Source organism: Sphingobium sp. LSP13-1-1.1, assembly GCF_040676415.1.
Classification (GTDB): Bacteria; Pseudomonadota; Alphaproteobacteria; order Sphingomonadales; family Sphingomonadaceae; genus Sphingobium.
In genome coordinates this window covers 630,661-674,912 of record NZ_JBEGHU010000001.1, presented here as the reverse complement: position 1 = coordinate 674,912, position 44,252 = coordinate 630,661, and the positions used below count along the sequence as shown (strand labels likewise).

Sequence of the window (44,252 nt, the reverse complement as noted above, 5' to 3'; positions counted from 1 at the left end):
TGACCCCGCTGTCGCGGATCGCGTCGATCAGCCGTTCCGGTATCCCGCACAGCCCAAATCCGCCCGCGCACAAATGCATCCCGTCAAAGAGAAGCCCCTCCAACGCGCGCGCAGCATCGGGGTAAAGTTTCTTGACCATGAGCAAGCCTCTCCTTCGTGGCCTGTTCTGGCGCAGGTAAATTATCATTTCTAATGATTTGTTTTTTGGAATAATAATAAGTGATGGCTATCAATCGCATCGGTCTATTTCATCTGGAAACCCTGTTGTGGATCGACCGGCTCGGCACCTTTGCGGCGACGGCGGAGCGGCTCAACACCACGCAGCCGGCCATTTCCGCGCGGGTGCGGGAATTGGAAGCGCATCTGGGCGCGCGCCTCTTTCGCCGGGAGGGCCGGACCATGTCCTTCACCCCGGCCGGGCGCCAGTTGGTGCGCGATTGCGCGCCGCTCTGGAGCGATCTGCAGAGCGTGCTGCTGCGTTGCGGCGGATTGGCCGAGGCGAGCGGCGTGGTCCGCATCGGTACGGGCGAGATTGCGGCGGCAAGCTGCCTTCCGGACTTTGTGGCGCGACTGAAGGCGCAGATGCCGCATGTCAGCCTGGAGCTGGACATCGACCTGACCGCCAATCTGATCCAGCAATTGCTGTTCGGGCGCGCCGACATCGCCTTCGCGGCCGGGCCGGTGGCGCATCCTGCGCTGCAGTCGAGTCCCATTGGCGGCGTACGGCTCGTCTGGCTTGCCAGTCCGGCGATCGCCGCGTCATTTCGCAACGGCGGAGGGGACCGCACCATTCCGATCTGGTCGCTGGCCAGCCATTCCCCGATCTATGGGCGGATGCGGGACGCGATCGCCGCCTCCCGAATCGCCCACAAATCGCTCAACCTGTGCAACAATGCCCGGATGATGATCGACATCGCCAAGGCGGGCGGCGGCATCGGCATCTTTCCAGAACCCATGGCGCGCGCCGACATGATGAACGGGGCTCTGGTGGAACTGGGCGACATGCCGGACCTGGCGCCGATCGAATTCCATGTCGCCAGACGGGTGTCCGACAATGATCCGGTGGTCGCCGCGATTTTCGAGCAGGCCAGCGCCCTGAGACTGGGGCAGGGTGGGGCAGAGGCGGGCGTGCCGCCGCCCTGGAGCGGGTTTCGATCTGATTGAATCAGATCGCCGCTCTGGATTCCTTGTTTTCCCCGATTTCTTGACCAGCGATCGGCTCCGATCGCTTGGAAATCGCTCTAGGAACCGAGTGCCTGATTGGGATCGACGGTTCTGATGGCCCCGGACGTCGCCCCGGTTTCGGGCGGGACGGCGATCGCGGGTTGGGCCGGCGCCGTGCCAGTACCCAGAGACAGCTCCTTGTCCACATAGACCTCGAACTTCGTGCCGGCCGGTAGCTTGACATCCTTGCCGTGCACGAGGACCGCGAGCGGGAGGAAGACGATGCCCGCGCCGACGGCGCCCAGGGTGCCGGACTTGCCCTGCGCATTGCGCTGGCCACGCACGGGCACATCCGTTCCGCCCGCCTTGACGGTGCTGACCTTGATGTCGAGCTTGCCGGAGCGGCCGAGCAGGCCATTGTCCCTGACCCGGCTGACTTCCCCGACTGCCGGGCTGCCCGCAGGGATGAGCGTGACGCCGCCGATGGTCACGGGCCTGGCCACCGCCAGTTCGACCCGGTCCCCGACGCGGGCGGATTTGGAGGATATTTCCTGACGCGTCTCCAGTTGGATCGCCATGCCTTCGGGAAGGATCATCGACTGGGCCAGGGCTGGGCCGGGGGCGGCAGCCAGCAACAGGGCGGCGGCGCTCCATGAGCCGCTCCAGCGCGTCGGCGACAGGCCAGTCATCGGGTCATCCTCTCCGCTTCGGGCACGGGCTATGCAGTCCATGGCAATTTACGCCTGCCGGGCCGCGGCTTCAAGGAATGAGTCCGGTCCGTCGTGCCCAGACCCCGGAGCGCGACCTGCCTCTGATCTATCGCAGCGCGCTCTGGCCGGCAGCGGATGCGCCTTGTTCGGACGGCCCGAACGCCTGCGCCAGCGGGCCTGCCATGGCGAGGACGGTCAGTTCCCCGTCCATCAGCATCCGGCCCGCCTGTTTGCGCTGCACCTTGCCGCTGGTCGTCCGGGGGATCGTGCTGGCGGACACCAGCACCAGATCGGTGACGGCCAGTTCCAGCCGTTCCATGGCCATGGCGCGCAGCCGGCCAGCCATCTCCTGCACCTTCTCGTCGGACAGGGCGCGGGCGTCGTCGCGCTTCATTTCCGCGATCAGGACGATGTGCTGGGTATCGCCCATCTCGATCTCCACGGCGGCGGCGCTCGCCTGGCCTACCGTTCCGGAGAGTTCCGACCAGATCTGCTCGACGTCGCTGGGCGCATGGTTGCGGCCGCGGACGATGATCAGGTCCTTGAGACGGCTGACGATGAAGAATCCTTCGGCCGCTGCAAAGCCGAGATCGCCGGTGCGCAGGAACGGGGCCCCTTCGTCCAGCCGGCCGAAGCTTGCCTCCGTCGCGGCGGGATTGTCGATATAGCCGGCGGTGATGTGCGGTCCGCGCAGCCAGATTTCGCCCACCGCCCCGTCGGGCAGCGCTGCGCCGGTCGCAGGATCGACGATCCGCGCCTCTGCCCCCGCCATGGCGGGGCCGCAGCAGGCGAGCTCCAGCACGCCTTCCCTGTCCTTGCTTTCCTCCGCCCGTCCCGCCGCCAGAGCGCGGCTGTCATAGCTTTTGACGATCGGGTCGCTTTGCGGCGGGACCGCGATGGTCACGAGAGTGGATTCAGCCAGGCCGTAGCAGGGCAGGAAGGCGCGTCTGTCGAATCCCGCATCGGCAAAGCATTCGGCAAAGCGGTCGAGCGTGCCGGGCCGGACCCGTTCCGCGCCGTTGAATGCGACGCGCCAGCCCGACAGGTCGAGATCGTCCGGCATGCCCCGGCGCGTGGCGAAATCGACGCAGAGATCGTAGCCGAAATTCGGGCCGCCGCTGGTATGCGCGCCGTAGCGGGTGATGAGCTGAAGCCAGAACATCGGCCGGTTGATGAACGCGGCGGGCGAGGTGATCACGCAGGTGGAGCCCAGGAACAGCGGCTGCAGGATATTACCGAACAGGCCCTGGTCGTGATAATGCGGCACCCAGCCGACGAAATGGGAATCCTGGTCATGGCCGAAGGCGACCTGGATCATCGCCTCATTGGCGATGATGTTGCCATGGCTGATCATCACCCCCTTGGGATTGGACGTGGTGCCGGAGGTGAACTGCAGTACGGCAAGCTGGTCGGGCCGGAGCGTCAGTGCCGCAAAGGGGTGCGGTTCGGCTGCGAGCGCGGCAAATTCCAGATAGCGCACCGGGCCGACGGCGAGGGCGGCGGACAGTTCGTCCCCGAACAGCGCGGCCATGCTGTCGTCCAGCAGGATGCAGTCGGGCCGGATGTCGCCCAGCATGTTCAGGATATTCTGGAGCCTTGCCTTGCGCCGGCCGACCGGGGCGAGCGGAATGGCGACGCCGCCGGCCGCAAGGCAGGCGAGCAGCGCGAGTGCGAAATCAGTACCCGCCGAGAAGAGGAGGGCGATCCGCCGACCCGCCAGCCCCCGGGCCGACAGGGCGCCGGCAAGCTGCGTGATCCGCGTCGCCAACTCGGCATAGGTCAGGCTGCTCTGCGCGCCGTCGCCCTGGTCGAATATCAGCGCCGTCCGATCCGGAATGCTGTTGCCATGATCGAGGACGATGTCGACGATCGACCGGCTGAAGTCTATCTGCATTTCTTTATGCGAACCCGATATTCTGGTCATTCCGCGGCGAAGGCTATCCGAAGCAGGCCGATCTTGCGCATGCGGAAACCGGCTGCCGACATGCGCAGATAGCGGGAATATTTCTCGACCGGATGGACCGCGGGATCGACCACGCCGCCGCGCACCGCGCTGCGCAGCCGGTTGCTCCACATCTCGCAGGTGCGCGCATAGTCCAGCCCATCGTCGCGCAGCCTTTCCATGCGGAACAGCCCCTTGGATGCGACGACGATATCCTCCAGCGTCGGCAGTTCCGCGGCCGGGAAGATCTCGTTCGAAATGAAGGGATTGGCATCCTCCGGCGACATCCTGCCATAGGCGATGGTCTGGAGCGAGAGGCGGCCCTTGCCCTTCATCCAGTCGCGGCAGGCCTGGAAGAATTCACGGTACACGCCGCGACGCTCCTCCACGCTCTGCTGCGGATGGGCGAAATGTTCGAACGCGCCGACGGAGATGATCGCGTCGAACGGCCGGTCGGGGCAATAGTCGTGCCAGTTGGAAAGGACCGCGCTGATGCCGGGATCGCCCAATTGCTCGATATAGGCGAGCTGTTCCTCGCTCAGCGTCAGGCCGACGCATTCGCTGACGCCATGGGTGCTGCGCAGGTTGCGCATCATGCCGCCCCAGCCACAGCCGACGTCCAATATGCGCATGCCTTCGCCCGCGCCGACCGATTCCGCATGATAGTCGAGCTTGCGCTGCTGCGCCTCCTCCAGCGGGGCGTCCTTTGGCAGGCCGTCCCACATCGCGCTGGAATAGGTCATGCTGGGGTCGAGCCACGCCGAATAGAAATCGTTGCCGACATCATAATGGTGGCGGATGGCGGCGGCCGAGCCGCCATATTCGATCTGTTCGTCCTGGATCATTGCGGGGCGCCGCCCTGCTGCATCGCCATGTCGCTGACCGCCGCGGCGATGCCCGTCGCCGCGTCGCGGATCGATTCCGCCTCGAACAGCAGTTCCAGCGGCAGTTCGTCGGGCAGGTTCAGCCAGTTTTCCAGCTCCACCATCAGCGAGATCGCCTTGGCGGAATCAATCCCGAAACTGTCGAAAGGCGCATCGGGCGAGATGGCGGCTGGCGCCACATTCACGATTTCGGCGATGTGCGCGACGATCCAGCTTTCGATTTCCTCTGCCGATGCCTGTCGAATAAGGTCGGAATTCATCAATGTCCCCTTGAAGCCGAACGGGATGCCCCGAACCTGCCATAATAGACGTCCGCCCCGGTCGTGGCGGACGGATGTGTGCCGGACTCGATCTCCGGCTGGGCGGCGATCTTCTGCAGTTCCGGATGCTCGCGCGTCAGCCGGGCCGCCGCGACATGCACATTGTCTTCCCCTGGAAGCAGCTTGTCGATCAAGATGTGCGAGGGCCGGGGCAGGCCCCACATCTGGCGCATCTCATCGAGCGCCGCCTGCGACACTTCCACCTCATAGGCGACGGCCTCCCCCTGGCCATAGTCCGTGGCGGAGCCGAGCAGGGTCAGTTTCCAGCCGACGCCATAGCAGAAGCTGAGCATGCGCACGTCGGTGAAGCCCACGCAGCGGTCGATCCCGGCCTCATAGGCAAGCTCCAGCGGCGCGATCATGCAGGCGGCCTTGCGCCGCAGATTGTGACGGCGCATACCCCGCTCGACGCAGAACCCGCGGCTCAATTCCCAGGTGCGCCCATCGTCGATCGGACGGATGCCGGCCGGCAGGACATGCGAAAAATGGTCGAGCAGCATGGAACAGTCGTCCGTGGGGCGGAAGCGCAGCCCCATGACGACCTGGTTTTCCGCCGAAAACCCTATGATGTTGCTCGCGCGCGCATCATCATATTCGTCATATTCCAATCCGTCCTTGACCGTGAGATCCCAGCCAAGCTGGTTAACGAACACCTCCGCGCGGGCCTGGTGCAAATCTCTGATCTCTTCCTGGTAAAGGGCGGAATTGTCCTTCGAAATCAGATGAATCAAATCCGTCGGTCCCCCGCAAGCAGCGGCAGCGCCTCTAGCATATTATACGCGGCAGGTCATCGGAAAGTTGCGCTGTACAATCCATCCGAGCGCAAGGAATTCGGATGCTTTCAGGCGCCCTGCTTCTGCCGGGCGCGCTGCACATGGACCTTTATCGCCTGCACGGAGCGGTCGAGCGCTTCTGCAATGTCGAGGTCGCACCATCCGGCCTGCCGCCGGTCGAGGCAGAAAATTTCCGTCTCCGTCAGGTCTGTGGCGGCCGGATCATCCCGCGCGTCGAGCAGGGCGATGCCCCTGCACAGATAGAGCGTCGCCATGGCGTGCAGGTTCGCATGCTCCTGCGGGCTTTCGAGCATGCTGAGCAGGCGGATCTCCACCTCATAGGGCCGCTCGTCCCATCCGGTGATCGGGAAACACAGCCGGGGAAGGGCATCGGGCTGCGCGATGGGGCCGCGCCAGCCGGCCTCCCCGAACAGGCCGGTTTCCCCGAACAGGAAGCGCCGGCCGCCGTCGCTGACGTCGTAGCAGGCATGACTGGCGGCCTGAAGGCCCAGCGCCTGGCTGAAGCGGGTCACGAGGCTGTCGATGCTGAGCATGCCGTCGACCCCGGCGATGAAATCGGCGGCGGTCGTCGAGCTTCCGGCGCGAAGCTGGGTGCTGGGGATATATTCGCTCATGGTTCCTCGCGCAGGCTATGCCTGTCGTCATGCAGCGCCAGGTCTTAAAGGCGGGTTAAGCCTGCTCCCCCGCGCCGTGCTTCTTCTTTGCGGCAGGGCGAGCCCTGGGCGGGATGTCGGTCGACCGGCGCTTGACATGGCGACGGAAAGGCAAAAGGTCGGCCACAGACCGGACATCAACGATGGGGACAACATGCTGCCGACATACCGAACCGAACCTTCCGCCGATGATGCGGTCGATGCATGGCTGGCGTCGCATGGACAGGATGAGGGCGCGCCGGCCATCGCGGGCGACACGAGTCGTCCGGAACTCTATTCCCAGGCGCGTTGGGAACCGCTGTTCCGGCAGATGCGCGAGGCGGCGCCACTGAATCGGGTGGAGGGCACGGCCTATGGCGATTATTGGAACGTTTGTTCCCACTCGCTGATCATGGAGGTGGAAGGGAAGCCGGACCTGTTTTCCTCCTCCTGGAAATATGGCGGCATCACCATTGCCGACCCCGCGCCGGGCGAGGAATTCCAGCTTCCGATGTTCATCGCCATGGATGAACCGGAGCACAGCGCGCAGCGGAAGACCGTGGCGCCCGCCTTTACGCCCGCGCATATCGCCGAACTGGCGGTGAAGCTGCGCGCGCATACCGCAACGGTGCTGGACAGCCTGCCCGTGGGCAGTCGTTTCGATTGGGTGGAGAAGGTTTCGATCGAGCTTGCCACCAGCATGCTGGCGACGATCCTGGGCTTTCCGTGGGAGGACCGCCATCTGTTGACGTTCTGGTCCGACTGGGCCGGGCATATGGAAGCGGCCCGCATAGCCGAACTGTTCCAGGTGCGGCGCGAGATGCTGACGGAGATGGCGACCTATTTCCACCTGCTCTGGGAACAGCGCCGGGCCAGTCCGGAGGGGACCGACCTGCTGGGCATGATGATCCGCAGCGACAGCATGTCGGAAATGGGGCCCATGGAATTCATCGGCAATCTGGCCCTGCTGATCGTCGGCGGCAATGACACCAGCCGGACCAGCATGTCGGCCGCCATATTGGGGCTGGACCGCTTTCCCGATGAGCGGGCGAAGCTGATCGCGGACGAGAGCCTGTTGCCCAACGCCGTCCAGGAGATCATCCGCTGGCACACGCCCATCGCGCATATGCGGCGGACGGCGACGGCGGATTGCGAACTGGCGGGGCAGAGGATCGCCGCGGGCGACAAGCTGGCGCTGTGGTATATTTCCGCCAATCGCGACGAAGCCGTCTTTCCGGACGCTGATCGGCTGGACCTGTCGCGCGCCAATGCCAGGCGCCATCTTTCCTTCGGGCATGGCATTCATCGTTGCGTGGGCGCCCGCCTGGCGGAATTGCAGCTTCGGATCCTTCTGGAGGAATTGATGAAGCGGCGACTGCAAGTGAATGTGGTTGGCGAGCTGCGCCGCGTTCACGCCAATTTCGTGAATGGTTTCCGGCAGATGGAGGTCGAACTGACGTCCTATTGAACACTGCTCGAACATTGCCGCGCGCGTCCGATCCGGAGAAGGATGGGGATGGCGTTTAACCTGTAATTTACCAAGCCCGGTTACAGGAAAGGATCATCAAGAATATAACGGATCGTGGGCCATGCATATTTGGGGTTATAAGGGGTGTTGGAAGCGGCTGCTTCTCACGTCGGCTGTGTTTGCGATGGCGCCGCCCGGCGCTGCATGGGCGCAGGCCGTTCCTGACGCCGACATATTGGTGACAGCGCGCAAGGTGCCTGAACCGCTGCTCAAGGCGCCCCTCTCCGTCACCAGCGTTTCGGGCGACACGATCGTCGCCGCCGGCCTGCAAAGCATTACCGACCTGACCCGCTTCGCGCCCAATGTCGATATCAGCGGCGGCATTGCGGGCCAGTTGCAGGGGCAGATTTCCATTCGCGGCATTTCCACGCTCGTCCGCAATATCGGGCTGGAAACCGGCGTGGGCATCTATGTCGACGGGGTCTATGTCGGCCGGCCGGAAAATTTCGTCCAGCATCTGCTGGACATCGATCGGGTCGAGATCGCCCGCGGGCCGCAGGCCACGGAATATGGCAAGAACACCATAGCCGGCGTGATCAATGTCCAGACCATCCAGCCGGACGCCGATCCGGGCCTGTCCGTCCGGTTGGACGCGGGCAATTACGACTATCGCCGCGGCGAAGCCGTGCTGGGCGCGCGCCTTGACGACCGCTTTTCGGTGCGCGGGGCGGTCGCCTATGCGCGGCAGGACGGTTTCTACCGGCATCTGTCGGGCGGTCAGGATGCCGGGTCGACCGACCTGTTGACTTGGCGCCTTTCGGCCAAATTCGCGCCGACCGACCAGTTGTCTTTCATTGCGCGCTGGGACGGCCTGCGCGACCGGGGCGTGCCGGCCTTTTTCCAGGCGGATGCGCTGGCGGGCTATCCGGCCGACTTTCCCTCGCGGCAGCCGCTGCATATCAACAACAACCGACCCAACCGGCTGCATCGCGACAGCCAGGGACTTTCGTTGACGGCCGAATGGACGTCCGACACGATGTCGCTGACGTCGATCACGGCCTATCGCGATTCTTCCTATGAAGCGTCGCTGGACGACGATCAGGAACAGGTGGACTTCGTCTCGGCCGACAATTTCAGCGATGATTCGCATTTCTTCAGCCAGGAATTGCGGCTGGCCGGCGGGACGGGGAAGCTACACTATCTGGTCGGCGCCTATTATTTCGACCAGATGGTGCGGACCGACCGGGGACTGGGACTGGGCGCCGACACCGGCGTTCCCGGCAACCCCGTGCTGACCACCATGGGCAGCGTGAAGACGGAGAGCGGTGCGCTGTTCGGGAGGCTCGATTATGCGCTGACCGATCGTCTCTCCCTGTCGGCGGGCCTGCGTTATACGCGGGAGAAGAAGCGCGCCCATTTCGTGCAGGATGACGTTTCCGGCATATTCCCGCTGCTGGGATTCCCCGCGCTGACCTTTGACGGGCATTCGACCGACAATGATCTGTCGCCGAGCGCAACCCTGTCCTATGAGATTGCCCCGGACGCCAATCTTTACGGCCGCTTTTCCAGGGGCTTCAAGAGTGCGGCCTATAATGTCGACATCGCTTCGTCGTTGAGCGGCCTGACCGCCACCCCGGAAAAGGCGACCAGCTATGAGGTCGGCTTCAAGGCGCTGACCTTTGGCAAGCGGTTGCGGCTGAACCTGGCGGCGTTCGTGACGGATTATGAACGGCTGCAGGTCTCGCAGGTGCTGGGCACCGGGCTGGCGCTGACCAATGCCGGACGCGCCCAGATCCAGGGGGTGGAGGGAGAGATGGCCCTTCAAATCTCCTCCCGTCTGCGGATCGAGGGGAATGCGGCGGTGCTCGATGCGCATTACAAGCGGTTCGACAATTGCGGCGTGCCTGCGTCGGTCGGTGGCGGCAGCATGGACTGTTCGGGCAAGGACCTGGTGCTGGCGCCGCATTTTTCGGCATATGGCGCGGTCACCTATGAGGTGCCGGTCGCGTTCGGGACGATCTTCACCCGCGCCGACATGGATTACCGCTCGACCGTCTATTTCGAACCGACCAATTCCGACAGCTTCAAGTCCGGTCCGCGTACCCTGGCCAATCTTCGTCTCGGGCTTCGCCACGACAATTGGGAGGTCGCTGCCTGGGTCAAGAACCTGACCGACAAGATCTACAAGACCTATGCCGACGATCGATCCGGTTTGGGCGTTTTTCGCACGGCCGCCTATGGTGCGCCCCGCACCTACGGCATCAGCCTTTCTTCGACATTTTGAGCATGCTGGCCGCCGGTGCATGAGGGCCGGTCATTAATCAAATCTTAGCCAGCAGATGGTGAATCATTTGCAACGCCCCTGGCGTCGGAACAGCAGGAGTATAATGGCGGACCACATTTCATCGCGGTCACCTGACGAATGGAAAGGCAGGCAAGACCCGATGGATGGCGACCAGAAAATTCTGGCGTCGGCTGGCGTTCTGCGGTGCGTGGTGGATGGCGATGGCCGGCTTCACCCTGATCCCGCCGCTGCGCATCATTTTGGCCTGGCGCCATCGCAACCCCTTTTTAACTGGCTTCGTGGGGTTCGGGGCGCCCTCCGCAAGCCGATCTTTGAGATTATCCGCGTCGTTCGCCAGGAGCAGCAAGCCGAAGCGACTCTTACGTTGCACGGCGGTGCCGGCGACCTCAGGCATATCCGCGTTCTTGCGCAGGCCCGGCATCGGGGGCCGGATCGGCCAGTCGTCGATCTGGTGGCGGTCGACGTGACGTCGGAGCATGCGGAAATCGACCTGCTCCGGCGCAGCATGGAAAATCTGCGGCTGATCGTCGAATATAATCCGCAACTGCCCTGGATAGCCGATGCGGAGGGGCGGATCATCGATTTCACCGATCGGTGGCTGGAGAATACCGGACTTGAGCGGGATGAGGCGGCAGGTTCCGGTTGGCTTTCCGCCACCCATCCCGACGATGTCGAGCCGGTGACGCAACGCGTCGCCCATTCCCATGCGACCGGCGAGCCGTTCGACGTGCGCGTTCGGCTGATGGTCAACGACCAGTATCGCTGGATGCGGGCCCAGGCCTATCCCCGGCGGGACGATGAAGGCCGGATCATCCGCTGGTATGGCTATACCGAGGATATCCACGAAAGCGTGCTGATCGAGGAGCAGATACGCTGGAATGCCGACCATGATTCGCTGACGGAGCTGCCCAACCGCGCGATGTTCAACGCCTGCCTGGACAAGGCGCTGGGAAGGGCGCTGACCGATTTCAAGAAGGTCGGCGTGTTCCTGCTGGACATCGACAATTTCAAGGACGTCAACGACCTGATGGGCCATCATGCCGGTGATGACCTGCTGAAGAGCTTTGCCGCGCGCCTGAAGGCGATCTTCGCCGGCGAGGGAGTGGTGGCGCGTCTGGGCGGCGACGAATTCGCCATATTGATCGAGAATGCCGACAACCGGCAGCAACTGGCAGATCTTGCCGATCGCGCGCTCACCATCCGCGAGACGCTGTTCGCGGCGGGACGTTCGCTGGAATGCCGGGTCAGCGTCGGCGTCGCCGCATTCCCGGAGGACGGGCGCGTGGCGACCGAATTGCTGCGTCATGCCGACCTGGCGCTGTACCGCGCCAAGTCGCTGGGGCGCGGGCGGGTGCAGATGTTCGAGCAGTCGTTGCTGGAGGACATGCAGGAACGGGTGGCGATGATCAACCGGGCCAGGACCGCTGTGCGCGACGGCACTATCATAAGCTATTATCAGCCCAAGGTGTCGTTGCAGACCGGCGAGCTGGTCGGATTTGAAGCGCTGCTGCGGTGGCGCGACAGTTGCGGCACCATCCGGTCGCCGGCCGAGATCTACGCGGCTTTCGACGATCATGACGTGGCCGACATGATCGGCCAGACGATGACCAGCCAGGTCTTTTCCGACATGGCCGCCTGGCGCGCGCGCGGCCTGGCCGTGGGGCATGTCGCCATCAATGTCTCGTCCGCCGAATTGCGGCGGGAGCGCTTTGCCGGACGATTGATCGAGACGATGGAGCGATTTTCGATCGCGCCCGATTCGATCGAGATCGAGATCACGGAGGGCGTGTTCCTGGGCGCCGGATCGGACGCGGTCCGCCGTTCCATCGACGAACTGCACATGTGCAACATCCCGCTGGCGCTCGACGATTTCGGGACCGGCTTCGCTTCGCTCACCCATTTGCGGTCCCTGCCGGTCAGCACGCTGAAGATCGACCGATCTTTCGTCAGCGGGGTCACCGCGCGCGAGAGCGACGGCGCCATCGTATCCGCGCTGATCACGCTGGGCCGGGCGCTCAACATGAAGGTGGTGGCCGAAGGTGTGGAAGAGGCGGACCAGTCGATCAGGCTGCGCGAGATGGGCTGCGATTATGCCCAGGGTTTCTATTTCAGCCGCCCCGCCCCTTCGGAGACCATTCCCGCGTTGATCCAGTCATGGAGCGAAAACAGCGCCGTCATCAGCCTGAACCGGCGGGCGGTCCCCCGGTCTTCACTGGGAAGAGGGGGCGAAGGCTGGGCGGGATCGCGGATCGCCTGAGAGACGGCGCGGCAACCTCCGATCATGCCGGCTAGAGCGATTTCCAAGCGATCGGAACCGATCGCTGGTCAAGAAATCGCGGAAAACAAGGAATCCAGAGCGGCGATCTGAATGAGCAGAAACGCTCCGGTCTTTTGATGCCGCATTTTCCGAGCCGCCGACCGTAAAACGGTCAACTTGAAAATGCTCTAACCGTTGACGATGGTGCCGCCATTGGGGTGCAGCACCTGGCCCGACATGTAGCTGGCGTCGTCGCAGGCGAGGAAGAGGAAGGCGGGGGCGACCTCATTGGGCTGGCCGGGCCTGCCCATGGGCGTGCTCTCCCCGAAATGCGCCAGTTTTTCCGGACTGGCCCCGCCGCTGGGGTTGAGCGGGGTCCAGATCGGCCCCGGCGCGACGGCGTTCACCCTGATGCCGTCGCCCACCAGATTTTCCGACAGGGACCGGGTGAAGGCAGTGATCGCTCCCTTCGTGCTCGAATAGTCGAGCAGTTCCTTCGATCCCTGATACATGGTGACGGAGGTACAGTTGACGATCGCCGCCCCGCGCTTCAGGTGCGGCCGCACCGCCTGCGTCAGGAAGAACATGGCGAAGATGTTGGTCTGAAAGGTCCGGCGCAGCTGTTCCTCGCTGATGTCGGTGATATCGCTGTCGGGATGCTGTTCGCCCGCATTGTTGACGAGAATGTCGATCCGGCCGAGCTCCTTCACCACCTGCGCCACCGCCCGCTGGCAGAAGTCCCGGTCGCCCAGGTCGCCCGCCACGGCCAGCGCCCGCCGTCCCTCCGCGCGGACGATCGCCGCGGTCCGGGCCGCATCGTCATGTTCGCAGAGATAGAATATGGCGACATCGGCGCCTTCGCGGGCGTAGAGAGCGGCAACCGCCCGCCCGATACCGCTGTCGGCGCCGGTGACGATCGCCACCTTGCCCTCCAGACGGCCGGAGCCGGGGTAGCGGGGTTCCCATTCGGGCCTGGGTTCCAGCCGGCTTTCATGACCGGGCAGGCCATCTTCGTGGATCATCTCCTGGATTTCGGGCATTGCAAATCTCCTCTGCCCGAAGAACTCATCCCCCGCCGGGGAGTTCATTGGCCGGAACCCGATTCGCCGTGCGAATGGGGCAGATGGAGATAGGCGATGGTTGTGAAAGCTCTGGCTCTCAATTCTACCCGGAAGGCGGTGGAGGGGCGGTCGAGCTCTACCGATGCGATGATTGCGGACGACGTGGCGCGTGCGGCGCGCCTGTTCCAGTTCGCCCCCTATCCGGGCTGAACGTTCGTGGAGAAGGGTGGTCGCGCCGCGCATGTCCGGGAAAATATCGTCCTTTATGGCGCGCTGCTGGCCAATGTCGGGATAGCAGTCGCCAAATTCATCGCCTCCGCGCTGACCGGCTCCTCCTCCATGCTGACGGAGGGGGTGCATTCGCTGGTCGACAGCGGCAACCAGCTGCTGCTGCTTCATGGTCAGTCCAAGGCGAAGCGGCCGGCCGATGCGGCCCATCCCTTCGGCTATGGGCGCGAACTGTATTTCTGGGCTTTCGTCGTCGCGATCCTGATCTTCGCGGTTGGTGCGGGCGTATCGGTCTATGAGGGCTGGCTGCATGTCGCGCGGCCGGAGCCGCTGCGCGATCCGGCCGTCAATTACGCGGTCCTGGCCATCGCCTTCCTGCTGGAGGGCACGTCCTGGACCATCGCCGTGCGCGAATTCGGGCGCAGCCGGGGGCCGAGCAGCTGGTGGCAGTCGATCCGCCGGTCGAAGGATCCGGCGGGTTTTATCGTCCTGTTCGAAGACAGCGCCGCTCTCATCGGTCTGGTCGTGGCGGCGATCGGCGTCTGGGCGAGCCATTATTTCGGCGATGCCCGACTGGACGGCGTCGCCTCCATCATCATCGGGCTGGTGCTGGGCGGGGTGGCGGTCCTGCTGGCGCGGGAGGCAAAGGGCCTGCTGATCGGGGAGAGCGCTGACCGAGCGATCATCGACACCGTGCGGCTGCTGCTCGACCGGCGGCCGGAGATCACCGCCGTCAATCACATCCGCACCATCCACACCGCGCCCGATGCCGTCTTCGTGGCGATCAGCGCCGATTTCGACGACGACCTGCTCATGGGCCGGGCCGAAAGCCTGATCGAGGAGATGGAGAGCGAGTTGAAGCGCGCCATCCCCGAACTCACCTCCATCTACATCCGTCCGGAAAAGCGGGAGGATGCGGTCATTCAGCCGCCTGCGCGGTAAGACGCTGCACCCGCCAGCGCCGGTTGTTCATGTCCACGGCGCGCCAACTGGCCCCTTGACCATTTGACGATGATCACCATCAAATGCCGGTCTGTCGATCCGGAACCGAGGCCTGCATGCTGTCCGCCATCCTCGCGCGCCATATGGGTGCGCGGCAAATCCATTATGGCTGGGCGGTGCTGGCCGCGACCTTCCTCACCATGCTGGTCGTCGCGGGCGCGGTAGGCGCGCCCGGCGTGTTCATCATCCCGCTGCAGAAGGAATTCGGCTGGAGCGCGGCGGATATTTCCGGGGCGCTGGCCATACGCTTCGTCCTGTTCGGCTGCATGGGGCCGTTTGCCGCCGCCTTCATGAACCGCTTCGGCGTGCGGCGGATGATGCTGATCTCGCTGTCGATCGTCATCGGCGGGCTGCTGCTGTCGATGGGCATGACCCAATTGTGGCAACTGGTCCTGCTATGGGGCGTGGTCATCGGCATAGGCACGGGCCTTACCGCCATGGTGCTGGGCGCCACCGTCGCCACGCGCTGGTTCACCCATCGGCGGGGGCTGGTCATGGGACTGCTGTCCGCCAGCACCGCGACGGGCCAACTGGCCTTCCTGCCGCTGCTTGCCGCGTTGACGGAGCGTTTCGGCTGGCGGGCCGCCATCCTGCTGGTGTGCGGAGCGATCCTGCTGGCGGCGCTGGCCGTGCTGCTGCTGATGCGGGATCGTCCCTCCGACCTCGGCCTGCCGCCCTATGGCGAGAGCGAGGTCCATCCCGTGCCAGCTCAGCCAGCCGGTTTCGGCGCCCTGCTGATCAGCCCGCTTCGCATATTGGCCGACGCCGCGCGGGTGCCGAGCTTCTGGATATTGTTCTTCACCTTCTACATATGCGGCGCCAGCACCAACGGGCTGGTCCAGACGCATTTCATCGCGCTGTGCGGGGATTATGGGCTGGCGGCGGTGGGCGCGGCGTCGATGCTGGCGATGATGGGGCTGTTCGACTTTGCAGGTACGCTCGCGTCGGGCTGGCTGTCGGACCGGTTCGACAATCGCTGGCTGCTGTGCTGTTATTACGGGCTGCGGGGGCTGTCGCTGCTCTATTTGCCGTTCAGCGATTTCTCGCTTTACAGCCTGTCGATCTTCGCGGCCTTCTACGGTCTGGACTGGGTTGCGACCGTGCCGCCGACCGTCAAGCTGACGGCGCAGCGTTTTGGGCCGGAACGGGCCAATGTCGTGTTCGGCTGGATCTTCGCCGGTCACCAGCTGGGCGCCGCGAGTGCGGCGCTGGCGGGCGGTCTTTCCCGGACGGTCTGGCAAAGCTATATGCCCGCCTTCGTCGCGGCGGGGATATTGTGCCTGATCGGCGCTGGGTTGGTGCTGTTCATCAATCGTGGGCGGGGCAAGGCCTTCGCCCTCGCCTGACCGGCTGGTGGAGAAGGTTGAATGTTGCAAGGGAAGATCGCTCTCGTCACCGGGGCCGGGCGCGGCCTGGGACGCGAAATCGCGCTGGGCCTTGCGGGGGCGGGCGCGCATGTCCTGCTCCATGGCCGACGGGCGGCGCAGCTTCAGGACACGGCCGCCGCCATCGCCGCCGCAGGCGGGACGGGCGAGCCGCTGATCTTCGACCTGGAGGATGGGGAGGCGCTTCGGGCGGCGCTCGGTCGCCGCGGCCCGATCGACATATTGGTCAACAATGCCGGCCATCGCGACCGCCGGCCGATCGGAGAGCTGGACAGGCTCGCGGTACGGCGGATGCTGGAAGTCAATCTGGTCGCGCCCTTCGATCTTGTCCGGGTAGTGGCTGGCGACATGAGGGAAGGCGGGCGGATCGTCAACGTCACCTCCATCGCGGGCCAGATCGCCCGATCGGGTGATGCCGCCTACACCATGGCGAAGGGCGGGCTGGACGCGCTGACGCGGGCTCTGGCGGCGGAACTGGGCGTTCGCGGCATCACGGTGAATGCCGTCGCGCCTGGCTATTTCGCGACGGACGCCAATGAGGAGATGATCGCCGATCCGGGCGTTGCGGATCATCTGGCGCGGCGAACGTCGCTGGGGCGATGGGGACGGCCGGAGGAGATTGTCGGCCCGGTGCTGTTCCTGGTGTCGGACGCGGCATCCTATGTGACCGGGCAGGTGCTGGCGGTGGACGGTGGATATACCGCCCATTTCTGAACGGCAGCGCAGCGCGCAATCTCACAGGAACAAACCCTAGGCAGCCAGGCCCCGCATGCGCAGCAGGGCGTCGACCTCCGGTGCGCGGCCGGCAAAGGCCCGGAAATTGTCCGCCGCAGGGCGGCTGGCCCCAGCCGCGAGGATTTCGCGGCGGAAAGCGGTCGCGCCGCCGCCGGGGATGTCGGCATGGGCGAAAATCTCGAAGGCGTCGGCCGACAGGAGTTCGGCCCAGAGATAGGAATAATAGCCCGCCGCATAACCGCCCGCGAAGATATGGCTGAAGGCATGGGCGAAGCGGTTCCATTCCGGCGGATGGATCACGGCGACCGCCTGGCGCACCTGATCGAGCATGGCGTTGACCCGCGCGCCCTGCGCCGGATCATAGTCGCGGTGGAGCAGCAGGTCGAAGGTCGCGAATTCAATCTGGCGCAAAATGGCAAGGCCTGCCTGGAACTGCCGCGCCGCCAGCAGCCGGTCGAACATCGCCTGCGGCAGCGGTTCCCCGCTGTCGACATGGCCGGACAGCTCGATCAGCGTGTCCCTGTCCCAGGCGAAATTTTCCATGAACTGGCTGGGCAGTTCCACCGCGTCCCATTCCACGCCGCTGATGCCGCCGATGGAGGGCAGGTCGACCTCTGTGAGCAGATGATGCAGCACATGGCCGAATTCGTGGAATAGCGTCACCACGTCGTTATGCGTCAGCAGCGAAGGCCGTTCGCCCGACGGGGGCGCGAAATTGGTGGTGAGATAGGCGACGGGAAGATGCAGCCGATCGGCGTCGCGGAAGCGCGAACGACAGACGTCCATCCATGCGCCGCCCCGCTTGCCCGCGCGCGCGAACAGGTCGAGATAGACGCCCGCCACCACGCTGTCGTCCGCGTCCAGCACATCATAGAACAGCACGTCCGGATGCCAGGACGACACGCCCTGGCGAGCGACCAGGCGGACGTTGAACAGCCGGCCGATCAGCGCCTGCGTTCCCGCAAGCACGCGGGGCAGGGGGAAATAGGCCTTCAGCGCCTCCTGATCGACGCCGTGCAAGGTGCGGCGCATCGCTTCGGCGACATAGGAAAGATCCCAGGGCCGCACATCGTCCAGCCCCAGATGGTCGGCGGCGAAGGCGCGCGCGTCGGCCAGTTCACGCTCCCCGACCGGCCGTGCCCGCCGGGCGAGATCGGTCAGGAAGGCCAGCGCCTCGTCAGCGTCGGCGGCCATCTTGGTTTCCAGCGAATGGGCGGCGGAATCGGCAAAGCCCAATATCTGCGCCGCCTCATGGCGCAGCGCCATGATCGCGTCGATCCGTTCACTGTTGTCGTGGCTGCTGTCCTCTGCCTGGTCGGAGGCGCGGGTGTTGTAGGCGCGATAGACCCGTTCCCGCAGCGCCCGGTCCCTGGCGTGATAGAGGATGGCGAGCACGCTGGGCTGGCGCAGGGTGATGAGCCAGCCCGGCAGCCCGCGTTCCTGCGCATAGGCGGCGAGGGTCGCCCTGTCGCTGTCCGGCACCCCTTCGAGCGCCGCTTCGTCGGTGACATGCTCGCTCCAGGCTTCGGTCGCATCGAGCACGGCATTGCCGAATTTGGTGCTGAGGTCGCTCAAGGCGACGCCGATGTCGAGGAAGCGTTGCCGCGCCTTCCCCTCCAGCGCGACGCCCGCCAGGCGGAAGCCGCGCAGGGCAAGATCGACGGCGCGGCGGGCGGCGGGCGGCAGGCCGGCGAAATCGGGGCGGGCGGCCAACCGGGCAACGGCATCGTGATGTGCCCGGTTCTGCCCCGCCTCCATCAGATAGGCGGTCATCAGCGTCTGGGCGGCGGCATGCGCTTCCCGCAATTCGGGCGTATCCGCCACGGAGGAGAGGTGCCCGATCGGGGACCAGACCCGCGACAACAGGAAATCGGCACGCTCGGCGGCGAGGATGACCGCTTCGAAATCATCCTTCCCGCTGGCGGTGATCCCTTCGACGGCGGCGCGGTGGGCTGCGATCGCCTCCTCTATGGCGGGGACGACATGGGCAGGCTGGACGGCGGCGAAATCGGGCAGGTCGCTGTCGGCAAGAAGGGGATTGGCGGTGGTCATGGCTACTCGTGGACTGCTGGCCCCCGTGGGAGGAGGAACAGCCTCTAATTGGGCGCGGGCGCGCCACTGTTCAAGCATTTCCCATCAGGCGAGCGTCACATAGATTTCCGCCTCGATGATCCAGTCGGCGCCGATCTGCCGCCATTTGGCGCTGTAGCTTCCCGATGCCAGGACATGGTCCGAACCGGCGGTCACGCCCTGCCACCGGCCATGTTCCATCGCGATGGGTTCGACCGGCGAGACGATGATATTTTCCGGCGTGCGGGTGTAGACGGCGCGCTTTGCGGCCGCGAATTCCCGCTTCCAGGCCTGGAGCTGCGCCTTGCGGCCGGAGATGACGGCGCTGTCCGATCCGGTGACGAGCAGGGCCTGGGGCGCGAGCAGGGGGGCGATGGCGTTCAGGTCCGCTTCTGCCAGGGCGCGGTTGAAGTCGGCGCGGCGCAAGCGAATGGCAAGGTCAGGGGAGGACGTCATCGAGCTTCTTTAGGATTTTTGAGCAGGAATGGCCAATGGCTGCCGTCAGGCGCGCTGCGCTTCCGGGAGGCGGAGAAGCGGACAACGGCGGAAATACTGCCTAAATCCGCATCTGGTTCAACAGTCCCAGCGTTGCGGCATAATAGTCCTGATCAGCGGTGGCGGCCGGCAGGTTGCGGTCCAGCAGGCGTCCTGCGATCGCGGTGGCGCCCGCGGACAGGGCATAGGGGGCCGTTTCGCCGGTCACGACATTCACCCAGGCCGGCAACGGCTTGCCGGCGCGGTTGAGCGCAGACCAGTAGCGCGCGATGGTGTCGCATGCGCTGCGTCGGCCGCTCATCAGGCAATAGAGCGGCACGCGAATACCCTCGAAGCCGAAGACCGGATCGCGGCCCTCCGCCGGTTCGACCACGCCCTTCCCCTTGATGTCGAGCCAGTCGGCGGGCAGGCCCGACGGGCCGAAGCGCGCGGCCTTCAGGATCTTGAGGCCGTCGGAAGCCAGCGGACCCCAGAAACGGGGTTCCAGCCGGACGAAGCTGTCGATCGCCGGCCACACATAATAGGATGGGTTGATGACCACCCGGTCCGGCCTGGCAAAACCGACCAGGCCCGGCAGCAGCAGGGAGAAGCCGTGACGCTGCACGATCAGCTTCTGCGCGATCGCGCCGCGGATGGCCGCTGACTGATGCAGATAATCCGCCTTCCCCCAGCGGCGGCCCGCCATCAGCAGCGCCCAGGCGATCAGCAGGTCGCCATCGGTCGCATTGTTGGGATCGGCCACCGGATCGGCGCGGCCGGGGGTGAAGCGCCAGCTGTGCAGCGCCACGTCCTTGCGCAACAGGGTCTGGGCGGTCCAGCGCGCCATGCCGTCGAAGGCGGCACCGTCGCCCGCCGCCTGCGCCAGCACCATGCCATAGCCCTGACCCTCGCTATGGCTGACGCCGCCATTGCCATTGTCGACGATCCTGCCTTCGGGCGCCAGGAAGCGGGCCTTGTAGCCCTGCCAGAGCGCGGGATCGAGCATCAGGCCATCAGCGGATCTGGAAGATTTGGCACGGGCGCAACCGGTCGTCAGCGCGAAGGCGAGGACGGTCAGGACCGTCCGCCGTTCAAATCCCATGGCGCAGTTCGATATGCCCGTCCTGGTTGCGCGAAATCCTGGTGCTGAGCCGTTCGCCGCTGCCCATCTGCCGAAACCATGCGTCATAGGCTCCTTCCAGGATGAAGGGGGCGACTTTTGCCCAGATTCCCTCAGCATCGCCCTCCAGCCTTTCGGGCAGGCCATGGTGGAAGATGTCGATTCCTTCATCGTCCAGTTCGAAACGGACGCTGCCCCAATGCAGCCTGTCCCAGACCATGTTGCCGTGCTGCGTCAGCCTGTCCATGTTCCTGGCGTTGTCGATCGGATGGCTTTTCGCGAGGCGGGCGCCGAGGGCCCGGAAAAATCCCTGCATCTGCTCCGCCGTGGCGGCGGAGGCGATTTCGGCGAGCATCAGGCTGACGAAGCGCTGCGCAGCCTCCCCGCTGGAGGCGAGCATGGCGATGTCCTGATCACCCGCGACCGGGAAGTCCTTCACGAACAACATCAATTGCCTCCGATATTCTGCTTGAGCCCGATAAGTGTCTTGAATTCCTTATATTCACCGAAAGTGTTTATATTCAGTTCCCCGCCCAGCCGGGTATTCGGGCTGACCCGGTAGGAAATCGCGCCGGTCGCCGACAGGCCGAAGCCCGTCTTGCTGATGCTGTCATAGCGGGAGCGGACATCGCTGTTCTGGCTCTTGAGGAAATCCAGAACGCCCTGCGCGCCCGGCTCCGTCGGATAGACCGGCTCACCCTGTTGATCATAGCTTTGATAGCCCGGCGCGACGCTGGCCTGGATGCTCATCGGGCCGTCATTCGTCCAATAGCGGATCGGGAAATTGACGCTGAGGAAGCTTTGAGGGCTGAAATAACCACCATGGCCGTAGGTGAAATAATTCTGGTTGTTGTCGTAATTCTGGTAATTGACGTTGAAGCCGACGGAAACGCCCGAGCGCGCATTCTGCCACGCGCGCAAATAGCCGCCGGCGTTGATCTCCACACTGTCATTGTCGCGCACTGCCGTGCCGTCATAATGATAGAAGGAACCGTCGGCATAGACGCCATTGCCGTTGCGGTCATAGGACAGGGACAATCCGCCGCCGCTCTTCATGACCGCGCCCCAGAAGGCGCCGGTGCGAGGATCCTCCGTGCCGGCATAGGCAATGATGCTGTCGGTCACGGGCTTGCGGTCGGCCCAGATGCGGGCGGTCGCGTTGGTCGACAGGCGCGGCGTCACCTCGATCCTGCCGGTGACATGTTCCTTGGGGAAACCGAGCGGCGTGACGCCTGCTTCCAGCATCAGCAGCTTGCTGACATAGCTGGCGGTGACGGCGACGCCGGACTGGTGCTGCGTTTCGGCATTTGTCAGCACGGATGGTTGCTCGTCCACGATCCCCTGCGCTTCGGGCGTGGCGTTGGTGCCGAAGCGGGCGAGGCCGGAGCCTGTCGGGCGGCCCGCATCCAGCACGACCGCCGTCGCCTTGACGCCGACCCGGCCCCCGGCGAAGGGCGTGGAGACGGAGGCGCTGCCTGTCATTTCGCGCAATTTGCTGAGGCCCGTCTCGCCGGAGCGGGAGCGGAAGCCGGTGTCGACATCGACGCGCGGGCCGCTTTCACCGGCCGATTCCTGCAATTGCTGATCGATCTCCGCCAGTACCGGATCGGCGGGGACGTTCGTCATGCCATTGCCCTGAACGCCGTAGACCGGATCGCCATAGACGGGGTTGCCGTAAGAGGGCGCTGGTGCCGCCATGCCGGGGAAGCCGGTCGGGGCGGCATAGCCTGGCGCGGTTGGGTAGGCGGGCGCGGCAGCGGGCAAGGGATAGGGTGATGCCGCCGGCTGCTGCGGGGCGAAGCCCATGGGCGGCGCATAGGGCGCCGATATGGCCGTGGGATTGCTGCCGAGTGCGAATGGATTGACCGGCTGCGGCGCGGCCATGGCGCGGAAGGGGTTGGCCGACTGGGGCGCCGCCGCAAAGGGATTGCCGTTCGCCATCATGGTGTCGGGCGCCATGCCTGTCTCACGCATGTAGAGCGCCTTGGCGGTCTTGAGGTAACGCGCCGCATCGCCGTCATTGCCGCGGGTACGGGCCATGCGCGCCGCCGCCATATAGACCCGGTAATCGGCCGGGTGCATCTGGATCGCCTGCTGGGTGACGGCGCGCGCCGTATCCATGTCGCCCGACGCGCTGGCCGTGTCGATCAGGCCCACCATGGCGTCGCGATCGGACGGCTTTTGCGCCAGCAGCATGCGGAAGGTCTGCGCCGCCTGCGCGTTGAGGCCGCCTGATTGGTACAGCCGCGCCAGGGCGGAGAGGATTTCCTCATTGCCCGGCGTCTCGTTCCATGCCGCCTGCAACATGTCGAAGGCCGGGGCGAACTGACCCGCCTGCCGCATTCGGTCCGCCTGCGCGGCGGCGAGCGTCGCCTTCAGATTGCCGAGGCTGCGTTGACCCTGAAGCGACGGGCCGGCCAGTGCCGACGCCTTTTGCACGGCGCTCATGGCCAGGCCGTCCTGCCCGGTCTGCGCCAGGACCCGCACCGCGGCGTCATAGGCGCCCGCATCATTGGCGGGGGCGTCCAGAGCCTGGGCCGCCAACTGGCTTGCGCCGCGCGCGTCGCCCAGTTCCAGCATGCCCTGGGCCAGCGCGCCCATGCGGTCGGCGAAAATGCCCCGCATCTCCGACGCTTGGCGCAGCATGGCGAGACCCTGTCCCTGCGCGCCCCTGGCCCCGGCGGCCTTCGCCTGGACTATGGTGGCGGATATGCCCAGGCCGGCGATGAAATTGCGCATCTCCGCCGTGCGCTGCCCTTCCGGAATGCGCGCGGCGACAGCCTGCGCATCGCCGGTGCGGCCCGCACGGTCCAGGATCAGCGCAGCGGCGTAGAGCGGCTCGGCCTTGTCCGAATAGGAAAGCTGGCGGACGAGCGCGTCCTGCTCCGCCACGCGGCCCTGCTGCTGGAGCAGGCCGGCGAGATCATAGGCGACCCATGGGTCGTCGGGCGCACTGCCCATGGCGGCGCGCAGCAATTGTTCGGCGCGCGCTGCGTCACCGCTATCCAGCGCGGCGCGTGCCTCGTTGCGGGTGGCGCTGGCCTGGGCGATGGCGGCGCCTGAGCCGGCGGCCCCGCCGGACTTGCCCAATTGCCGGTAGAGTTCGGCCGCCTCATTATAGCGGCCCTGCCGTTCATAGACGCTGGCCAATACCGATATGGCAGGCCCCTTGTCGCGGACGTTCGACTGGGTGAGCGTGGTGGCGAGTTGCTCCGCGCGCGCCAGATCGCCCTTGTCCAGCGCCGTTCGGGCCGAGTCGAGATCGGCATAGAAGCGGGCGGACTGCAATGCCTCGGCCCATTTGCCTGCGCTGCCCGTGCGGGAGGCGCGGGCCAGCAGGTCGCGGGCCTGTGCAAATTCGGACTTGCGCAATCGTACGATGCCCATGCCGCCCAGCGCGTCGGCGTCGTTGGGATTGGCGGAAAGCGCCGTGCGGAAGCGGGCGGCCGCGGTGTCGAGTTGTCCAGCCTCCAGCGCTCGGAAGCCGCCGGCGCGGGCATCGCCGCCCCGGTCGCTGCGGGTCGGGCGGGCCGGGCCGGATGGTGCGGCGGCCGCCTGCGTGGGTGCGGCGGGGCGAGCGGCCTGTGCGGGCTGCGGCCTGGCTGCGGCTTTGGGTTGGGGCGCATTGCCGGCAAGGCCGCGCCGTGCCTCCGCATTGGCGGGGTCGATGGCCAGCACCCGGTTATAGGCCTGTCGCGCCAGGTCGCCGCGTCCCTTGGACTGCCAATAGCGTGCCTGCTTCAGCAGCGGGGCGACACCCTGCACCTCCGCATGCGCCAGGGGCATGGTCGCGATGGCGAGCAGAGGCAGGCCGAGGATCGAGATCGTCTTCTTCATGATCATTTCACCGCTTCGAGGCGCTTGGCTTCCTGCCGTTTGAACAGCAGATAGACCGGGGCGGAGATGAGGAAGGCGACCAGCAGGCCACCCAGGGCGATCAGGAAGGGCCGCTGGCTCATCCAAAAGGCGATCTTCATCCAGACCGGCAGCGATCCGACCCAATAGCCGTTGCCCACCGCAAAGCTGGCCATGCTTTCGCCGTCCATCACGGAAAGGTCGCCCTGGACCTGGGCGTTGATCTTGGTGTCGTTAAGGCCGTTGACCAGAGCGGGCAGCGCTTCGGGATCGCTGGCCAGCAGCGCGACGACGCTGCGGTCGGCGTCGAAGGGCGACCGGAAGCCGACGATGCCGCTGAAGCTGTCGGTCCCGGAGAAGAAGCCGTCGACGGTGGCGCTGTCGCTGCGCTCATAAGGGGAGAAGAGGTCGAAGACCCGCTCCACCGGCGTGCGTTCGGTGACGCGCAGCCGGCCATCCTGGTAGAAGACGGGCGCGCCGGCGAAGAGCGATTCCGACTGGGCGATCTGGACCGGGCCGATTACCAGAATATCCTTGCCCGCCATGCGGGCGGCATCGATCGAACGGGTGACGCTGGTCCGGATCGCCGGCGTTCCGGTGGCGTCGCCAAAGCGACCCATGACGTTCAGGAAGGCCTCCACCACGCCGGGCGTCGGATCGCCGGGCAGCAGGACGACCGTTTCCGCCATGTCCGGCCGCACGGTAAAGGGATAACCCCCGCCCGCGAAGCTCGCGAGGTTGGGCATGTGCAGCGCATGATAGGCGTGACTGAGGTCGATCGAGCTTTCCGGCAATATGCTCACGCGCACATTGTCGGGCAGCATGCCCTCGCAGCGCTGCTTGGACTGGACCAGCAGGTTGTAGTCGAACACAAGCGAGTTCTGGCCGAACAGGTCATAGCGAGGCAGGATGACGTCGGCGCGCGACGTGTATGCCGTGGGTCGCCCGCCGCCGAACCATTTGTCCCACCAATGTTCGCCGGTCAGCGGCAAGGTGGTCAGATATTGGCCGTTCATCGACAGGTCGAGGCGCGAGCGGGACTTGTCGAGCCAGGGAGCGGAGGGATAGCGGTAGCGCAGGTCGAGCTTGGCCCCCTGGCGCGGCCAGAAGAACAGGTCGGGCGCGACGTGGAAACCGGCGCTGAGCGGGCCGGGCGGCAGGCCGATGCCCTGCAGGGCGTAGCGCGGCACGATCTCGCCCAGGCGCACGGGCCGGTCGGTCCGCAGCCAGCGTGGCGCGGAATAGCGGGGGAAGGAAGGCAGGCGCACGCCGTCCAGCGACGCACTCGCCCCGCCGAGCATGCCGCGCCCGATGGCGAGCGCTGCCGCAGCCTGCTTCAGCTGCTTTTCGTCGCTGCCGCTGACGACCAGCAACTGGCCCTCGCTGTCCACCGGGTTGGTGATGATGGTCGCGGCGGGGCCGGCGGGAAGGTTGATGCCGGGGATGCGGCGGCCCGGCGTCACGAACAGCACGGCGTTGCCGGCGGGGATCTGGCCAAAGCTAGGCTTGAAGGAATAGCCGCGATAGCTGGCCATGCCGCCGAACCAGGACGCGGTGCTGGCTGCGGCCTCCAGCTCGCCATTGGTCGGCTTGCCCGCGAAGACGAAGGGCAGTTTCAGCGCCACATTGTCGTTACGGTCGAAAAAGGGCGCGGGCAGGCGCGCAAGATCGGGCTTCAGCGGCAGCGACTGGGTGGTGATGTTCAGCACCGACCGCGTGTTGCTGACATTGGCCCAGAGCGAACTGTGGAAGGGGTCTTCGCAGTCGCGGGTATAATGTCCGATAAAGCGCAGATTGAGCGAATTGTCGCCCGGCAGGAACAGCGCCGGATTGATCGGCACCGTCACCGTCTGCGCCGTGCCGTCCGAAGGCCGGAGCGGCAGGGCATTGACCACCTCTCCGTTCAGCAGGACGACGATCTGGCTGAGGTCGCCGAGCAGCGAGGGGGAGAAGTTGAAGGCCAGGGTCAGCGAGGCACCGGTCACGACCTGGTTGCTGCGCAGGCCGAAGGGAATGCCATATTCGCCGCGTGTTCCGGCAAGGCGAATGGGGTTTTTGACCTGCAGGTCCTTGAGCAGCAATCGTTGCTGCCTGCCGCTGGATGAAGCGATGGGAGCGGCCACGGCGGGCGCACTGGCCGGCGCGGCTGGAACCGCGTTGGCGGATGTGGTGGCGAGCGCGCCGGCGGCCGCGGCGGCGGCCATGGCGCGCATCGCCTTCTTGCGGCGGCGCGGCAGGCGCCAAATGTCGATGATCGTGTCGATGCCCACGCTGAAGATATCCTTGATGGATTTGAAGCCGGCGACCGGCGCCAGCGGCTTGTCCGATTGCCACGCATCGGCGCGGCCCATGACGGCGCGCACCAGATGACGGGCGTGCACCATGTCGAGCGGCTGGAAGCGCAGCTTTGCCCGGCCATTGTCCATGCGAACGGTGTCGACCGGAATGGTCAGCGTCTCGTCACCCATCGGCAGCGAGATGTCCGTGACCTGGCGTCCCTGCAGCGCGAAACCCTCCGGCAGATCCGCCGCCAGACCGCCCAGCGAAATGTCGACGGTCGTGCCGTCGACGACATAGCCGTCGTCGAAATAGAGCGTGACCGGCATTTGCGCGGTGATGCGGATATTCTCGCGCACCTGACGCTGTTCGCGCGCGACGGAAATGGCCGCGATCAGGATCAGCAGGCTGAAGCTGGCCCAAGCGGTGTTGAGCAGCACCGTGTCCCACTGCGCGTCGAACAGGAGCGGGAAATTCAGCTTGATGAAGCCGAAGACCACGCCGAACATCAGCAGCAGGGCGGTGATGACATGCGGCCGCACGGTTGTGCCGTCGAAATAGGTCTGGTCCAGCAGGCCGCCCTTGTCGGTCACGTTGAACTTGCCCTTGCGCGGGTTCAGCAGCGTGAACAGCGTCGGCTTCACCAGGTGGAAGGCGAGCAGCGTTTCGTAGATTTCCCCCCAGAAGGGCCGGCGGTCGCCGCCCTGGATACGTTCGCTGGACATGGTGGAGATGAACAGATGCGGCAGCGCATAGGCGAAGATCAGTGCGGCCGAGGCATGGATGATGTTCTGTCCGCCGATCAGATAGGCGAGCGGGGAGGTCAGGAACACGATGCGCGGCAGCGGAAACTGAAAATGCAGCATCGCGTTCAGGTAGCAAAGCCGCTGATGCCAGTTGAGGCCCGGTCCGAACAGCGGATTGTCGATCCGCATGATCTGCGTCATGCCGCGCGCCCAGCGGATGCGCTGGCCGACATGCAGCACCAGCCGCTCGGTCGCGAGGCCGGCCGACAGGCGGACGCCGATATAGGCGGTGTTCCAGCCCATGCGCTGCAGCTTGAGCGCGGTATGGGCGTCCTCCGTCACCGTCTCGCCGGCAAAGCCGTTGGTCTGCTCCAGCGCGGATCGGCGGATGACCGCGCATGACCCGCAGAAGAAGGTGGCGTTCCACAGGTCGTTGCCCTTTTGCACCGCGCCGTAGAACAGATCGCCTTCGCCAGGCAGTTCCTTCACATTGCCCAGATTCCGCTGCACCGGATCGGGCGAATAGAAATGGTGCGGCGTCTGCATCAGCGCGAGCCGCGCATCCTTCTGGAACCAGCCGACCGTCATCTGCAGGAAGGCGCGGGTGGGAACGTGGTCGCAGTCAAAGATCGCGATCAGTTCGCCGTCCGTCTTCTTCATCGCGGCGTTGAGATTGCCTGCCTTGGCATGCAGATTGTCCGCCCGGGTCAGATAACCGCAGCCTGCCTGGCGCGCAAAGGCCCGGAATTCGGGGCGCCGGCCGTCGTCGAGGATATAGACGTGGAACCGGTCGCGCGGATAGTCCATGTCCATCGCGGCGAAGACCGTGTTCTGGACGATCGCCAGGCTCTCATTATATGTCGGGACATAGACGTCGATGACCGGCCATTGATCAGGTTCGCCCTCGATCTCCACAACCGGGCGGTCGAGCGGCCAGCTTGTCTGCAAAAGGCCCAGGACCAGGATGACCCAGGCATAGAGTTCCGCCAGATAGAGGCCCGTGCCCAGCAGGGCCGCGGGCAGGCTGTCGAAGTCCAGCGTGTGGGTCGTGCGCCAGAACAGATAGCGGGTCGACACCAGCAGCGACAATATGCCGATGGCGATGGTCGACCGCTTCCCCGGCGAACGGTTGAACAGGATCACGCCCGCCATGGTCGTCAGCGCGAAGATCCACTGCGACTCCAAATCGAGCGGAACCGTGACGACGGCGATGATGACGGCGGCCACGAAGAGCCCCACCGCAAGCCTGAACAGGGCCTGCGGCGTGAAATGGGAAGGGAGGGACATCAGGCGTCTCCTGTAACCTCGATGTTCGCCTCTCCCGTGGCAGGTGTCAGTCCGATGCGCTCTTCTACCGCGTCCGCGAACAGGCGCAGGTCCTGCAGCGCGGCGCTGGTCGGCGCATATTTGCTGATGAGTTCAAACCGCGCGAGCGCTTCATTGACGGCCTCGTCGCGGCGGATGGTGGCGAGCAACTGGTCCCCGAACAGGTCGCGGACGAAGCTGTGGCTGTGACGCGACAGCTTCTGCCTGTCGTCGAGCTGGTTCAGGACGAAGACAGTGCGGTCGAGCTTCATTGCCGGGGCCGTCTCGCTGAGCCGGTTGAGCGTGGCGAGCGAAGCGGCGGTGGGCAGCAGCGGGCAGATGTGCAGTGCGCAGCGTGGCGTCAGCAGTTCCAGCAGATGCCGGTCCTCCGACGCGACGTCCACGATCCACACATGGCCGGAATCGAAGATCCGGTCCAGTTCACCCTCCACGCGCGCCGCAAATGCAGCGGAACGGCTCCGGCCATGACCCTGCAGGACGCTGACGCCGAACGCGACGAGCGGTTCGCCGCCGCCTGCGCCCCATTCCGGCACGGCCTGCGCCGGCATGAAGCCGAAATGCATCTTCAGCGAATCCTGGAAGGTGCAGTCCAGCGCATTCACCTCATAGCCCTTGCCTGCAAGGTGCAGGGCAAGCTGGGCCGTCAGGAAGGTGGTGCCGGTGCCACCCTTGGGCGATTGAACCAGGATGACGGTCATCAATCCAACTCCGAGAAGCGGTTGAAGAATTCCCGGAGGTCGACATCGCTTTTCGGCGCGGGCCGGTGTTGGGACTTGCCATATTGGGCAAAGATCTGACCGGGTTCGGGCGAAGATTGCGGTGCCCGCCGTACAGGGGCCGGCTTTTCGTCCTGCCGGGCCTGCCAGACAGGCAGGGGCGCTGCTTCATCGCCGACAATCTTGCTGTCGCCCAGCACGGCGGCGAAGATAGGCCATAATTCGGTTTCGGAGAATCTGTCCTCAAAGTCGCGATAGGCGAAGTCCTTGCGGTTCAGCTTCTCCAGCAGTTTGCGAGCGTCGCGGCGCATTGGCCCCCCAAAATGCGTAAAACAAAAGTTGATCGTTACTTATATCTAATTTACTATATCTTTCTTAATAGAATGACAGCGCAATGCGACAAAAATTTCAAACTTGATGTGTATCAAGCTGAGACGCTGGGCTGTCCTGGTGTTTCGTTTCTGTACAGCAGCTCTCATCCGCTCGTGCGCGGCCAGCGCTATACTGGCCCTTACTCTTCGGACGACTGATCGTTCAGCAGGACGCATCGGCCTCGCGTCAGGGTGGAGAGCCCCCAGGCATTTTGACGCATGGTCGGGTGATCGCTAGGGAGGCGTCATGATCGTGCTGCTATCCCCCGCCAAGACGCTTGATTTCGAAAGCGCATTGCCACCTCTGCCCGCCACGAGGGCGCATTTCGTCGAGGAGGCCCATAGTCTTGCCAGATCGGCCGCGAGGCTGTCGCAAAAGCGACTGTCGGAATTGATGCATATTTCGCCGCGTCTGGCAAAGCTCAATGCGGAGCGATTTCGCGATTTCCCTGAGCAGCCCGAGCGGCAGGCCCTGTTCGCTTTCGCCGGCGACGTCTATGCGGGCTTTGAAGCGCAGACGCTGGACGAAGCGGGTGTCGCCTTTGCGCAGGACCATGTCCGGATGCTGTCGGGCCTTTATGGCCTGCTGCGGCCGCTGGATGCCATCAGGCCCTATCGGCTGGAAATGGGAACGCGCTGGGCGCCGCGCCACAGGAAGCTGACCGACTGGTGGGGTGGCCGCATCGCCGACCTGCTGCGCATGCAGGTGGCGGAGGAAGGATCAGGCGTGGTGCTGAACCTGGCCAGCCAGGAATATTTCGCGGCGGTGGAAGGAAAGCTGGCGGGCATCCGGGTCATCGATGTCGATTTTCGCGAGCCCGGTCCCGAAGGGCCTCGTTTCGTCAGTTTCAATGCGAAGCGGGCTCGGGGCATGATGGCGCGCTGGATGTGCGAGCATCATATCGGCGACGTCGATGCGATGCAGGGTTTCGACAGCGACGGCTATCGCTTCGATCCAGAGGCAAGCACGCCCGATCGCTGGCGTTTCATTCGGAAGTGATGGGGCGGACGTGACGGGCCCCAAGTAACGGGTCTTCCGTCGTCATCGCGACAGGCATTGAAGACCGGGCCTGTGGTTTCGGGAACGCTGACGTCAGCCATATGGTGAAGTCGTGGGCGGCGGGAAGCAAGAACTTAGCGTCCTGCTTCCCGCCCATGATCAGGACTTGGTGGCCGTCTCCGGGGCCTTTCCATCGCTTCCCAGATGCGAGTTCGCCGCTTCCAGCGCTGCCTTCAATGATTTGGGCTTGGCAGGGGTGGCCTTCTTAGCAACGCTCTTTTCCTGGCTGGACGCCTTGGGGGACGTAGCAGTCTTGCCGTTCTCCTTGTTGCTTTTCGGCGCGGCGATCGACAGGCGCTTGCGCGACTGCTTGCTGGCGGACGCAGGGGCGGCGCGACTGCCACGGTTCGAAATGACCGGTGCGGGCGCGTCGGCCTTGTCCTTTTTCGGGGTTGCAGCTTTCGGAGTTGCAGACTTTGCCGGGACTTTGGGCGCCGCCGCCTTTGTGCCGGGAGAAGGGGCCGGGCTTGCGGCAGCGACCGGTGCCTGTGGAGAGGCGGTGCTTGCGGCAACGGCTGGCTTCCGGCCGAGGCCCGTCTTTTCCGCGACGGCGCGCCGGGTTTGCGAATAGCTTTGGGCGACCAGCGGATAGCTGCTCGGCAGCTTGTAGCGCTCACGATATTGTTCCGGGGTCAGGCCATGAGCGGCCAGATGGCGCTTCAAGGTCTTGTAGGGTCTGCCGTCGATGAGGCTGAGGATATGGTCAGGCGAGGCGAGGCTCTTGCGCACGGAAACCGCAGGCGTGAAGCTCTGGGCAGCGGGTTCGGCAATGGCCGCGGCCGCGTCTTCCGTCAGCGCCGTCCGGGTGGTCCTGATCAGATCGGCGAGGCTTTCGCTCGAAACGCTGTTTCTGGAGACATAGGCGCTAAGCAATTGGACGGTGAGGGCAGTGATATCGTTCTTGTCTTCTTCAGCCATGTGAGCGGACCCGTTTCGTGAGGATGTCAGCGCTATTTGCGGAAATCAACGCGGATTGTAAACGGCGCATTTGCAGTAATCATCTGCAATATTCGTGTTTGTGCCCAGTCAATCAATTCTCGGAAAGTCGATCCCGTTCCGCGATCGTCGAATTTGCTGTGCGGAAATGGGTTTGATCACTGGTTTTCGACGGCACCCGTCCTGGGCATGAAATGACAGTCGCGCCAGTTCCGGTCGCCCTTCGGCACGAACGACACATAGTCACCGTCTATGATGAGCGCGGCCGTCGGGCCGCGATAATATCTGCCCAGCGACAAGGTCCCGCGTTCCAGCGTGAGCCGTCCCTCCGTCCAGATGATCGTTGCCCGGGCATCATCGACATGGAGGGTAAAGCGCCGTCCGGCCGCACATTGCACCTCCATGCCCCGGGCCGCGCCCTGCGCGCTGGCGGGCGCGGCGGCGAGCAAGGCCACGCAGATCATGGCCACGGGCATGAGGGCGGCGGGCATGAGGGTGGCGAAGAAAGAGCCGGAGGTCATTGCCGGAGCCTTGTTGAGACGAACTCTCCTGCTAACTCGCCGCGGATTCGTCGGTTCCTGCGGCAAGGGCATTGGCGATCATCGCGGCCAGCGTTTCTTCCGCCCGCTGCTTGACGGCTGCATCCTTGGACAGCAGGTCGTGCCGGATCCATTGGGGTACCCGGCCGACAATAGTCGTGATGAGATTCGTCAACTTCTCGTCCATGGCTTCGCTATGCGGACACCGCCTGCCTGGGGCAACTGCAAAAGACGTCATCCAGATCAAGCCGCCCCTTCCGCGTTCACGCCTCGCGCCATTGGCCCTGCGCGATGCCGTCCAGCGCCCAGTCGCCAATATTCCAGCGGACCAGCCGCAAGGTGGGATAGCCGACAGCCGCCGTCATTCGCCTGACCTGCCGGTTGCGTCCTTCGCGGATCGTCAGCCTTATCCAGCAGTCGGGAACGCTCTTTCGGAACCGGACGGGCGGATCGCGGGGCCAGAGGGAGGGCGCGTCGATGCGTTCGACCTCAGCGGGGAGGGTCAGGCCATCCTTCAGGCGCACGCCACGCCGCAGCGCCGCCAGCGCGGCCTCGTCCGGATCGCCCTCCACCTGTACCAGATAGGTCTTGGGCATCTTGAAGCGCGGATCGGCTATCCGCGCCTGAAGGCGGCCGTCGTCGGTCAGCAGCAACAATCCCTCGCTGTCGAGGTCGAGCCGCCCTGCAGGATAAAGGCCGGGACGGTCGATATAGGCGGCGAGCGTGGGACGGGGTGGTCCCGTCCTTTCATCGGTGAACTGGCAGAGCACGCCATAGGGCTTGTTGAACAGGATGAGTGCCATGACGGATCAGTCCGCGTCGAACGCCAGGCTGCCCAGGTCGATCAACGCCGCGACCAGCGTGATCACGGGCGGGGAGGCAGCCAGCCTGGCGTCCACGACCATGGTCGGCTCCCTGCACAGCCCTTCGGCCAGCCGCGCCGTGTCCCCGTCGCAGTCGAAGTCATGGCCGTCCACGAACAGCAGCAGTTCCGGTTCGCCTTGCCGGATGAAGGAAAAACGGCTGGCGGGATTGCGGCTGAGCGGAACGCCTTGGGCCAGGAGGGCGCGCACCGTCTGTTCGTCGGTCGGTTCGTCCGGCCGCCAGTCCATGTCGGCCGACTTGGGCAGGCTGTTATATAGGCCGAACCAGCGGGCGAAGGCGCTGCGGTCGGAGAGAGCCTCCAGCACCATGGCATGCATCCGGTCGAGGGCTGACGCGGCGATCTCGCCGGCATTGGGCTGGCGGCGGAGGTCGGGATCGGCGTAGCGATCCTCGTCCGCCATGTCGTCGGCCTGATGCCGGCACCAGTTTTCGACCAGCTCGGCGCGGGATGGCGCGCGAAAGCCGATGGAATAGGTCATGCAGTTCCCGCCGATCGCCACGCCGTCATGGGCGAAGCAGGGCGGAACATAGAGAATGTCGCCCGGTTCGAGGATATAGTCGTCCGTCGCCTCGAAATCGGGGATCAGGCGCAGGTCGTCATGCGGCAGCAGCGGTGTCAAGGAATCGCATCGCGGGCCGACGCGCCAGCGCCTTCTTCCCAGGCCCTGCACCAGGAACACGTCATATTGGTCGAAATGCGGCCCGACGCCGCCTCCGTCGGTCGCGTAGCTGACCATCACATCGTCGATGCGCCAATCGGGTATGAAGCGAAAGGGTTGGATCATCGCCGCGACATCGGGCACATGATGATCGACCGCCTGCACCAGCAGCGTCCAGGCGCCGTCGAGTTCCGTAAAACGATCCTCCGGCAACGGGCCGCTTTCCATGGCGAGTCGATCCGTCCGCCGGGTGATGAGGCGCGAATCGATGCCCTCCTCGCAGGAAAGCCCGGCCAGATCGTCGGGATCGAGCGGATTGCGCCACGCGCTCCACGGGTTGCGGATCAGCAGCGGACGCTTCTGCCAATAGTCGCGCAGGAACAGGTCGATGTCGAAATGGGCGAGGTGCATGCCCCGCCCATGCGCCGTCCGGCGGCTGCTGTCAAAAGGCGCCCTCGAGCGGCGCCCCGGCGCCGTTCAGATGGCCCAGTTGAGATAGAAGTCCTTGAGCGCATGCGCATCATGGAGGGCATTGTGCGGCATCCGGCTGTTGGATGCGGCGCTGAACCCCGCGCCGTTGATGAGTTCGAGGCGCAGCCCGTCCAGCCTGATCATCTCGGCGGGACCGGTTACGAGAAGGGCGCAGAAATGGGCCAGGTCATCGGGCCAGTCAGCGATGATCACGGGATCGCGGTCATGAGCCAGATAGGCCTCCAGATGCTGGGCCGCCTCCACCCGGTTCAACTGATGGTCGACGCCCGGGGGCACGAAGCGCAGATAGGGAATCACATTCTTTTCCACCCAGGGGTGGATTTCGGCCGGCAGGGGAAGCGAGACGTAGAAATCCTGGTCTCCGATTTCGGGGACGAGCGCCAGGCTGATCAGGGCGCCGCCAAAGCCGTTGAATTCTGTATCGAGGAAATATCGCATCTCGCTCCTTTGACGCCGCGCCGCATTGCCGTAAAGCCCCCGCTGGCGACGAAACGCCGGGAGCAGATGATATGCAGGCACGCGAATTCATAGGATCGGCGCAGGTTCCCGGTGGCGAGGAACTGACCCTCTATCGGCGGGGCGGGGATTTCATGATCGTGCTCGACCGCAACGAGCTGATGAGCAGCCGGATGAGCGGATCGGAGGAGGCGCTGGCCAATCTCAGTTGCGAGCGGCTGCGCGGCCGGGCGCGTCCGCATCTGCTGATCGGCGGTTATGGCATGGGGTTCACGTTGCGGGCGGCGCTGGCGGCCCTGGACGACACGGGAAGCGTGACAGTGGCGGAACTGGTGCCGGAGATCATCCAATGGGCGCGCGGGCCGATGGTGGAACTGGCCGCAGGGTGCCTGGACGATCCGCGCGTGCGTCTGGTCCAGGCGGATGTGGCCGATGTGATCGGCGCGGCGCGCGGCGTGTACGACGCCATATTGCTCGACGTCGATAACGGGCCGGATGGGCTTGTGCGTCAGGCGAATGACCGCCTCTATTCGGCGCAGGGCATCGCGGCCGCCATCGCCGCGCTGAAGCCGGGCGGCATATTGGCGATCTGGTCCGCTGCTCCCGACGCAAGCTTCGCCCGCCGCCTTTCCCGCGCCGGCCTGGCGGTGGAGGAGGTCGCCGTGCGCGCCCGCAGCAACGGCAAGGGACCAAGGCATGTCATCTGGTTCGCCACGAAGGGCTCGCGAAGCTGACGCCTGGCTGATCGCCGGCGGATGTTCGACCAGCGATCGGTTCCCATCGCTTGGAAAATCGCTCTAGCTGGAGGTGGGCTGTCGCAATGCAGGTGGCGGACTTCGCAGCGCAGCTTGTGTGCAAGGAAAAACTCTATCGCGGCCTGGCTCAGCGCTTTCTGGAAAGGGCTGAGCCACCCGCCGCATCAGATCGGCAGAACTGAAGGCGGGCGACCGTCCGGACCGGGAGCCGCCCGCTTTCCGGGAGCAGGCCTGCTCCCGAAGGCGTTCGCCAAGTGGCCTCAATCGCCGATGCCGGCCAGCAATTGGTCGAGCTGCGCCAATTGTTCCGGCAATGTCGCTGCCGAACCTTGCAGCCCTTCTTCCAGCGCCGCGGCGGATGGATAGATTTCGTGGAAGCGCAATAATGTCTTTCCGCCCTGATCCTCGAAAGTCACGGTCGTGATCGCACCCTCTTCGCCTTCATCATTGGTCCAGACGATGCGTTCGTTCGGCACTACTTCGAGATATTTGCCGTAGAAGGCCATGCTGTCCGAACCGCCGGTGCCGAATTCCAGGCGATATTTGCCGCCCGTGCGGACGTCCATGTCGCATGAGAGGAGTGAAATGCCCGATGCGGATCTGGGCATCCACCAGCGCTGGAACAATTCGGGCTGGCTCCACGCCTGGTAGACCATGCTGGGCGGCGCGTCGAACAGCCGCGTCACGAGGAGTTCGCGAGTCCCCTTGCGTTCGACGGTCGTGCGGTTTTGCTCATTCATCCCTTCTCTCCTGCTTCATTTCGTCGATGATGGCGTCCAGGGCGTCGAAGCGGGCCTCGAAGAGCTTGCGACAGGACTCGATCCATTCGGCCTCCGCGCTGAGGTCGCATTTTCCAAGCGCGCATTTGCGGACCCGTCCGATCTTCCGCGTGACGACGAGTCCCGCCCGTTCCAGCACCTGGACATGCTTCTTCATGCCCGTCAGCGTCATCTGGAACTGGTCGGCAAGGCTGGTGATGGACGCGTCGCCCCGGCCAAGCCGCTCCACGATTCCCCGGCGGGTCGCATCGGCCAGCGCCGCAAAGGAGAGATCGAGGGGAGGCGTTAAACACTGAACCATATGGTTCAGTATCTACGCGATTCGCGCAGAAACCGCAACTGGTTGCGATCCTGCTGCTTCAGCGGTGCTGATTGTCCCTGGGGTCGAGGTTGCGGATGGAGCCCGTGAGTGCGGAATGGCTTCCCGCCCGTAACATGCGCGCGACGGTCACGACCCCTTCGGGCGACCAGGTCCGGCGCACGACTTCAAGCAGCGGCGTGCCGGTGTCGATGTCCAGCAACGCCATTTCGCGCTGGGACCCTGTGACGGCGCGCAGGACCTCCGTTCCCTGGCGATTGGGTTTGACGAGCATGAGGCGGGAAAACATCGTCTGGCTCGTCAGGTCCATCTCCATCGCGTCCGGAAGGAATCGCGGCGCGATCAGCCGGTCTTCCAGCTCTATCGGCCGATCGTCTTCATGATGAAGGACAATGGCATGGAACAGCATCTCCCGCGGAGACATGTTGAACGCCGTAGCTTCCTCAGGCGACGGCTCCCGCAATTCGCGACGCAGCACCTGGGCCTTGTGGCGCCCGCCACGGCGCGTGATCTCCTTGATGATGTCATGGTGGCGATATTCCGTTACATATTCGCTCGGTCCGGCGACGAAGGTGCCGGACCCTGCCCTTCGAATGAGGAATCCGCGCGCCGCCAGGTCGCGCAACGCGTGATGAACCGTCATGCGGCTGACCCTGAACAGGTCGGTCAGGGCCTGCTCGGACGGAATGCGATCCCCGGCCTGCCACTCGCCGCTCATGATCCGGCTGGTGACATGGGCGATGATCTGACCGCGCATTCCCGATGAAAGCTCTGTCCTGTCCATCGCATGGTCCTAGAGCATCGCGGGGCAGAGTGGGAACCGCTTTTGCGCTTGCGAGAGTGCGTCAACAACTGCTTGGCGGGCCCAGGAAAATCTGTATATACATTTTGTGCGGGCGCAACGGTTCTGTGCCGGCAGGATTCCACCATCGTCAGGACGATCAAGATGAAATTCATATCCGAGGAAATGTCAGCGTCGCTCATCTCGCACGAAATGGCGTATCAGGCTGCGCGTGAGGCGTTCATCGCGGTCGGACGCGACGCTGTCATCTTTCCTGCGGTGTTGGCGCACGGCTCTGCGCCCACGAACCGGATGTCGATCAAGTCTGCGTCGACGTCGACCTTTGCAGGCCTGAAAGTGGGTTCGTTCTGGCCAGGTAATGCCGAACAGGGACTTCCCCGGCACAATTCGCTGATATTGATGTTCGATCAGGATGTCGGCCGGATCGAATGGGTGATCGAGGCCGGGAAGGTGAACGCCTATCGCACGGCTGCTGGGGATGCCGTTGCCGCGGACGCGCTCGCCCGGGAAGATTCGTCGATCCTGTCCGTTTTCGGGGCCGGCAATCAGGCTTTTTACGAGTGCGTTGCCCTCGCGCGCATCCGCCCGATCAAGCAGATCCTGGTGGTGGCGCGGGACGAGGCGAAGGGGGATGCCTTCGTCGACCTGCTGGCGAAGGCAGGATTGGAAGCAGAGCGCGCCGATGCGGAAACCGCTTGCCGGCGGGCCGATATCGTCGTGACCGCGACGCCTTCGCGCGCGCCCCTGTTCGACGCGGACTGGATCAGGCCCGGCACCCATATCGCCAGCATGGGGTCGGATGCGGCTGGCAAGCAGGAGCTTCCGCCGGCCCTGTTCGAGCGGGCTTCGCTGTTCTGCGACCTGGTGCCGCAGGCTGTGGTAATGGGTGACCTTCAGCATTTTGAGGGCGATCATCGCCTGATCACCCCCATCGGCGACGTCCTGAGCGGACAGGCGCAGGGCCGCACCTCTGCCGAACAGATCACGCTTTTCGACAGTTCGGGAATTGCATTGCAGGATTTGACGATTGCCCAACATCTGATAGCGGCGCGCAACAGGTCCGCGATCCCCGCTGAACTTTCAGACGGCGGCTGAACCGCTTTCGTCGCGGCAGATGATGCCGATTCCGACAGGCGCAGGATCAGCCTATGCCAATGCCGGGGCAATTATGGCGTCTTTGACATAGTCATATCCATAGAATGCGCGGCAGGCACATCGCATTCATGAATTCCCTGCGGCCGACTGGATGGTTTTCAAGGCGCGGCACCGCCCTGCGGCGCGATGTCCGGGCCAGATAGGCGGCAGTCCTGAAGGGAAATGGCATGACCAATCCTCACGACCTTTCAGGAGCTTTCGGATTATGAGCATCGTTATCGACCGGCAGGTTGACGCCGTCATCGACATGCGCGCCTATGCGGCTGGCGCGACACCTTCCGGCGACTGGTTTCAGGGCCGTTCGGAACCTGCCTTTTCCGATGCGGCGGTGGAGGTTGCCGCTTTCGCGCTGCGCGGCGAAGGGCAGGTCGACAGGCTTTTGACCGACGAATGCGTCCTCGTCCTTCAGGGGCGCCTCGAAATCGAGAGCGGGGCCGGCACGCTGGTGGTCGAGGCGGACAATGGCGCGGTGCTGCCGGTCGGCAGCAGCTTCCGGTGGCGCGCATCGGATGATCTTCTGGCCATCATCTACGCCGCGCCGACCCAGGCCGCCGGCAATGTTTCGGAACCGGTGCTGATCGACAAGAATGCGATACTGGCGCCCTCGAACCCGCCGGCGTCGGAAAATCTGCTTGGCCCGGTTCCGACCTGCCGCTCCCATTCGGACTATATTTCCGCCAACAGGGAGTTTGCCTGCGGCATCTGGGATTCGACGCCCTATCATCGCCGTCTCATTCCCTATCGGCAGGTCGAACTGATGCTGCTGCTCGACGGGAAGGTGACCTTCACCGACGACAAGGGCAGCGTGACTTTCCAGAAGGGTGATGTGTTCATGTTCGTCCGGGGCGATGGCTGCGCCTGGCTGAGCGAGGAATATGTCAGGAAGCTCTATTCGATCCAGCGTCCGGTCGCCTGAGGCGGAACGAAAAGTGGCAGGGCGCGAACCGCTCCGTCAGGCAGCACGCGCCCTTTTCCGGATGGCATCCCGGTCACGGCATCATCTGTCGAGCCAAATGCATCGCACCGCAGGACAGCTTCGCCTTATCGAGACATTCAGGAGATTTTGCCAGCAGTAACGGGCTTAATGACGGTTGCCAGCATGCCGCAGACGTGCAGCATAATCGACCAGGGGTGCGGATGATCCTCGTCGCGGATCGTGCGCGGAAATGAAAATGGGTGAACGTTCCAGATGACGATATCTGCCTCTTCCTCAGCCCGGCCGACGGCGGGCGACGCGATTCCGCTGGAGGCTCGTCACCTTGCCCAGGCGCATGCCCTGTCGCAGGCTCTCGATTGGCCCTATCGCATCGAGGATTGGGCCTTCGCCCTCCAGTTGGGCCGGGGCTTTGCGGTCGAGGCTGATGGCGAACTTGTCGGCACCGCGCTGTGGTGGCCCTATGGCGCCGACCATGGTTCCGCCGGGATGATCATCGTCGCGGACAAGGCGCAGCGGCAGGGGATCGGCGCGAAATTGATGGATGCGCTGCTGGCCGATGCGAAAGGGCGCACGGTCATTTTGAATTCGACGCTGGAGGGCGAGGCGCTGTACCGCCGGCTGGGCTTCACGCCCTATGATGCGGTGTACCAGCATCAGGCGATATTGGCGCAGGCGCCCGAGATCGGACCGTCGGAGCTGCTTCGCGCCGCCGGTCCGGAGGATCGGGCTGCGCTGATAGCGCTCGACAGGGAAGCTTCCGGCATGGACCGCGCGGCATTGCTGGACGGGCTCTCCGCGATCGCCGACATGCGGCTGATTGTGCGGGACAGCCGCGTGGCGGGCTATGGCTGCGTGCGCCGCTGGGGTCGTGGCCATGTGATCGGACCGGTCGTTGCCCGCGACGCGACGGATGCGCGCGCGCTGATCGCCGCGCTTGCCGCAAGGCATGTCGGCGACTTCGTCCGGATTGATGTCACGGAAAGCTGCGGCCTCTCCCCCTGGCTGGAAAGCATCGGCCTGCCGCGGGTACATCAGGTCCTGTCCATGTCGCTTGGCGAGCCGCCCCAGGGCGGACCGGAAGCGCGCCTCTACGCCCTTTCCAATCAATCGCTCGGCTGATCCGCGCCATGACCTCAGCAAGGTGGATATCATGACCCAGAATTCCTTCCCCATTGGCGATGCCCCGATCGCCGAAAGCCTGGAGACGATCGAGACTCCGGCCCTTGTCCTGGACGTGTCGAAGGTCGACAGGAATGTCGCGCGGCTGCGCGCGCGCCTTGCCTCGCTGGGCGTCGCTTTCCGTCCGCATGTGAAGAGTGCCAAGTCGATCGATGTGGCCCGGCGACTGTTCCCCGACGGGCGCGGACCGATTACCGTCTCGACCCTGGCGGAGGCGGAATATTTCGCCGAAGGCGGCTTTACCGACATCACCTATGCCGTCGGCCTTGGCCCCGACAAGATACAGCGCGCGCGCGACCTAGTGGCACGGGGCGTCGACCTGTCCGTCCTGATCGATTCCATCGAACAGGCGCAGGTGCTGGTCGATGCGGCGCGGGACGGCAAGGCCATGCCGGCTGTCCTCATCGAAATCGACTGTGACGGGCACAGGGGCGGCCTGCTGCCCGACGATTCCATGCTGCTCGTCATCGCCGATGCACTGCGGGCGGGGGGTGTCGATCTGCGCGGCGTGCTGACCCATGCGGGCGAATCCTATGGCGCGCGCGGCGGCGTCGGCCTGCCGGAAGCGGCCGAGGGCGAGAGGGCGGCGGCGGTGGCGGCGGCACAGCTTTTGCGCGAAGCCGGGCACCCGGTGCCCGTCGTCAGTGTCGGATCGACGCCGACGGCCCATTTCGCCCGGAATCTGGAGGGCGTGACGGAAGTGCGCGCCGGAGTGTTCATGTTCTTCGATCTCGTCATGCATGGCATCGGGGTATGCGGGATCGACGATATCGCGCTTTCCGTGGTGGCGACCGTGATCGGCCATCGCCGGGAGAAGGGGTGGATCCTGACCGACGCAGGCTGGATGGCTATGTCGCGGGACCGCGGCACGCAGAAGCATCCCGTCGATCAGGGCTATGGCCTGGTCTGCGATATTGACGGCAGGCCCTTCAACGACCTCATCATCGAGGATGCGAGCCAGGAACATGGCATCATCAAGGTACGGCCGGGCAGCGACGCGCCGCTTCCCGATCTTGCCATCGGCACGCGCGTCCGGGTGCTGCCCAACCATGCCTGCGCCACCGGCGCGCAGCACGATTGCTACAAGGTGGTGGCGAATGGCGGCCGCGACATCGCCATAACCTGGCCGCGCATGCGGGGCTGGTAAAGACTGTGATCGCTGTTCCTTGCAATGGATAGACGCGCATGAAGATGACTTCTTACTGGCTCGATACGGCAACCCCCTTCGCATCGGGTGCGCAGGGCGGCCCCCAGGGTACCGCCGACGTCGCGGTGGTGGGCGCGGGTTTCACCGGCCTCTCCGCCGCGCTTGCGCTGGCCAGGAAGGGGGCGAAGGTCGTCGTGCTGGAGGCGGATCGCGTCGCCGGCGCGGCCTCCGGCCGCAACGGGGGCATGTGCAACAACGGGTTCGCGCAGGATTATGCCGGCATGTGCGCGCGCCTTGGCACGGAACGCGCGAACATGCTCTATCGCGCCTTCGACGCCGGGGTGGACCTGGTCGAGACGATCGTTGCCCGGGAAGGGATAGACTGCCATTTCGGCCGCGTGGGCAAGCTGAAGCTGGCCGCCAAGCCGGAACATTATGACAAGATCGCCCGGTCGCAGGAATTGCTGGCCCGCGAGGTGGACCCACAGACCCGTATGGTGCCGCGTTCGGAGATGCGCGCGGAAATCGGGTCCGACCGTTATTTCGGGGGCATGCTCTACGAAAAGAGCGCGAACATGCACATGGGCATGTTCGGCCAGGGACTGGCGGAGGCGGCGGCGCGGCATGGCGCGATCATCCATGAACATAATCCGCTGGTCCGCATCAGGCGGACCGCCGGCCAGGCGCATGAGCTGACGACGCCGCACGGAAGCGTGCGCGCCAGCCAGGTGCTGCTGGCCACGGGTACATCGGCGACCGGCCCGCTGGGCTGGTTCCGGCGGCGGATCGTGCCGGTGGGCGCCTATCTGATCGCCACCGAGCCCCTGTCGACCGAACAGCTCGACCGGCTGACCCCCCGTCGCCGCAACACCACCGACACGCGTCATTTCGTCAATTATTTCCGCACTTCGCCGGACAACCGGCTCATCTTCGGTGGCCGCGCGCGGTTTTCAGGACGCAGCGACCCCAGCGCCGACGCGAAGAGCGGGATCATCCTGCGTCGTTCGATGGTGGAGGTCTTTCCGGAACTGGCGGATGCGCGGATCGACTATTGCTGGGGCGGCATGGTCGACATGACCCGCGACCGGCTGCCCCGCGCGGGCGAGCGTGACGGGTTGTTCTATTCCATGGGCTATAGCGGCCACGGCACGCACATGGCGACCTATATGGGCGCGATCATGGCGGAGGTGCTTGACGGCCGTGCCGATCTGAACCCCTGGCGCGATTTCGACTGGCCCGCCATCCCCGGCCATTTCGGCAAGCCGTGGTTCCTGCCGTTCGTGGGCGCCTATTATCGCTTCAAGGACCTGGTGGAATGACGACGAACCTGGCCGAAATCATGGGGTCCGTCGTGGACAATATGGGTTGCGCCTATATTGACGGTGCTTGGGTCGAGCTCCCTGGCGCGCAGACGCTGCCGGTGATCGATCCGTCGAGCGGCGAAAGCATCGCCGAAGTGGCGGCAGGGACGTCGGTTGACCTCGATCGCGCCGTTGCCGCCGCGCGCCGCGCTTTTCCGGCCTTTGCCGCTTCCCCGGTGGAGGCGCGCATCGCGCTGCTGGAGCGGATCCATGCATTGATCCTCGAACGCGCCGAGCCGCTGGCGCGGATATTGACGCTGGAAATGGGCGCGGCGATCGGTCATGCGCGGGCGGCGCATGTCCCGCTGGCGGCCGCGCATGTCCAGGCGGCGATCGACGTGCTGCGCGACTATGACTTTCTGACGATGCGCGGCAGCACCGCCATCGTGCGCGAGCCGATCGGCGTCTGCGCGCTCATCACGCCCTGGAACTGGCCGCTCTACCAGATTACGGCAAAGGTCGCGCCGGCACTGGCGGCGGGATGCACATTGGTGTTGAAGCCCAGCGAACTGTCGCCCCTGAGCGCGATGATGTTCGCCCAGATCGTGCATGACGCGGGCGCGCCCGCCGGCGTGTTCAACCTGGTCAACGGGACGGGACCGGAGGTCGGTGCCGCCATGGCCGCGCACCCGGATGTGGACATGATCTCGATCACCGGGTCCAACCGGGCGGGCGTTTTGGTGGCGCAGGCCGCCGCGCCCACGGTCAAGCGGGTGACGCAGGAACTGGGCGGGAAATCGCCCAATATCCTGCTGCCCGACGCGGATTTCGAACGGGTGGTTCCACTCGGCGTGATGGCCGCCTTTCGCAATGTCGGCCAGTCATGCAGCGCGCCCACGCGCATGATCGTTCCCCGCGACCGCCTGGCCGAGGTGGAGGCGATCGCGCGCGCCACGGCGGAATCCATCGTCGTCGGCCCTCCGGGGGAGGAGGCGACCGTGATGGGTCC

Annotated in this window: 42 protein-coding genes (1 of these 42 running past the window's edge); 16 read left to right on the top strand and 26 right to left on the bottom strand. The window is 64.9% G+C overall.

Features of this window, described 5'->3' with window-relative positions:
• Positions 1-139: CoA-transferase (locus MRBLSP13_RS02895; protein ID WP_363752594.1), on the bottom strand; the 139-nt coding region annotated here is incomplete at its 3' end.
• 83 nt (positions 140-222) lie between these two features.
• Between MRBLSP13_RS02895 and MRBLSP13_RS02890 the strand changes: the two genes are divergently transcribed.
• Entirely contained in the window at positions 223-1,164 is a 942-nt protein-coding gene (locus MRBLSP13_RS02890; RefSeq protein ID WP_363752574.1) for a LysR family transcriptional regulator, read from the top strand.
• 77 nt (positions 1,165-1,241) lie between these two features.
• On the opposite strand, the gene MRBLSP13_RS02885 is transcribed toward MRBLSP13_RS02890, so the two are convergent.
• From MRBLSP13_RS02885 to MRBLSP13_RS02860, 6 genes are all read right to left on the bottom strand, one after another.
• Positions 1,242-1,853, bottom strand: coding sequence for a hypothetical protein (locus MRBLSP13_RS02885; protein WP_363752572.1), 612 nt, complete (start codon positions 1,851-1,853; stop codon positions 1,242-1,244).
• A 127-nt stretch (positions 1,854-1,980) separates the two neighbouring features.
• Positions 1,981-3,768 (bottom strand): fatty acyl-AMP ligase, encoded by a 1,788-nt coding sequence (locus MRBLSP13_RS02880; RefSeq protein ID WP_363752570.1) that lies wholly within the window; start codon positions 3,766-3,768, stop codon positions 1,981-1,983.
• A 26-nt stretch (positions 3,769-3,794) separates the two neighbouring features.
• Complete coding sequence (locus MRBLSP13_RS02875; RefSeq protein ID WP_363752568.1) at positions 3,795-4,661, bottom strand: cyclopropane-fatty-acyl-phospholipid synthase family protein; 867 nt, start codon at positions 4,659-4,661, stop codon at positions 3,795-3,797.
• Positions 4,658-4,960 (bottom strand): acyl carrier protein, encoded by a 303-nt coding sequence (locus MRBLSP13_RS02870; RefSeq protein WP_363752566.1) that lies wholly within the window; start codon positions 4,958-4,960, stop codon positions 4,658-4,660. The genes MRBLSP13_RS02875 and MRBLSP13_RS02870 overlap by 4 nt, the downstream gene beginning before the upstream one ends.
• Positions 4,960-5,751 carry an acyl-homoserine-lactone synthase gene (locus MRBLSP13_RS02865; RefSeq protein ID WP_363736623.1) on the bottom strand — a complete coding sequence of 264 codons (792 nt, stop codon included), beginning with the start codon at positions 5,749-5,751 and terminating at the stop codon, positions 4,960-4,962. The genes MRBLSP13_RS02870 and MRBLSP13_RS02865 overlap by 1 nt, the downstream gene beginning before the upstream one ends.
• A 110-nt stretch (positions 5,752-5,861) precedes the next feature.
• Positions 5,862-6,428 (bottom strand): helix-turn-helix transcriptional regulator, encoded by a 567-nt coding sequence (locus MRBLSP13_RS02860; RefSeq protein WP_363736622.1) that lies wholly within the window; start codon positions 6,426-6,428, stop codon positions 5,862-5,864.
• A gap of 136 nt (positions 6,429-6,564) precedes the next feature.
• On the opposite strand from MRBLSP13_RS02860, the gene MRBLSP13_RS02855 reads away from it, so the two are divergent.
• Complete coding sequence (locus MRBLSP13_RS02855; RefSeq protein ID WP_363752564.1) at positions 6,565-7,914, top strand: cytochrome P450; 1,350 nt, start codon at positions 6,565-6,567, stop codon at positions 7,912-7,914.
• Between the two features lie 184 nt (positions 7,915-8,098).
• The gene (locus tag MRBLSP13_RS02850) at positions 8,099-10,198 is read left to right on the top strand and encodes a TonB-dependent receptor (RefSeq protein ID WP_363736620.1); all 2,100 of its coding nucleotides are present in this window, start codon (positions 8,099-8,101) and stop codon (positions 10,196-10,198) included.
• Between the two features lie 127 nt (positions 10,199-10,325).
• Here the strand turns inward: MRBLSP13_RS02850 and MRBLSP13_RS02845 are convergent, their stop codons facing one another.
• The gene (locus MRBLSP13_RS02845) at positions 10,326-10,697 is read right to left on the bottom strand and encodes a hypothetical protein (protein WP_363752561.1); all 372 of its coding nucleotides are present in this window, start codon (positions 10,695-10,697) and stop codon (positions 10,326-10,328) included.
• Between MRBLSP13_RS02845 and MRBLSP13_RS02840 the strand changes: the two genes are divergently transcribed.
• Positions 10,683-12,476 (top strand): putative bifunctional diguanylate cyclase/phosphodiesterase, encoded by a 1,794-nt coding sequence (locus MRBLSP13_RS02840; RefSeq protein WP_363752558.1) that lies wholly within the window; start codon positions 10,683-10,685, stop codon positions 12,474-12,476. The genes MRBLSP13_RS02845 and MRBLSP13_RS02840 overlap by 15 nt on opposite strands.
• Positions 12,477-12,664: 188 nt before the next feature.
• Here MRBLSP13_RS02840 and MRBLSP13_RS02835 read toward each other — a convergent pair whose 3' ends face one another.
• Positions 12,665-13,516 carry an SDR family oxidoreductase gene (locus MRBLSP13_RS02835; RefSeq protein ID WP_363736617.1) on the bottom strand — a complete coding sequence of 284 codons (852 nt, stop codon included), beginning with the start codon at positions 13,514-13,516 and terminating at the stop codon, positions 12,665-12,667.
• 96 nt (positions 13,517-13,612) lie between these two features.
• Between MRBLSP13_RS02835 and MRBLSP13_RS02830 the strand changes: the two genes are divergently transcribed.
• From MRBLSP13_RS02830 to MRBLSP13_RS02815, 4 genes are all read left to right on the top strand, one after another.
• Positions 13,613-13,747: a hypothetical protein gene (locus MRBLSP13_RS02830; RefSeq protein WP_363736616.1), complete on the top strand. Its 135-nt coding sequence runs from the start codon at positions 13,613-13,615 to the stop codon at positions 13,745-13,747.
• Between the two features lie 6 nt (positions 13,748-13,753).
• Positions 13,754-14,707, top strand: a complete 954-nt coding sequence (locus tag MRBLSP13_RS02825; RefSeq protein ID WP_363736614.1) for a cation diffusion facilitator family transporter — start codon at positions 13,754-13,756, stop codon at positions 14,705-14,707.
• A 116-nt stretch (positions 14,708-14,823) separates the two neighbouring features.
• On the top strand, positions 14,824-16,113 hold the full coding sequence (locus tag MRBLSP13_RS02820) for an MFS transporter (RefSeq protein WP_363736613.1): 1,290 nt from the start codon (positions 14,824-14,826) through the stop codon (positions 16,111-16,113).
• Between the two features lie 21 nt (positions 16,114-16,134).
• On the top strand, positions 16,135-16,866 hold the full coding sequence (locus MRBLSP13_RS02815; protein WP_363736611.1) for an SDR family oxidoreductase: 732 nt from the start codon (positions 16,135-16,137) through the stop codon (positions 16,864-16,866).
• A 36-nt stretch (positions 16,867-16,902) separates the two neighbouring features.
• On the opposite strand, the gene MRBLSP13_RS02810 is transcribed toward MRBLSP13_RS02815, so the two are convergent.
• From MRBLSP13_RS02810 to MRBLSP13_RS02775, 8 genes are all read right to left on the bottom strand, one after another.
• Positions 16,903-18,939 carry a M3 family metallopeptidase gene (locus MRBLSP13_RS02810; RefSeq protein WP_363752555.1) on the bottom strand — a complete coding sequence of 679 codons (2,037 nt, stop codon included), beginning with the start codon at positions 18,937-18,939 and terminating at the stop codon, positions 16,903-16,905.
• A gap of 84 nt (positions 18,940-19,023) precedes the next feature.
• Positions 19,024-19,413, bottom strand: a complete 390-nt coding sequence (locus MRBLSP13_RS02805) for a nuclear transport factor 2 family protein (RefSeq protein WP_363752552.1) — start codon at positions 19,411-19,413, stop codon at positions 19,024-19,026.
• A gap of 100 nt (positions 19,414-19,513) precedes the next feature.
• Entirely contained in the window at positions 19,514-20,533 is a 1,020-nt protein-coding gene (locus tag MRBLSP13_RS02800) for a glycosyl hydrolase family 8 (RefSeq protein WP_363736605.1), read from the bottom strand.
• Positions 20,523-20,999 (bottom strand): cellulose biosynthesis protein BcsD, encoded by a 477-nt coding sequence (gene bcsD, locus MRBLSP13_RS02795; protein WP_363752550.1) that lies wholly within the window; start codon positions 20,997-20,999, stop codon positions 20,523-20,525. The genes MRBLSP13_RS02800 and bcsD overlap by 11 nt, the downstream gene beginning before the upstream one ends.
• Positions 20,999-24,388 (bottom strand): cellulose biosynthesis protein BcsC, encoded by a 3,390-nt coding sequence (locus tag MRBLSP13_RS02790; RefSeq protein WP_363752547.1) that lies wholly within the window; start codon positions 24,386-24,388, stop codon positions 20,999-21,001. The genes bcsD and MRBLSP13_RS02790 overlap by 1 nt, the downstream gene beginning before the upstream one ends.
• A 2-nt stretch (positions 24,389-24,390) precedes the next feature.
• Positions 24,391-28,716, bottom strand: coding sequence for a UDP-forming cellulose synthase catalytic subunit (gene bcsA, locus MRBLSP13_RS02785; RefSeq protein ID WP_363752544.1), 4,326 nt, complete (start codon positions 28,714-28,716; stop codon positions 24,391-24,393).
• Positions 28,716-29,453: a cellulose synthase operon protein YhjQ/BcsQ gene (locus MRBLSP13_RS02780; RefSeq protein ID WP_363752541.1), complete on the bottom strand. Its 738-nt coding sequence runs from the start codon at positions 29,451-29,453 to the stop codon at positions 28,716-28,718. The genes bcsA and MRBLSP13_RS02780 overlap by 1 nt, the downstream gene beginning before the upstream one ends.
• Positions 29,453-29,782: a hypothetical protein gene (locus MRBLSP13_RS02775; RefSeq protein ID WP_363736597.1), complete on the bottom strand. Its 330-nt coding sequence runs from the start codon at positions 29,780-29,782 to the stop codon at positions 29,453-29,455. Before MRBLSP13_RS02775 ends, MRBLSP13_RS02780 begins: the two co-directional genes overlap by 1 nt.
• A gap of 307 nt (positions 29,783-30,089) precedes the next feature.
• On the opposite strand from MRBLSP13_RS02775, the gene yaaA reads away from it, so the two are divergent.
• Positions 30,090-30,842 (top strand): peroxide stress protein YaaA, encoded by a 753-nt coding sequence (gene yaaA, locus MRBLSP13_RS02770; protein WP_363752538.1) that lies wholly within the window; start codon positions 30,090-30,092, stop codon positions 30,840-30,842.
• 159 nt (positions 30,843-31,001) lie between these two features.
• Here yaaA and MRBLSP13_RS02765 read toward each other — a convergent pair whose 3' ends face one another.
• The 6 genes from MRBLSP13_RS02765 to MRBLSP13_RS02740 all read right to left on the bottom strand — a co-directional run bounded on the left by MRBLSP13_RS02765 (position 31,002) and on the right by MRBLSP13_RS02740 (position 34,851).
• Positions 31,002-31,820 carry a MucR family transcriptional regulator gene (locus MRBLSP13_RS02765; RefSeq protein WP_363752535.1) on the bottom strand — a complete coding sequence of 273 codons (819 nt, stop codon included), beginning with the start codon at positions 31,818-31,820 and terminating at the stop codon, positions 31,002-31,004.
• 176 nt (positions 31,821-31,996) lie between these two features.
• Positions 31,997-32,359 carry a hypothetical protein gene (locus tag MRBLSP13_RS02760; RefSeq protein WP_363752532.1) on the bottom strand — a complete coding sequence of 121 codons (363 nt, stop codon included), beginning with the start codon at positions 32,357-32,359 and terminating at the stop codon, positions 31,997-31,999.
• 31 nt (positions 32,360-32,390) lie between these two features.
• Positions 32,391-32,564 carry a hypothetical protein gene (locus MRBLSP13_RS02755; RefSeq protein WP_363736592.1) on the bottom strand — a complete coding sequence of 58 codons (174 nt, stop codon included), beginning with the start codon at positions 32,562-32,564 and terminating at the stop codon, positions 32,391-32,393.
• Between the two features lie 76 nt (positions 32,565-32,640).
• Positions 32,641-33,180: a pseudouridine synthase gene (locus MRBLSP13_RS02750; protein WP_363752530.1), complete on the bottom strand. Its 540-nt coding sequence runs from the start codon at positions 33,178-33,180 to the stop codon at positions 32,641-32,643.
• Positions 33,181-33,186: 6 nt separating this feature from the next.
• Positions 33,187-34,332 (bottom strand): cupin domain-containing protein, encoded by a 1,146-nt coding sequence (locus MRBLSP13_RS02745; RefSeq protein ID WP_363752527.1) that lies wholly within the window; start codon positions 34,330-34,332, stop codon positions 33,187-33,189.
• A 66-nt stretch (positions 34,333-34,398) separates the two neighbouring features.
• Positions 34,399-34,851 carry a hypothetical protein gene (locus tag MRBLSP13_RS02740; RefSeq protein ID WP_133651540.1) on the bottom strand — a complete coding sequence of 151 codons (453 nt, stop codon included), beginning with the start codon at positions 34,849-34,851 and terminating at the stop codon, positions 34,399-34,401.
• Positions 34,852-34,922: 71 nt separating this feature from the next.
• Here MRBLSP13_RS02740 and MRBLSP13_RS02735 point away from each other — a divergent pair, with 71 nt between their 5' ends.
• The gene (locus MRBLSP13_RS02735; protein ID WP_363752525.1) at positions 34,923-35,603 is read left to right on the top strand and encodes a spermidine synthase; all 681 of its coding nucleotides are present in this window, start codon (positions 34,923-34,925) and stop codon (positions 35,601-35,603) included.
• A 281-nt stretch (positions 35,604-35,884) separates the two neighbouring features.
• Here the strand turns inward: MRBLSP13_RS02735 and MRBLSP13_RS02730 are convergent, their stop codons facing one another.
• From MRBLSP13_RS02730 to MRBLSP13_RS02720, 3 genes are read right to left on the bottom strand one after another with little or no spacing between them, the layout of a single operon-like run.
• Positions 35,885-36,364, bottom strand: coding sequence for an SRPBCC family protein (locus MRBLSP13_RS02730; RefSeq protein ID WP_363752522.1), 480 nt, complete (start codon positions 36,362-36,364; stop codon positions 35,885-35,887).
• A complete protein-coding gene (locus tag MRBLSP13_RS02725; RefSeq protein ID WP_133651537.1) occupies positions 36,357-36,704 on the bottom strand; it encodes an ArsR/SmtB family transcription factor in 348 nt (115 codons plus the stop codon). Before MRBLSP13_RS02725 ends, MRBLSP13_RS02730 begins: the two co-directional genes overlap by 8 nt.
• 58 nt (positions 36,705-36,762) lie before the next feature.
• Positions 36,763-37,479: a UTRA domain-containing protein gene (locus MRBLSP13_RS02720; RefSeq protein WP_363752519.1), complete on the bottom strand. Its 717-nt coding sequence runs from the start codon at positions 37,477-37,479 to the stop codon at positions 36,763-36,765.
• 189 nt (positions 37,480-37,668) lie between these two features.
• On the opposite strand from MRBLSP13_RS02720, the gene MRBLSP13_RS02715 reads away from it, so the two are divergent.
• The 6 genes from MRBLSP13_RS02715 to MRBLSP13_RS02690 form a co-directional block, all read left to right on the top strand.
• Positions 37,669-38,619 (top strand): ornithine cyclodeaminase family protein, encoded by a 951-nt coding sequence (locus MRBLSP13_RS02715; protein ID WP_363752516.1) that lies wholly within the window; start codon positions 37,669-37,671, stop codon positions 38,617-38,619.
• Between the two features lie 265 nt (positions 38,620-38,884).
• Positions 38,885-39,595 (top strand): cupin domain-containing protein, encoded by a 711-nt coding sequence (locus tag MRBLSP13_RS02710; RefSeq protein ID WP_363752514.1) that lies wholly within the window; start codon positions 38,885-38,887, stop codon positions 39,593-39,595.
• A gap of 273 nt (positions 39,596-39,868) precedes the next feature.
• On the top strand, positions 39,869-40,735 hold the full coding sequence (locus MRBLSP13_RS02705; RefSeq protein WP_363736582.1) for a GNAT family N-acetyltransferase: 867 nt from the start codon (positions 39,869-39,871) through the stop codon (positions 40,733-40,735).
• Between the two features lie 31 nt (positions 40,736-40,766).
• On the top strand, positions 40,767-41,942 hold the full coding sequence (locus MRBLSP13_RS02700) for an alanine racemase (RefSeq protein ID WP_363736580.1): 1,176 nt from the start codon (positions 40,767-40,769) through the stop codon (positions 41,940-41,942).
• 38 nt (positions 41,943-41,980) lie between these two features.
• A complete protein-coding gene (locus tag MRBLSP13_RS02695; protein ID WP_363752511.1) occupies positions 41,981-43,261 on the top strand; it encodes an NAD(P)/FAD-dependent oxidoreductase in 1,281 nt (426 codons plus the stop codon).
• Positions 43,258-44,252, top strand: the 5' portion of a protein-coding gene (locus tag MRBLSP13_RS02690) for an aldehyde dehydrogenase family protein (RefSeq protein ID WP_414714687.1). The gene runs 466 nt beyond the window's last position; the window shows 995 of its 1,461 coding nt (coding positions 1-995); its start codon is at positions 43,258-43,260; its stop codon lies beyond the right edge, outside the window. Before MRBLSP13_RS02695 ends, MRBLSP13_RS02690 begins: the two co-directional genes overlap by 4 nt.

Bases quoted from the DNA above. Each gene is read 5' to 3' on its own strand.
- MRBLSP13_RS02850 (WP_363736620.1), top strand. From the start codon at position 8,099: ATGGCGCCGCCCGGCGCTGCATGGGCGCAGGCCGTTCCTGACGCCGAC.
- MRBLSP13_RS02725 (WP_133651537.1), bottom strand. From the start codon at position 36,704: ATGGTTCAGTGTTTAACGCCTCCCCTCGATCTCTCCTTTGCGGCGCTG.
- MRBLSP13_RS02750 (WP_363752530.1), bottom strand. From the start codon at position 33,180: ATGGCACTCATCCTGTTCAACAAGCCCTATGGCGTGCTCTGCCAGTTC.
- MRBLSP13_RS02705 (WP_363736582.1), top strand. From the start codon at position 39,869: ATGACGATATCTGCCTCTTCCTCAGCCCGGCCGACGGCGGGCGACGCG.
- MRBLSP13_RS02810 (WP_363752555.1), bottom strand. From the start codon at position 18,939: ATGACCACCGCCAATCCCCTTCTTGCCGACAGCGACCTGCCCGATTTC.
- MRBLSP13_RS02710 (WP_363752514.1), top strand. From the start codon at position 38,885: ATGAGCATCGTTATCGACCGGCAGGTTGACGCCGTCATCGACATGCGC.
- MRBLSP13_RS02805 (WP_363752552.1), bottom strand. From the start codon at position 19,413: ATGACGTCCTCCCCTGACCTTGCCATTCGCTTGCGCCGCGCCGACTTC.
- bcsD (WP_363752550.1), bottom strand. From the start codon at position 20,999: ATGTTGTTCGTGAAGGACTTCCCGGTCGCGGGTGATCAGGACATCGCC.
- MRBLSP13_RS02800 (WP_363736605.1), bottom strand. From the start codon at position 20,533: ATGGGATTTGAACGGCGGACGGTCCTGACCGTCCTCGCCTTCGCGCTG.
- MRBLSP13_RS02730 (WP_363752522.1), bottom strand. From the start codon at position 36,364: ATGAATGAGCAAAACCGCACGACCGTCGAACGCAAGGGGACTCGCGAA.
- MRBLSP13_RS02790 (WP_363752547.1), bottom strand. From the start codon at position 24,388: ATGAAGAAGACGATCTCGATCCTCGGCCTGCCTCTGCTCGCCATCGCG.
- MRBLSP13_RS02845 (WP_363752561.1), bottom strand. From the start codon at position 10,697: ATGCTCCGACGTCACGTCGACCGCCACCAGATCGACGACTGGCCGATC.
- yaaA (WP_363752538.1), top strand. From the start codon at position 30,090: ATGATCGTGCTGCTATCCCCCGCCAAGACGCTTGATTTCGAAAGCGCA.
- MRBLSP13_RS02755 (WP_363736592.1), bottom strand. From the start codon at position 32,564: ATGGACGAGAAGTTGACGAATCTCATCACGACTATTGTCGGCCGGGTA.
- MRBLSP13_RS02765 (WP_363752535.1), bottom strand. From the start codon at position 31,820: ATGGCTGAAGAAGACAAGAACGATATCACTGCCCTCACCGTCCAATTG.
- MRBLSP13_RS02780 (WP_363752541.1), bottom strand. From the start codon at position 29,453: ATGACCGTCATCCTGGTTCAATCGCCCAAGGGTGGCACCGGCACCACC.
- MRBLSP13_RS02835 (WP_363736617.1), bottom strand. From the start codon at position 13,516: ATGCCCGAAATCCAGGAGATGATCCACGAAGATGGCCTGCCCGGTCAT.
- MRBLSP13_RS02695 (WP_363752511.1), top strand. From the start codon at position 41,981: ATGAAGATGACTTCTTACTGGCTCGATACGGCAACCCCCTTCGCATCG.
- MRBLSP13_RS02775 (WP_363736597.1), bottom strand. From the start codon at position 29,782: ATGCGCCGCGACGCTCGCAAACTGCTGGAGAAGCTGAACCGCAAGGAC.
- MRBLSP13_RS02720 (WP_363752519.1), bottom strand. From the start codon at position 37,479: ATGCGCGGTCAGATCATCGCCCATGTCACCAGCCGGATCATGAGCGGC.
- MRBLSP13_RS02735 (WP_363752525.1), top strand. From the start codon at position 34,923: ATGCAGGCACGCGAATTCATAGGATCGGCGCAGGTTCCCGGTGGCGAG.
- MRBLSP13_RS02860 (WP_363736622.1), bottom strand. From the start codon at position 6,428: ATGAGCGAATATATCCCCAGCACCCAGCTTCGCGCCGGAAGCTCGACG.
- MRBLSP13_RS02700 (WP_363736580.1), top strand. From the start codon at position 40,767: ATGACCCAGAATTCCTTCCCCATTGGCGATGCCCCGATCGCCGAAAGC.
- MRBLSP13_RS02830 (WP_363736616.1), top strand. From the start codon at position 13,613: ATGGTTGTGAAAGCTCTGGCTCTCAATTCTACCCGGAAGGCGGTGGAG.
- MRBLSP13_RS02880 (WP_363752570.1), bottom strand. From the start codon at position 3,768: ATGCAGATAGACTTCAGCCGGTCGATCGTCGACATCGTCCTCGATCAT.
- MRBLSP13_RS02870 (WP_363752566.1), bottom strand. From the start codon at position 4,960: ATGAATTCCGACCTTATTCGACAGGCATCGGCAGAGGAAATCGAAAGC.
- MRBLSP13_RS02875 (WP_363752568.1), bottom strand. From the start codon at position 4,661: ATGATCCAGGACGAACAGATCGAATATGGCGGCTCGGCCGCCGCCATC.
- MRBLSP13_RS02745 (WP_363752527.1), bottom strand. From the start codon at position 34,332: ATGCACCTCGCCCATTTCGACATCGACCTGTTCCTGCGCGACTATTGG.
- MRBLSP13_RS02760 (WP_363752532.1), bottom strand. From the start codon at position 32,359: ATGACCTCCGGCTCTTTCTTCGCCACCCTCATGCCCGCCGCCCTCATG.
- MRBLSP13_RS02820 (WP_363736613.1), top strand. From the start codon at position 14,824: ATGCTGTCCGCCATCCTCGCGCGCCATATGGGTGCGCGGCAAATCCAT.
- bcsA (WP_363752544.1), bottom strand. From the start codon at position 28,716: ATGTCCCTCCCTTCCCATTTCACGCCGCAGGCCCTGTTCAGGCTTGCG.
- MRBLSP13_RS02715 (WP_363752516.1), top strand. From the start codon at position 37,669: ATGAAATTCATATCCGAGGAAATGTCAGCGTCGCTCATCTCGCACGAA.
- MRBLSP13_RS02855 (WP_363752564.1), top strand. From the start codon at position 6,565: ATGGCGACGGAAAGGCAAAAGGTCGGCCACAGACCGGACATCAACGAT.
- MRBLSP13_RS02885 (WP_363752572.1), bottom strand. From the start codon at position 1,853: ATGACTGGCCTGTCGCCGACGCGCTGGAGCGGCTCATGGAGCGCCGCC.
- MRBLSP13_RS02815 (WP_363736611.1), top strand. From the start codon at position 16,135: ATGTTGCAAGGGAAGATCGCTCTCGTCACCGGGGCCGGGCGCGGCCTG.
- MRBLSP13_RS02890 (WP_363752574.1), top strand. From the start codon at position 223: ATGGCTATCAATCGCATCGGTCTATTTCATCTGGAAACCCTGTTGTGG.
- MRBLSP13_RS02740 (WP_133651540.1), bottom strand. From the start codon at position 34,851: ATGCGATATTTCCTCGATACAGAATTCAACGGCTTTGGCGGCGCCCTG.